General features: G+C 69.0%; 49 protein-coding genes (1 of these 49 running past the window's edge). 32 read left to right on the top strand and 17 right to left on the bottom strand.

Annotation, left to right across the window (positions count from 1 at the left end; translation table 11 throughout):
* Positions 1-637 precede the first annotated feature (637 nt).
* Together ACFU95_RS19020 and ACFU95_RS19025 are read left to right on the top strand one after the other, a co-directional pair.
* Complete coding sequence (locus ACFU95_RS19020; RefSeq protein ID WP_383828756.1) at positions 638-4099, top strand: trypsin-like peptidase domain-containing protein; 3462 nt, start codon at positions 638-640, stop codon at positions 4097-4099.
* A 133-nt stretch (positions 4100-4232) separates the two neighbouring features.
* Positions 4233-5183, top strand: coding sequence for a bifunctional riboflavin kinase/FAD synthetase (locus ACFU95_RS19025; RefSeq protein ID WP_383828652.1), 951 nt, complete (start codon positions 4233-4235; stop codon positions 5181-5183).
* Positions 5184-5267: 84 nt separating this feature from the next.
* Here the strand turns inward: ACFU95_RS19025 and ACFU95_RS19030 are convergent, their stop codons facing one another.
* The 3 genes from ACFU95_RS19030 to eccE form a co-directional block, all read right to left on the bottom strand.
* Positions 5268-8399, bottom strand: coding sequence for an SCO5717 family growth-regulating ATPase (locus tag ACFU95_RS19030; RefSeq protein WP_383828654.1), 3132 nt, complete (start codon positions 8397-8399; stop codon positions 5268-5270).
* A gap of 279 nt (positions 8400-8678) precedes the next feature.
* On the bottom strand, positions 8679-9521 hold the full coding sequence (locus tag ACFU95_RS19035; protein WP_383828656.1) for a hypothetical protein: 843 nt from the start codon (positions 9519-9521) through the stop codon (positions 8679-8681).
* Positions 9521-10849, bottom strand: coding sequence for a type VII secretion protein EccE (gene eccE, locus ACFU95_RS19040; RefSeq protein WP_383828658.1), 1329 nt, complete (start codon positions 10847-10849; stop codon positions 9521-9523). The genes ACFU95_RS19035 and eccE overlap by 1 nt, the downstream gene beginning before the upstream one ends.
* A 456-nt stretch (positions 10850-11305) precedes the next feature.
* Between eccE and eccB the strand changes: the two genes are divergently transcribed.
* The 14 genes from eccB (at position 11306) to ACFU95_RS19110 (ending at position 23821) form a co-directional block, all read left to right on the top strand.
* Positions 11306-12904, top strand: a complete 1599-nt coding sequence (gene eccB, locus ACFU95_RS19045; RefSeq protein WP_383828660.1) for a type VII secretion protein EccB — start codon at positions 11306-11308, stop codon at positions 12902-12904.
* A gap of 250 nt (positions 12905-13154) precedes the next feature.
* Positions 13155-13466 carry a WXG100 family type VII secretion target gene (locus ACFU95_RS19050; RefSeq protein ID WP_030053279.1) on the top strand — a complete coding sequence of 104 codons (312 nt, stop codon included), beginning with the start codon at positions 13155-13157 and terminating at the stop codon, positions 13464-13466.
* 122 nt (positions 13467-13588) lie between these two features.
* Positions 13589-13873: a WXG100 family type VII secretion target gene (locus ACFU95_RS19055; protein ID WP_383828662.1), complete on the top strand. Its 285-nt coding sequence runs from the start codon at positions 13589-13591 to the stop codon at positions 13871-13873.
* Between the two features lie 341 nt (positions 13874-14214).
* Positions 14215-15501, top strand: a complete 1287-nt coding sequence (gene mycP, locus ACFU95_RS19060) for a type VII secretion-associated serine protease mycosin (protein WP_383828758.1) — start codon at positions 14215-14217, stop codon at positions 15499-15501.
* A 55-nt stretch (positions 15502-15556) separates the two neighbouring features.
* Positions 15557-15907, top strand: a complete 351-nt coding sequence (locus ACFU95_RS19065; protein WP_383828664.1) for a hypothetical protein — start codon at positions 15557-15559, stop codon at positions 15905-15907.
* Positions 15908-15943: 36 nt separating this feature from the next.
* Positions 15944-17383, top strand: coding sequence for a hypothetical protein (locus ACFU95_RS19070; RefSeq protein ID WP_383828666.1), 1440 nt, complete (start codon positions 15944-15946; stop codon positions 17381-17383).
* 124 nt (positions 17384-17507) lie between these two features.
* Positions 17508-18815 (top strand): type VII secretion-associated serine protease mycosin, encoded by a 1308-nt coding sequence (gene mycP, locus ACFU95_RS19075; protein ID WP_383828668.1) that lies wholly within the window; start codon positions 17508-17510, stop codon positions 18813-18815.
* Between the two features lie 185 nt (positions 18816-19000).
* Entirely contained in the window at positions 19001-19327 is a 327-nt protein-coding gene (locus tag ACFU95_RS19080; protein ID WP_383828670.1) for a WXG100 family type VII secretion target, read from the top strand.
* 26 nt (positions 19328-19353) lie between these two features.
* On the top strand, positions 19354-20097 hold the full coding sequence (locus ACFU95_RS19085; RefSeq protein WP_383828672.1) for a hypothetical protein: 744 nt from the start codon (positions 19354-19356) through the stop codon (positions 20095-20097).
* A 46-nt stretch (positions 20098-20143) separates the two neighbouring features.
* Positions 20144-20563: a hypothetical protein gene (locus ACFU95_RS19090; RefSeq protein WP_383828674.1), complete on the top strand. Its 420-nt coding sequence runs from the start codon at positions 20144-20146 to the stop codon at positions 20561-20563.
* Positions 20564-20635: 72 nt separating this feature from the next.
* Positions 20636-20944, top strand: a complete 309-nt coding sequence (locus tag ACFU95_RS19095) for a hypothetical protein (RefSeq protein ID WP_383828676.1) — start codon at positions 20636-20638, stop codon at positions 20942-20944.
* A gap of 941 nt (positions 20945-21885) precedes the next feature.
* Positions 21886-22197, top strand: a complete 312-nt coding sequence (locus tag ACFU95_RS19100) for a WXG100 family type VII secretion target (RefSeq protein WP_383828678.1) — start codon at positions 21886-21888, stop codon at positions 22195-22197.
* Positions 22197-23165 carry a WXG100 family type VII secretion target gene (locus ACFU95_RS19105; RefSeq protein ID WP_383828680.1) on the top strand — a complete coding sequence of 323 codons (969 nt, stop codon included), beginning with the start codon at positions 22197-22199 and terminating at the stop codon, positions 23163-23165. Before ACFU95_RS19100 ends, ACFU95_RS19105 begins: the two co-directional genes overlap by 1 nt.
* Before the next feature lie 32 nt (positions 23166-23197).
* Positions 23198-23821 (top strand): hypothetical protein, encoded by a 624-nt coding sequence (locus ACFU95_RS19110; protein ID WP_383828682.1) that lies wholly within the window; start codon positions 23198-23200, stop codon positions 23819-23821.
* Positions 23822-24001: 180 nt separating this feature from the next.
* Here ACFU95_RS19110 and ACFU95_RS19115 read toward each other — a convergent pair whose 3' ends face one another.
* Positions 24002-24649, bottom strand: coding sequence for a TetR/AcrR family transcriptional regulator (locus ACFU95_RS19115; protein ID WP_383828684.1), 648 nt, complete (start codon positions 24647-24649; stop codon positions 24002-24004).
* Positions 24650-24926: 277 nt separating this feature from the next.
* Here ACFU95_RS19115 and ACFU95_RS19120 point away from each other — a divergent pair, with 277 nt between their 5' ends.
* From ACFU95_RS19120 to ACFU95_RS19130, 3 genes are all read left to right on the top strand, one after another.
* Positions 24927-26324, top strand: coding sequence for an MFS transporter (locus tag ACFU95_RS19120; RefSeq protein WP_383828686.1), 1398 nt, complete (start codon positions 24927-24929; stop codon positions 26322-26324).
* A complete protein-coding gene (locus ACFU95_RS19125; protein ID WP_383828688.1) occupies positions 26321-27544 on the top strand; it encodes an FAD-dependent monooxygenase in 1224 nt (407 codons plus the stop codon). Before ACFU95_RS19120 ends, ACFU95_RS19125 begins: the two co-directional genes overlap by 4 nt.
* A gap of 114 nt (positions 27545-27658) precedes the next feature.
* A complete protein-coding gene (locus tag ACFU95_RS19130) occupies positions 27659-28579 on the top strand; it encodes a S8 family serine peptidase (RefSeq protein WP_383828690.1) in 921 nt (306 codons plus the stop codon).
* 87 nt (positions 28580-28666) lie between these two features.
* On the opposite strand, the gene ACFU95_RS19135 is transcribed toward ACFU95_RS19130, so the two are convergent.
* Together ACFU95_RS19135 and ACFU95_RS19140 are read right to left on the bottom strand one after the other, a co-directional pair.
* On the bottom strand, positions 28667-29248 hold the full coding sequence (locus tag ACFU95_RS19135) for a hypothetical protein (RefSeq protein ID WP_383828692.1): 582 nt from the start codon (positions 29246-29248) through the stop codon (positions 28667-28669).
* Positions 29249-29278: 30 nt separating this feature from the next.
* On the bottom strand, positions 29279-29782 hold the full coding sequence (locus tag ACFU95_RS19140; RefSeq protein ID WP_383828694.1) for a hypothetical protein: 504 nt from the start codon (positions 29780-29782) through the stop codon (positions 29279-29281).
* A gap of 207 nt (positions 29783-29989) precedes the next feature.
* Here ACFU95_RS19140 and ACFU95_RS19145 point away from each other — a divergent pair, with 207 nt between their 5' ends.
* The 4 genes from ACFU95_RS19145 to ACFU95_RS19160 all read left to right on the top strand — a co-directional run bounded on the left by ACFU95_RS19145 (position 29990) and on the right by ACFU95_RS19160 (position 32450).
* Complete coding sequence (locus tag ACFU95_RS19145; protein WP_383828696.1) at positions 29990-30316, top strand: hypothetical protein; 327 nt, start codon at positions 29990-29992, stop codon at positions 30314-30316.
* 21 nt (positions 30317-30337) lie between these two features.
* Positions 30338-31471 carry a PE-PGRS family protein gene (locus tag ACFU95_RS19150; RefSeq protein WP_383828698.1) on the top strand — a complete coding sequence of 378 codons (1134 nt, stop codon included), beginning with the start codon at positions 30338-30340 and terminating at the stop codon, positions 31469-31471.
* 249 nt (positions 31472-31720) lie between these two features.
* A complete protein-coding gene (locus tag ACFU95_RS19155; protein ID WP_383828700.1) occupies positions 31721-32005 on the top strand; it encodes a hypothetical protein in 285 nt (94 codons plus the stop codon).
* Positions 32006-32057: 52 nt separating this feature from the next.
* Complete coding sequence (locus tag ACFU95_RS19160) at positions 32058-32450, top strand: hypothetical protein (protein ID WP_383828702.1); 393 nt, start codon at positions 32058-32060, stop codon at positions 32448-32450.
* A 93-nt stretch (positions 32451-32543) separates the two neighbouring features.
* Here the strand turns inward: ACFU95_RS19160 and ACFU95_RS19165 are convergent, their stop codons facing one another.
* Positions 32544-33065, bottom strand: coding sequence for a hypothetical protein (locus ACFU95_RS19165; protein ID WP_383828704.1), 522 nt, complete (start codon positions 33063-33065; stop codon positions 32544-32546).
* Between the two features lie 508 nt (positions 33066-33573).
* Between ACFU95_RS19165 and ACFU95_RS19170 the strand changes: the two genes are divergently transcribed.
* Positions 33574-34056, top strand: a complete 483-nt coding sequence (locus tag ACFU95_RS19170) for a hypothetical protein (protein ID WP_383828706.1) — start codon at positions 33574-33576, stop codon at positions 34054-34056.
* A gap of 171 nt (positions 34057-34227) precedes the next feature.
* Here ACFU95_RS19170 and ACFU95_RS19175 read toward each other — a convergent pair whose 3' ends face one another.
* A complete protein-coding gene (locus ACFU95_RS19175) occupies positions 34228-34809 on the bottom strand; it encodes a hypothetical protein (protein ID WP_383828708.1) in 582 nt (193 codons plus the stop codon).
* A gap of 108 nt (positions 34810-34917) precedes the next feature.
* On the opposite strand from ACFU95_RS19175, the gene ACFU95_RS19180 reads away from it, so the two are divergent.
* Complete coding sequence (locus ACFU95_RS19180) at positions 34918-35313, top strand: hypothetical protein (RefSeq protein ID WP_383828710.1); 396 nt, start codon at positions 34918-34920, stop codon at positions 35311-35313.
* A 198-nt stretch (positions 35314-35511) separates the two neighbouring features.
* Positions 35512-35940 carry a hypothetical protein gene (locus ACFU95_RS19185; RefSeq protein WP_383828712.1) on the top strand — a complete coding sequence of 143 codons (429 nt, stop codon included), beginning with the start codon at positions 35512-35514 and terminating at the stop codon, positions 35938-35940.
* An 8-nt stretch (positions 35941-35948) separates the two neighbouring features.
* On the opposite strand, the gene ACFU95_RS19190 is transcribed toward ACFU95_RS19185, so the two are convergent.
* The 8 genes from ACFU95_RS19190 to eccCa all read right to left on the bottom strand — a co-directional run bounded on the left by ACFU95_RS19190 (position 35949) and on the right by eccCa (position 49946).
* On the bottom strand, positions 35949-37448 hold the full coding sequence (locus tag ACFU95_RS19190) for an ATP-binding protein (RefSeq protein ID WP_383828714.1): 1500 nt from the start codon (positions 37446-37448) through the stop codon (positions 35949-35951).
* A 100-nt stretch (positions 37449-37548) separates the two neighbouring features.
* The gene (locus tag ACFU95_RS19195) at positions 37549-37854 is read right to left on the bottom strand and encodes a hypothetical protein (RefSeq protein ID WP_383828716.1); all 306 of its coding nucleotides are present in this window, start codon (positions 37852-37854) and stop codon (positions 37549-37551) included.
* 45 nt (positions 37855-37899) lie between these two features.
* Complete coding sequence (locus ACFU95_RS19200) at positions 37900-38109, bottom strand: hypothetical protein (RefSeq protein ID WP_383828718.1); 210 nt, start codon at positions 38107-38109, stop codon at positions 37900-37902.
* A gap of 39 nt (positions 38110-38148) precedes the next feature.
* Complete coding sequence (locus ACFU95_RS19205) at positions 38149-39000, bottom strand: immunity 49 family protein (RefSeq protein WP_383828720.1); 852 nt, start codon at positions 38998-39000, stop codon at positions 38149-38151.
* Positions 38981-44347, bottom strand: a complete 5367-nt coding sequence (locus ACFU95_RS19210; RefSeq protein WP_383828760.1) for a toxin glutamine deamidase domain-containing protein — start codon at positions 44345-44347, stop codon at positions 38981-38983. Before ACFU95_RS19210 ends, ACFU95_RS19205 begins: the two co-directional genes overlap by 20 nt.
* 707 nt (positions 44348-45054) lie before the next feature.
* Positions 45055-45381 (bottom strand): DUF397 domain-containing protein, encoded by a 327-nt coding sequence (locus tag ACFU95_RS19215; RefSeq protein ID WP_383828722.1) that lies wholly within the window; start codon positions 45379-45381, stop codon positions 45055-45057.
* Positions 45382-45465: 84 nt separating this feature from the next.
* Positions 45466-45852, bottom strand: a complete 387-nt coding sequence (locus tag ACFU95_RS19220; protein ID WP_383828724.1) for a hypothetical protein — start codon at positions 45850-45852, stop codon at positions 45466-45468.
* 152 nt (positions 45853-46004) lie between these two features.
* Positions 46005-49946 (bottom strand): type VII secretion protein EccCa, encoded by a 3942-nt coding sequence (eccCa, locus tag ACFU95_RS19225; RefSeq protein ID WP_383828726.1) that lies wholly within the window; start codon positions 49944-49946, stop codon positions 46005-46007.
* Positions 49947-50223: 277 nt separating this feature from the next.
* On the opposite strand from eccCa, the gene eccD reads away from it, so the two are divergent.
* From eccD to ACFU95_RS19255, 6 genes are all read left to right on the top strand, one after another.
* Positions 50224-51681 (top strand): type VII secretion integral membrane protein EccD, encoded by a 1458-nt coding sequence (eccD, locus tag ACFU95_RS19230; RefSeq protein WP_383828728.1) that lies wholly within the window; start codon positions 50224-50226, stop codon positions 51679-51681.
* 196 nt (positions 51682-51877) lie between these two features.
* On the top strand, positions 51878-52165 hold the full coding sequence (gene rpsO / locus ACFU95_RS19235; RefSeq protein ID WP_015657483.1) for a 30S ribosomal protein S15: 288 nt from the start codon (positions 51878-51880) through the stop codon (positions 52163-52165).
* A 332-nt stretch (positions 52166-52497) separates the two neighbouring features.
* Positions 52498-54726: a polyribonucleotide nucleotidyltransferase gene (locus ACFU95_RS19240; RefSeq protein WP_383828730.1), complete on the top strand. Its 2229-nt coding sequence runs from the start codon at positions 52498-52500 to the stop codon at positions 54724-54726.
* Positions 54723-56102: a M16 family metallopeptidase gene (locus ACFU95_RS19245; RefSeq protein ID WP_383828732.1), complete on the top strand. Its 1380-nt coding sequence runs from the start codon at positions 54723-54725 to the stop codon at positions 56100-56102. Before ACFU95_RS19240 ends, ACFU95_RS19245 begins: the two co-directional genes overlap by 4 nt.
* A gap of 28 nt (positions 56103-56130) precedes the next feature.
* Positions 56131-56883 carry a 4-hydroxy-tetrahydrodipicolinate reductase gene (gene dapB, locus ACFU95_RS19250; RefSeq protein WP_383828734.1) on the top strand — a complete coding sequence of 251 codons (753 nt, stop codon included), beginning with the start codon at positions 56131-56133 and terminating at the stop codon, positions 56881-56883.
* Positions 56884-56897: 14 nt separating this feature from the next.
* The gene (locus ACFU95_RS19255; protein WP_383828736.1) at positions 56898-57350 is read left to right on the top strand and encodes a hypothetical protein; all 453 of its coding nucleotides are present in this window, start codon (positions 56898-56900) and stop codon (positions 57348-57350) included.
* Between the two features lie 99 nt (positions 57351-57449).
* Here the strand turns inward: ACFU95_RS19255 and ACFU95_RS19260 are convergent, their stop codons facing one another.
* Positions 57450-57671, bottom strand: the end of a protein-coding gene (locus tag ACFU95_RS19260; protein ID WP_383828738.1) for a PH domain-containing protein. Its footprint extends 333 nt past the window's final position; the window shows 222 of its 555 coding nt (coding positions 334-555); the start codon falls outside the window, past its right edge — the gene reads right to left on this strand; the stop codon is at positions 57450-57452.

Raw genomic sequence — 57671 nt, forward strand, 5'->3', positions numbered from 1 at the left:
GGAGGGGGGAAAAGGGTTTGGGTGGTGTGGGGAGGAAAGAGGGGGGGGGGAGGGGGGGGGTGGTTTTGGATGTGGTTGGGGGGGGGGGGGGGGGAGGTGTTCTCCCCCCCCCCCCCCCACGGTCCCCCCTCGGTTCCCCCACCCCTAGGGTGTATCCAGTGACGCCCGCCTGTTCACCCGTCTGTGCAGGCGCTCGGAGTGAACCGAGGGAGCGGAAGGGGGCGCGTTCGCCGAGCGGTCTGTCCCGCTGATCACTTCGCGCCTACCGTCGAAAAAACAGGGCGCAGGCGTATGGGCGTGTGGACGCACGGCGGGAGGTTCGACGATGGCGGGACGGGGCCCGGGGGCGGGCGGCGACCGCCGGATGCCGTACGGGACGCGCGCGGCGGGAGATGCCTGGGGTACACGGGACACCGGGTGGGGTGTTCGGGACCTGGGGGACGCATCGGGCCCCTGGGCCGCCCCGGACTGCCCCGGCGGGACCGAGCGGGACGCGGGCACCCACGCGGGCGGGCAACGAGCCGGCGAACCTCGGCAGGGGAGTGCGCCCGCGGGGTCCGGGACCGCTTCCGAAGGCCGTGGTGGCGAACGCCCGGACGGCGACGGCCTGGGCGTCCGTGTCCGCGACGAGGCTCTGGTGCGCATCCACGACCCGGCAGGACGTCCCCGCGGCCTCGGCTTCATGGCCGACCACCGCGGCACGGTCATCACCAGCCATGAGGTCGTCGACGGGCTGCCCCGGCTGCTCCTGCGCGCCGTCGAGGGCGACCGCGGCTGTGAGGTCACCGCGACGGCGGTGACCCCGTTGCCCGAGCTGGACCTGGCGCTCGTACGGACCGAGGGACTGGGCGTGCAACCGTTGCCGGTGACCGTAAGGGACCGGGTCGAGACCGGTGCGTACGTCCGGATCGCCGCCGGTGGCTGGCGGGAGGCGCGGGTCCTGGGCGCGGTGTCCGCGACATACGCGGCGGCGGACCGCGTCCGCCTTCTCGACGGCGCCCTGGAGCTGGCGATCGGCACGGCCGGCCGGGACGCGCTGCGGCTGGGCGGCGGGGCGGCCGGAGGGCCCGTACTCGACGCCGGTACCGGCGCCGTGGTGGGCGTCCTCGGCACAGCCCTTCAGGACGGCCGGCGCGATGCCGTCTTCGCCGTCCCGCTGAGCCCACGACCCGACGGCCCGCTGGCCGCACTGCTCGCCGAGAACGCGGCGACGGTGCCGGCGTACGGCGCCGACCTCAACCCGGGGGGCGTACTGGAGCTGACGGCCACCTCGGTCGGGCAGGACGGTCCGCCCGGCGCGCCGACGAGCCGTCCGGGAGCGGCGGCTCCGGTCGAACGGGCCGCGACGGCACGGGAGTTCAGCGCCTTCACCGAGAGCCGGGCTCGCGTACTGGGCCTGGTCGGACGCCCCGGCAGCGGTCGTACGACGGAACTCGCGGCCCTCGCCGCCCGTCGGCACCGCGGCCCCGAAGCGGCTCCCACGCTGTGGCTGCGCGGTGCCGACCTGAAGGGCGACGACACCTCGGTCGCCGACGCGGCGCGCCGGGCGCTGGCCCGAGCGGCCCGCATCGTGGCGGCGTCGGCCTCCTGCGACCCCACCGCCCTGGGCGACACGACCCCGGAGCGCCTGGCCCATCTCTCCCGCGCCGCAGGCCGCCCCCTCCTGCTCCTCCTGGACGGCCCGGAGGAGATGCCCCCCGTCCTGGCCCACCGCCTCACGGAGTGGACCGAGGGCACGGAGGAGTGGCTGCGGGTGACGGGGGCGCGGCTGGTGGTGGCGTGCCGGGCGGAGTACTGGGAGGGGGCGGGCGCGGAGTTCCCGGAGGAACTGCTGTACGGCTCCGCCGACCCCGCGGTGCACGGGACGTCCCGGCCGCTTCCGGCCTGCGTACCGCTCGACGACCTCACCCCCGACGAGGCACGGCAGGCCCGCGCCCGTTACGGCATCCCGGAAGGCGTCCTCGCCGGTCCCGACGCCCGCCACCCCCTCACCCTCCGCCTCCTCTGCGACGTGCGCGGCGCCCTTCCCGACGCTCCGCCCGCCCCCGTCGACCGCGACGACGTCCTCTCCGCCCACCTCGACCTCATGTGCCTGCGCATCGCCGTCCGCCTCGCCGCCGAGAACGGCCTGCGCGGCACCGCCGTACGCCGCCTCGCCGCCAAGGTCTCCGGCCAGGTCCACGAGGCCGCCCGGCGCAGCCTCGGGCCGGGGCAGGGGGAGCTGGACCGGGCGTCGTTCGAGGCCGTGTTCCCCTGGGGCCAGGCGCCCGCGCGGCTCGGCGGCGGTACCGGCTGGGCCTCCGCCGTCCTCACCGAGGGTCTCCTCGTCCCCGCGGGCAACGGCTACCGCTTCGCCCACGAGGAACTCGCCGACTGGATCCAGGGCATGCACCTCGACCTGGACGAGGCCCTGCACGCCCTGGTCCACCGCCGGCGCACCGACCCCGACGCCGAGCACCCCCTCCCTGTACCGCGCCACCGCATCGGCCCGGTCGTCCAGGCGCTTCTGCTGCTTCCACGGCACCAGGGCGCAGGTCAACTCGCCCTGAAACTCGATGAGTTGACGAGGGCCTTGGGCGTCGACCGGTGCTCCTGGTGGGCCGCCCGGCTGCTCGCCGAGACACTGCTGCGGGTCCCCGACGCGACGCCGTATCTGGACGTCCTGCGCCGCCTCGCCGACCGGATCGTGGGTCTGCGGATCCACCGGAGTGCCGTAGCCCACGAGTTCGGCCCCGGCTTCTGGACCGCGCTGCCCCTCCCGGACGACGAGCGGCTCGACCTGCTCCGCCGCCTCGTCCTCATCGACGGCCCGCCGACCGACGCCACCGGCACGACCGACGCCACCGGCACCGAAGAGCCCCGGCACCCCGGGCACCCCGGCCACCCCGGGCACCCCCGATATCTGGACGCCGTCGCACGTTTCCTCGCCGCCGACCCCACCGCCGTGCAGCGCCACCTCACCCGTTGGTTCGACGACGACCGGCCGTTGCCCGCCACCCCGCACGCGACCGTCGCCCACGCGGCCCAGGCCCTGCTCCACACACACCGCCACCGCGCCCTCGACGACCTCACCGAGACGCTCGTCGACAGCGCGCACCGCAAAGCCGACGAACTCCTCGCCGTACTGGCCGAGGAGGAACCGTCCGCGATCTGCCGGGCCGTCGACCGCTGGGCGCACGACGAACGGCCCGGACGGCGTGTCGCGGCCGTGGCGTACGGGGTGCGCGCCGCGCCCCACGCGCGGACCGAGGCGGACCGCGAGCTGCTCCGCTATGCCGCCCTCGCCCTGCTCGCCCGCCCCGAGGACTGCTCGCTGCACGGCGGCGCGCTCGCCGTCCTCGTCCGGGACCCCCGCACGCGAACCTGCCATCTCCCGCAGGCACTGGCGCACTTCGTGGCCGCCGACCCCCAGTTCCCGCCCAGTGCCCTGGTCGTCGCTCTGGCCACTCACCCCGACCAGGTCCTCGAAGCGTTCCGGGCGCGCCTGAGCCGGCCGGACGCCGGAGAGGCGCTGCGTACCCTCGCCGACGTCACCACGCCCGGCCTCGCGCGCAAAGCCGCCGCCGTCGTACAGGACGCGGTGCGGTGGCGCCCCGACACCGCCGCGGAGGTGGCCGCGTACGTCGACCGGCGCCTCGACCAGGGCCCCGGCGCCCGAGCCGTCCTCTTCCCGCTGGTCACCGGCCTGCTGGACGGTGGCACGGAACAGCTGAGGGCCGCCCTCGCCGTCGTGCTCGCCACCGCGGGCACTCCCGGTTCCCGCGCCCTTCGCCATGAACTCCTGGACTTCCTCCTCGCCCACGAACACGCGCCCGCCGTCCTCGACGCCTTCCTGCGCGCCACCGTGCGACAAGGCGGCGACCGGCCGGACGACGGCCTGCGTGACCTCGTCCACCACACCGGTCTGCTGCTCGTCCGTACACCCGACGGGGCCGCCCGCTTCGACCGCGGTCTGGTCGACCTGGGCCGTCATGTCCCCGGCTTCGCCGCGCGGGTCGCGGGCTGGCTGACCGACACCCCGCAGGAGTGGACGGCGGTGGTGGGCCCGAGCACCCGCCGCATGATCGAGAACCTGTCCGGCGTCCGAGTCCCCGCCTGACCACCGCGTCGTACGTGCACCCGGTCACAGCACCCATGCCGATGCGGGCGGTGAGCGCCCGGCATGGCACCCTTAGACCTGCGTAAGAGCGTACGGGCAAAGACGGACACGGGTTCGACGAGGAGCGGTCACAGTGCAGCGCTGGCGTGGCTTGGAGGACATCCCCCAGGACTGGGGGCGCAGCGTCGTCACCATCGGTTCCTACGACGGGGTCCACCGCGGGCACCAGCTGATCATCCGGCATGCCGTGGACCGTGCCCGTGAGCTGGGCGTGCCCGCCGTCGTCGTCACCTTCGACCCGCACCCCAGCGAGGTCGTCCGCCCCGGCAGCCACCCGCCTCTGCTCGCCCCGCACCACCGCCGCGCGGACCTCATGGCCGAGCTGGGCGTGGACGCGGTGCTGATCCTCCCCTTCACGACCGAGTTCTCGAAGCTGTCGCCGGCCGAGTTCGTGGTCAAGGTCCTGGTCGACAAGCTGCACGCCAAGGCGGTCGTCGAAGGCCCGAACTTCCGCTTCGGCCACCGGGCCGCGGGGAACGTCGAGTTCCTCGCCGAGCAGGGCAAGACCTACGACTACGAGGTCGAGGTCGTCGACCTGTACGTCACCGGCGACGCCGGCGGCGGTGAGCCCTTCTCCTCCACCCTGACCCGGCGCCTGGTCGCCGAGGGCGACGTCGAGGGGGCCGGCGAGATCCTGGGCCGCCCGCACCGGGTGGAGGGCGTCGTCGTACGAGGGGCCCAGCGGGGGCGGGAGCTCGGGTTCCCGACCGCCAACGTCGAGACCCTGCCGCACACCGCGATCCCTGCCGACGGCGTCTACGCCGGCTGGCTGCACGCCCAGGGCGAGACGATGCCGGCCGCGATCTCCGTCGGCACCAACCCGCAGTTCGACGGCACGGAGCGCACCGTCGAGGCGTACGCGATCGACCGGGTGGGCCTGGACCTGTACGGCCTGCATGTCGCCGTCGACTTCCTCGCGTTCGTCCGCGGCCAGGCGAAGTTCGAGTCGCTGGACGCCCTGCTGGAGCAGATGGCCGCGGACGTGAAGCACTGCCGGGAGCTGATCGCGGCCACCGAGCGCTAGCCGGTCGCAGGCCGGTCATACGACGCCGAAGGGCGGCCGGTGCCTCAGAGGCACCGGCCGCCCTTCGTGGTTCTCACGCTCCCGCTACTGCTGCGTCCAGCCGGGCGGGACGGAACCCTGCTGAGGCGGCTGGCCCTGCTGCGGGTCCTGCGGCGGCGGTGCCTGCTGCTGCCAGCCCTGGCCCGGCGCGGGCTGCTGCGGGGCCTGCCCCCAGCCCTGGCCCGGCTGCGGGGCGCCGCCCGGCTGGGGGTAGGGCTGCTGGGGCTGCTGCTGGGCTGGGTAGCCCTGCTGCTCCGGATAGCCCTGCTGCGGCTGCTGGTACTGCATGTTCGGGTTGCCGAAGCCCTGCTGGGTGCGCGCGATGTCCTCGGCGATGACGGAGGCGAGGTCGAAGTAGGCCTCGCGGGTCTTGGGACGCATCATGTCGAGGTCCACCTCGGCGCCCGCCGCGAGGTGCTCGTCGAAGGGGATCACGACGACACCGCGGCAACGGGTCTCGAAGTGCGCGACGATGTCCTCCACCTTGATCATCTTGCCCGTCTCGCGGACCCCGGAGATCACGGTGATCGACCGCTGGACGAGGTCGGCGAAGCCGTTCGCCGACAGCCAGTCGAGGGTCGTGGAGGCGCTGCTCGCACCGTCCACCGAGGGGGTGGAGATGATGATCAGCTGGTGGGCGAGGTCCAGCACTCCGCGCATCGCGCTGTAGAGCAGACCGGTGCCCGAGTCCGTGAGGATGATCGGGTACTGCCTGCCGAGCACGTCGAGCGCGCTGCGGTAGTCCTCGTCGTTGAAGGTGGTCGAGACCGCCGGGTCCACGTCGTTGGCGATGATTTCGAGGCCCGAGGGCGCCTGCGAGGTGAAGCGGCGGATGTCCATGTAGCTGTTGAGCTGCGGAATCGCCTGCACCAGGTCGCGGATGGTGGCGCCCGTCTCACGCCGGACCCGTCGGCCGAGGGTTCCGGCGTCCGGGTTGGCGTCGATCGCCAGGATCTTGTCCTGGCGCTCGCTGGCGAGCGTGGCGCCGAGCGCCATCGTCGTCGTGGTCTTGCCGACGCCGCCCTTGAGGCTGATGACCGCGATCCGGTAGCAGGACATCACCGGCGTACGGATCAGATGCAGCTTCCGGTCCCGCTCCGCCGCCTCCTTCTTGGCGCCGAGCTTGAAGCGGGACGGGGCCTGGTTGTTCTTGCGGGCCTTGGGCTGGTTGCGCAACAGCCGGTCGGAGGACAGCTCCACGGCCGCGTTGTAGCCGAGCGGAGTGCCGGGCGCGGCCTGCTGCTGGGGAGCACCAGGTCCGGCCTGGGGGCCGGGCGGGGCGCTCCAGCCCTGGTTGCCCTGGCCCTGGTTGCCGTAGGCGGCGGGCGGGGCAGCGGGGTGCTGCGGCGGCGCCTGCTGCGGGGGCTGGGCCTGGGGCTGCTGCTGGGGCGCGGGCTGCTGGGGCGGCTGGGCCTGCTGCGGCTGGGGGTATCCGTAGCCGCCCTGCTGGGGCGGGTAGCCGTAGCCGGGCTGTGCGGGCTGCTGCGGCTGTTGGGGGTAGCCGTAGCCGTCGGCCTGGGGTTGCCCCGGCTGGGGCTGTCCGGGCTGAGGCTGAGCCTGCTGCGGGTGCGGCTGGGGCTGGGGCTGTCCCGGCTGGGGTGCCTGGTGCGGGTAGCCGTATCCGTCGGCCTGCGGCTGCGGCTGCGGTTGGGGCTGTCCGGGCTGGGGTGCCTGCTGCGGGTAGCCGTACCCGGCGGCCTGGGGCTGTGCGGCCTGCGGCGGTCCGGGCTGGTGCGCCTGCCGAGGGTCGGCGGGTACGGGCTGCCCGCCCTGCGCCGGATACCCGGGCTGCGGCTGGGCGGGACCGAACGAGCCCTGCGCCGGGGCCTGGGGGTAGCCGTAACCGGGGGCCTGACCGGCGGCTGCCGCCGCGGCCGCGGCCTGCGGGTCCGGGTAGCCGGCCTGCGGCGGCGCCCCCTGCGCGGGGTGTGCGGGCGCGAAGCCCTGGGGCAGCGGGGGCAGTCCCTGGCTGGGCTGCGGCGGCACGGGCGTCTGGCCGGTGGGCTGGGCCTGCGGCTGCTCCGGGGCCTGACCGGGCTGGGCCTGCGGCGGCACCGGGACCTGACCGGTCGACTGCGCGTGCGGCGGCTGTCCCTGAGCCATGGGCGGCTGGACGGGAGCGGGTGCCGGCGCGGACTGCGCGTCCGGCGCCGTCTCCGGCTCCACCTCCGCCGTCACGGGAGCGGCCGGAGGCTCGGGCTGGGCGGGAGAGTCCGCGTCGGCCGGGACCTGCGCCGACTCGTCGAGGTCGCCGTCGGAAACGGAGGCGGTGGCGTCGCCCGGCTCCGCCTCGTCGCTGTGCTCCTCCTCCGGCTCGACGTCCTCGTCGTCACCGCCGAACAGGCGCGCGGCCTCGGCGTCGGCGGCGGCGTGGTTGAACTCCGGCTCCGCCACCGGCTGTTCGGGCGCGGGCTGTTCGGGCGCGGGCGGCGCCGGGACGCCGGCCGCCGGGGTCGCGGTCGACGACGGGCCGGCCTGGGTGTCCGTCTCGGCCGGACGCAGCACGGGGAAGCCCGGAGCGCCGGCGGGCTGGGCGGGCGCGGGCTGTTGGGGTGCGGCGGGCGGCTGGGCTGCGGCGGGTGGCTGGGCAGGCGCGTGCTGTGGCGGTACGCCGAAGCCGCCGGAGGTGTCCTGGCCCTGCTGGGGGTAGCCGTACCCGCCCGACGTGTCCTGACCCTGCTGGGGGACGCCGAAGCCACCCGACGTGTCCTGACCCTGCTGGGGCGCGGCGGCGCCGGGCTGCTGGGGATAGCCGTACCCGCCGGCCGAGGGGGCGCCCGGCGCGGACTGCTGCTGCGGAAATCCGTAGCCACCCGTGGCGGGGCCCTGCTGGTTCGCGCTCGGCGTGCCCTGCGGGGGAGTGGCCTGCGAGGGCTGTGCCGGCTGCGCGGGTTGCTGGGGCGCGCCCTGGGGCGGCGGCTGTGCCGGGCCGGGGACGTACGGTCCCGGACCCTGTGGAGCGGCGCCGGGCGACCCGAGGGGCGCACCGGTCGGCGGAGGTGGCGAGGGACGGCCACCGTCCTGCTGTTCGCCGGACGGGGAACCACTTTGCGTACTTTGGGCGTACCAGGCGGGAGGTGTGTAGACGATTTCGAACTCGCCGGTGAGATCCACCTCGTGATCGTCCCCGTCCGAGGAAGGGCTCCCGCCGTTGTACTCGGACCGATCCCTGTTCACTGCTTGCCTCCTGGTCAGCCACTGCTGCTGAGCTGGTCGTCGTCGCGGCCGGGCGGACCGAGTGGCTAGTCCCACGCGACTGCGATCGTCACCGCACCACCAGAAGCCTAATCACTCGCATGGCGGGACGGAAAAGCCCCCATGGGCGCGGACGCTATAGCCCCGGGTACGTGGACGGAAGCGCCGCATGGGCGCGGACGGAAGGCCCGGTGGCCGAGGCGTCGTAACACCCCTTGGCCGAAGCCCAGTTCGCGCCCCGCTCCCGGAGACGACGACGTGTCAGTCCATACGGCGGGCTACGCCGAGCAGCCCCGTCTCCGCATCGGTGGGTTCGGTCATGACGAACTTCTGATGCTTGCGAGTGCACCACAGGGCGACGCCGTCGTGAAGGGTCGGCAGGTGCTGAAGTTGCTCCTCCGGGATACCCAGCGTGTCACGTACGGACTCGGTCTCGTACGGCGAGATGCGCTGAATCCCCACCAAATGGGCCTGAGACAGCCAGCGCGGCGCGTGCTCACTGACGAACGGCAGCACCGTCACCACGGCCTGCCACGGCACGGACGTCACGCGACCGCGCGGCGGGCGGATGCCGCAGTCCCGGATCAGCACGACCGGGCTCGACACGGAGGGCCCCTGCGCGGGCACCCGTCCCACGGGATAGACCGTCACGCACTGCTGGCCACCGCCGGCCGCCTGCGCCAACTGCTGCCACGCCTGCGGACGGCCGGTCTCGACGCCCACGCGCGCTCCCGTCGCGGCCGCCCGCAACGCCAGCACCTGGGCGAGCCACAGACCACCCACGAGGACTACGTCGAAAGCGGTCGGACGGGACAGACCGAGCACCGCCGGCTGCGATTCCGGGTCGGTGCCGATGAGGACGCCGTCGTCACCGATGGGCATGCTGATGGCCGCGAGTTCGTCGACGGTGACGACATGGCGGTTCCGGCGCGGCCCGCGCAGCCCGAAGCCCGGGCTGAAGATGCGTCGCCGCTGCTGCTGAGCGTCCGGCTGCCGGATGATCGGGATCATGCCGGTGTCGGTGGGGGAGGCCACGTGCGCCGGCGTACGCCCGGTGGCCCGGCCCTGCTGCCCAGGGGGCATGGTCGAGGCGGGGTGGGACATCAGTACGTACCTCCGAGCGGCAGAGTGGCGAGGGCTCCGGGCACCTGTTCCCGGTCGAGACGGACCAGGCCGACCTTCGCGGCACCGGCGGCCCGCTCCAACTCCCGTCCCACCTGGCCGAGTTCGCTGTCACCGCGGGCGGTGACGCGGACGTGCCCGGTGAGGGCGACGCCCCGGTTGCCGGCCTTGCTCAGGGTCATGCTGAACGTAGTGGCGAGCACGGGCAGCGAGGTGAGCCGCGTCACCAGCTCGGGCAGCGCCACACCGCCACTCCCCAACTGCGGCCAACGGGACACCCAGTACGTCGTGTGCCACCGGTCGTCGACCCGCCAGGTGCGGACCGCCTCGACCGTACGGCGCTGCGGCGTGCGGCCGTCCTGCGAGTGCTGCGCGTTGGCGCGCGGGTTCAGGCAGCTGGACGTGGCGAGCGCCTGCACCAGCTCGGTCTCGTCCAGGATGGTCGCCTTGAAGCCGGCTCCGGCCAGTCGGCTCGCCAGCTGGTCCGCCACCCGCAGCAGCGCGCGCTGCGCACCGGGAACGCCGTCCCCGCGGGCCTGCACCGCCTCCGGGCACAGCTCCGGGTCGAGCTTGAGAGCGACCCAGGTGAGACGGAGCGCGGGCGAACCGGCCTGCGCCTGAAGGGGGCCGTACGACCGCGCGGCCAGTGACTGCTGCGGCAGATGCGGCGCCGGCGCCGGCTGGGTGTGCTGCACGACCTGGACGGAGGCGAGACGGATCCCGTCGACCTCCAGGGCGTCCTGGATCAGCCGCAGCGGCAGCTGCCGGTCGGCGGCGCCGGGGCGCAACGGCTGGTCCCCGGGCTGCACGAACAGGACGGCGGTCAGGAAGGACCCGTCGCCGATCATGCCGATCGAGCGGTCGTCACGGGACACGAAGGAGTACGTCCGCAGCGCGGGGTCGCACTCCACGACCGGTGCCAGCATCGCGTCCGTGCCCGGCGGCACGGCCTGCTTGGCGTCGCGTCGGCGCTGCCTCAGCGCGCGCGACGTCTCGTACCACTCGGGCAGCGGCCGTCGGCCCCGGCGCAGGACCGCCAGGAGCAGGAGCAGCGCCGCCACGATGCCGGCCGGGACCAGCAGCCAGGACTGGTCGGCGGCCCAGGCGGCCAGCATGACCGCGGCCGCGAGCTCCACCAGGATGAGCTGTTGGAGCCGGACCGGGCCCAAACCGCCCGGGCGGGGCAGCGTGCGCGGCGACGCGGCGGCGCTCTGGGCGGCCGGAGCAGCCGACGTACGTCTGCCGCGGCTCGGACCACCCTGTTGCTGCTGTGCGCGGCGTCCGCGCCGAGTGCTCGTAGCGCTGGTCATCCCCCGGGACATCCCTTTCGCGAAGTAGTGGCCGTTGGCCGGGCGGGATCCTCTGTCCGATGTTCCGAGAGGTCCGCGATCCCGGCGACGGGCCAGGGGCACCGATGGCCCACAACATCCATGCGGGTGGCTCACGGTACCCGCTGCGGAACACCGGGCGACACAGGGGACACCCAAAACCCAGGTGGTCAGCCTGTCATGGACCGACCCCGCGTGGTGGAGCGCTGTGGTGAAGCTCTGTGAAGATGCGGGGGCGGCCGCACACCTGATGCCTCGGCGCCCGGCGGCGCAAGGCATAGTAGGGGCCTGCGCGACCGAAGTGGCCTGACGAGTCGGTCTTTCGAGCGCGATCGAGCGGTACGGACGACGCCCGTCGGTCCGAACTATGCCGAACAATGAGGTCGCGGTCGGACATCGCAACACGATCGAGCATGACAAACGGGAGACACGGGGACCATGGCAAAGCAGCGTCGGGATGAGCTCGCCGCCTACACGTTCGCTCGCAAGCGCACCGTCGCGGCGTTCCTGGCGCCTTCGCCGGGCGGCTCGGAAGAGGGCGCTCCGCGTCCCATTCGTACGGTGATGCCCAGCCTTGGCGTGGGCCTCGTGCTGGTCATCGGGTTCATCGCCTGGGGCGTGATCAAGCCCACGGCACCGAAGGGCTGGGACACGCCGGGCGAGTACATCATCGTCGACAGCGACTCCACGACGCGGTACGTGGTCCTCGACCCGGACCCGAAGGACGGCAAGGTGGAGAAGGTCCTCCACCCGGTCCTCAACTACGCCTCCGCGAAGCTGCTGCTCGACAAGGGCAAGGGCACGGTCCTGGAGGTCCCCGGCAAGGAGATCGACAAGAGCGGTATCCGGCACGGCGCGACGATCGGCATCCCGTACGCCCCCGACCGGCTGCCCGCCAAGGAGGACGCGCAGAAGGCGAAGACCTGGGCGGTGTGCGAGCGTCCGGTCGAGGGAGCGGCCCGCGCCATCGACCGGGCCGTCTTCGTCCTCAACGCTGACGACGCCAAGGCCCTCAACAACTCGGGGAAGGTGGACCCCAAGGAGGTCCTGTACGTCGTCGACAGCCAGACCGGGCGGGAATTCCTGGCTGACGGCCAGGGCAACCTGTTCCTGCTGGGCGACAAGGCGGGCCTCGACAAACCCACCATGGCGTTGCTGCGGGCCACGGTCGTCGGCCGGGATGCCAAGCCACAACCGGTGAGCCGTGAGTGGCTGCGCACGTTCAACGAGGGCGGGGTCATCGACTTCCCGAAGGTCCCGTCCGTCGGCGAGGCCACCTCGGTCCAGGGACTCCCCGAAGAGGCGAGCACGGTAGGCCGGGTGCTCAAGGCGCCGGACGCGCAGGGCGAGCAGTACTACGTCGTCCTCAAGGACCAGGTCGCCGCCATCACCCCCTTCGTCGCCGCTCTGCTCAAGGCATCGCCGTCCGCTCAGACGGCGTACGGGACGGACCCGATCGAGGACATCAAGGTCGACACCCAGACCATCACCACAGCCAACAGCGGCGAGGCGAACCGCTTCTACGCCGCCCAGGGCTGGCCCCAGACCGTTCCGCAGCAGGCCAACCCCGCGGCCACGGCGGGCAGCGAGGCCCGTACCACCTCGTGCAGCGTCTACAACGGCACCATCGGCCAGGGCAACAAGCCGCAGCTCGCCGCCTGGGCCGGGACGGCGTACCCGAAGCGGATCGTCGCCGACTCGCTGAGCGCCTACGTCTCGTCCGGCTCGGGCCTCCTCTTCACGGAGGTCACCGGTGCGACGGCGGGCGGCGGTGCGCAGTACCTGCTGACCGACACGGGCCTGCGGTACGCGCTGCCGAGCAACAACGACAGCGCGGCGCAGGGAAGCGGCAGCGACTCGTCCGCGGGCGCTGCGGACTCCACGAGCGGTGACGCGAGCGAGACGGACAAGGCGCGTACGCGGCTCGGGTACGAGGACGTGTCCAAGCCCGCGATCGTGCCGCAGACATGGGCGGCGTTCATCCCGAAGGGCCCCACTCTGGACACCGGAAGCGCTGCGCAGGAACAGAGTCAGTGACCCGCCTGTCACCGGCCGGTCACTGGCCGGTGGCCGGCCAACAGGCCCGCGTACGAACGCACTTGACAGTAAGACGGCGTGAGAGTCACAGGATGATCGCTCAAGTGTGTGAGCCGTGTAACTGATTGGTCTTGTCTGTGGTTGAGTGACAGGCTGACGATAGAGTGTTTGCAGCGCTCAAGCGTGCGAAGTTCCTCCGGGCACCTGCACAGGTTTCCCGGATCAACGACAACATGGGGGAAGGTTCATCATGGCCGGCCAGTTCCGGGTAACAGAGGACGAACTCACCAAGCTCTCCGGTGACATCAACACCGCGAACGGTCAGCTGCAGGGCGAGATCCGCCGTCTCAACGGAGTGATCGACCAGATCGCCGGCGGCTGGAAGGGCCAGGCGGCCCAGTCGTACCGCCAGCTGCAGGATCGTTGGAACCAGGATGCGAAGAGGATGAGCGACATCCTCAACGACATCAAGGAAGCCGTGGACTCCACGCGGAGCAACTACTCCGCGTCGGAAGAGCAGCAGAACAGCGAGATCAGCAAGATCATGTCGGACTTCGGCTGATCGAGCCGTACCGGCCCGGAGAACTCCGGGAGAGCTTCAGACCTTGCTGAATGCTCCTGAGTCCTTCGGATCGCCCTGATCCCCACAGACTTCCTTCGATTTCATCCTGAAAGGGAACGACGATGTCGATCCTCGTCAATTACGCAACGATCACCAACGCGTCCACGGACGTGAAGTCCACCGCCGGCCGCATCAAGCAGCAGCTCGACGACCTCGAGGCCGCGGTCAAGCGTGTCGCCAGCACCTGGGAGGGTGAGGCGCAGGAGGGTTACCAGCGCAAGCAGCGCGAGTGGGACAAGACCGCCGCTGACCTGCACGCCACCCTGCTGAAGATCTCGACGGCGCTCCAGAGCGCGGCCGAGAACTACCAGGCCACGGAGAAGAGCAACGCCGGTACCTGGAGCTGAGCCCGTCGGCGGCCCAAGGGGCATGAGGTGAAGAGAATCGGCCCAGCCGACGCCACGGCGTCTGCTGGGCCGTCCTCTGCTTCAGGGTCGCACACAGCTTCTGCGGAACCGCGGGAACGCACTGCGGAAATGCACACAGCAAATTCCGCAAACATTCACACACGTCGCAATACCCGTGACACACACATGACCCAGCTTCGAAGGAAGCAAGGAAGCCCTGGGGGCCTGAAGAGATGAGGGGCCGGAACGTGGTGGGCCTGAACGTGGTGGGCAGGAAGGCCCGCTCGCGTAGCCGCGCCGGACGCAACGGTGGAACTCGCGCACTGCAGCGGGCCTTTGGCGTGCTCGCGGTGACGGGGATCTGCCTGGCGTCGGCGCCACCCGCAGCGCTGGCGGCGCCGGTCGCCTCCGGTGACTCCGACAGCGCCCGCTTCGGCCTGGCTGACAGCTCGGAATGCGTTTTCGGCGGCGATGTCATCAAGTCCACGCCCTGGTCCCTGCAGCGGATCCTCCTGAACCAGCTGTGGGAACAGGCGACAGGCAAGGACATCAAGGTCGCGGTGATCGACACGGGCGTCGACAAGTCCAACAAGCAGCTGACCGGCGCGGTGTCAGGCGGAAGGTCCTACGTCCCGGGGGGCTCCGGCACCCAGGACATCGAGGGGCACGGCACCCGGGTGGCGGGCATCATCGCCGCCCGCCCGCTCAAGGGCACGGGCTTCGTCGGCATCGCCAGGGAAGCGGACATCCTGTCCTACCGCTACACGGGTGGGGAGGGGGAGAAGGGCCAGGGCAACGCGGGGACCATGGCCGACGCGATCGGGGATGCGGTCGCCGACGGCGCGAAGATCATCAACATTTCGTCGGACACCCAGAACAAGCAGGACGACGCCACGCTGCGGGCTGCCGTGCAGAGCGCCGTGAGCAAGGGCGCCCTCATCATCGCCGCCGCGGGCAACGACGGAGCCGACAACAAGTTCGCGAAGACGTATCCCGCCGCCTACGACGGCGTCCTGGCGGTGGCGGCCTCCGACCGCAACGACGAACGCGCCCCCTTCTCACAGTCGGGCGACTTCGTGGACGTCGCGGCACCGGGCGTCAGCATGGTCTCCACGGTCCCGGGCGGCGGCCAGTGCACCGCCGACGGCACGAGCTTCGCGGCGCCGTACGTCGCGGGCGTCGCGGCTCTGCTGAAGCAGAAGTACCCGGAGTGGAACGCCGCCCAGATCGCCACCCGCATCGAGGAAACCGCTCAGCGCCCGGGACGCGAGGCCAACTTCTTCATCGGCTGGGGCGTCGTCGACCCGGTCGCCGCGTTGTCGGAGGAGTCGACACCGGGCGAGTCCCCGAAGCCGGATCCGCTGGTCGCCGCCGGCGGGGAAAGCAGCGTCATCCCGATGGCTGTGACCATGGGGGAGAGCGAGGCGGAGCGGGAACGCCGGGTGGCCATCTATGTGTTGGGCACGGGGCTGGTTCTTGCGCTTGTGGTTGCGGGGAGTGGGGTTGCTGTGCGGGACTGGCGTAGTCGGCGGGGTGGATCGACGGGGCAGGCTGGTCGGTCCGGGCAGTCCGGTCAGTTCGGCCGGTCCGGTCGATCCGGGCGGTCCGTCGGTGGGCTTGGGCGATGATTGGGCACCGAGTGGGTGCTGACAACTTGAGGAACAGGGGAGAGGACAACGGGGTATGAGTAACGGGATGCGGGTTGATCTGAGCGCGCTGGACGAGGTGATCCGGAAGCTCTGGACTCTGCTGGACGATATGGATAAGGCGGGGCAGACGTCGCGGTACAACACCGAGATCACCATGGCTGCCTTTGGGAACAACTGCATGTTCCTAGAGGCGGGTTCGCTCTTCAGTGCCCACAAAGACGCGAAGAATGATCTTGAGGGCGCGATCAAGGGGCTGCACGACCTGATCGACAAATTCGGCAAGAGCACCTCCAAGGTGAAAGACAAGTACACCGAGCAGGAGTACGCGAACAAGAACCAAATGGGTGGTAACGGGGGAAGCTCGAACGGCGCGTTCGCAAAGTAGTCCGATCGAGAATCACCTACTAAGGGAGGAGTTCAAGTGGCCGGTGACAAGGACCTGCCTAAGCCCGAGATCGTGAATGACGTCTGCGTTGCGGACCCGGGGCGGCCGCAGACCCAGACCCAATTCATCAACTACTCGCTCAAGCAGCTCAAGGAGATGCTTGACGGAACCAATCCGGGCCTGATTGAGGAGACGGGCCGCAACTGGGGAAAGGTCGATGAAATTCTTTCCGGTGGAGAAGGAGGGGGCATTGCCGGCTTGCTCGACAAGTCGGTCGACAATGTCCTCGAGCACTGGGAAGGCGAGGCGGCCCAAGCCTTCGAGAGGGAGGCGCGTAAGATCGCGCAGAGTATCCGGAATGCTGCTTGGCATGCGGATCTCAACAAGTCTCAGATGGCCGACGCCGGCTCGCAGCTGCGCAGGTTCAAGGCGCAGCTGGACGAAATCAAAGAACCCAGTGGCTGGGCCAAGGTCGGTGACGCTCTCAGCGACTGGAAGTGGGACAACGGCGAGGCTGTAGCCAGCGATCTTCAGGATCGTAAGCTGACCGCTAAGGAAGTAGCAGAAATCAACGAGGGCAAGATCGGCGCCAGCCGAGAAGCCCAACTCAACGGTGTTGCCGTCATGGAGAACCTGGGTGCGCAGTACATGCGCATCACGGGGAATCTGCAGAGGAATCGGGTAAAGGACAACGGAGACGGGCACGTCGGGGAGCCAAGCCGCGACGTGGAATACCCGCCGCCGGTCGTTCCCCCCGGCGGTGGTGCCTCTCGACCTGGTGGCTCGACATCGGCTAATAAGCCGTGGAGCGCCGGGCCGACCACGAGCGTCAAGCCGGCCCCGAACGTGCCCCGCGACCAAGGCATCACGGGAGGCACGCAACTTCCGAGTGCCAAGACGAAGGTGGACAGCCTCTCTCCCGGGCTGACTGGCCCTGGGCCCAGCACCAGCGGCCCGAGCGGCGTTGGGGGCGGTGTCGGGACCGGCGGTGGTCAAGGATCGGGCACTATGGTTCCCGGCGGTGGTGTCGGCTTGGGCGGCGGCGCGGCCGGACGCGGTGGTGCCGGCATCGCAGGCGGTCGTGGCGGTATGGCTGGCGCCGGAGCGGGTCGCGGTGCCGGAGGCCGAGCCGGTATGGGCGGTATGGGCGGCGGGGGAGCCGGTGGAGCCGGCCGAGGCGGTGCCGGCGCCGGCGGACGTGGTGCCCTCGCGCGGTCCCGAGGTGGTGTTGTTGGCGCGGCCAAGGGAATCTCCGGCAAGGGCGCCGGTGGCGGTGCGGGCCTGCACGGTAGCCGGGGTGGAACCCAGCGCGGCGGCATGGCAGGTGGAATGGCTGGCGGTGCGGGTGGTCGCAACGGTCGACGGCCCAACGACGAGAACAGCCAGGGGGACCGCCCCGACTACCTGGTCGAGGACGAAGAGACCTGGATCTCGGAAGAGGACCGCAAGCGAAACGTACCGCGGACCATCGAGTAGGCACACGAGCGAGCCGCACGAAGGAAACGTGCGGCTCGCTCGCATGAAGACTGGCGGAACCAGTCGCAGTTGAGTGAGGAGCAAGTAAGTGGGTTTCAAGCGAGTCTGGTCTACGGCGGGAGTCGTGACACTGACAGGAGCTTTGCTCCTCACCACAGCCCCAACCGCATCGGCGGACTACGTCAGAGATCAGCAGTGGGCCCTGAACGCATTCGCTGCAAAAGATGTCTGGGCTGAATCTCAAGGGCAGGGTGTTACTGTCGCGGTTGTCGACTCTGGTGTCGATGCCAGCCATCCTGATTTGAGCGGCCAGGTCCTTAAGGGCAAAGATTTCACTGGTGGCGGCGACGCACAAGAGGATGTCATCGGTCACGGAACAAAGATGGCGAGCATCATTGCCGGCCACGGGCATGGCACGGGGAATGATGATGGTGTGATTGGTCTCGCACCCAAGGCGAAAATCTTGCCCCTGCGCACTCTCCAGACGCGAGAAGATAGGAATCTGGACGAGACTTGGGGAGCTGCAGTTCGATATGCAGTAGACCAAGGCGCGAAGGTCGTTAATCTCTCTTTCGGTAACGATGGCGGTGGTAAGACTCTAAGTGCCGGTCGTGATGCCATCGCGTATGCACAAGAACACGACGTTGTAGTTGTTGCAGCCTCAGGTAATGAAGCATCTGTTGCTGTGAGTGAACCAGCGGCACTGCCCGGGGTTGTATCTGTGGGTGCTGTGGATCAAGATGCCAACCTCTGGACGGATTCGAATACTGGAAAGGGCCTGACGCTGACCGCGCCAGGTGTGAAAATCGTCGGCGCAAACAAGACCATGTCCAATGGGTATGGCGAGTCCAGCGGAACTTCGGAGGCCACAGCCTACGTATCCGCCGCCGTCGCCCTCGTCCGCTCCAAGTACCCCGACCTCTCCGCAGGCCAGGTCATCAACCGCCTGATCAAGACGGCCACCTTCGCGCACCACAAGGGACTGAAGGCACCCGACGAGGAGTACGGCTACGGGATCGTCCGGCCTTACTCGGCGCTGACGATGGACATCCCGGCCGGCCCCAAGAAGAACCCCCTCGGCCAGCTCTCGTCCAGTTCGACTTCCAGCCAGTCAGCGAAGGGGACGGACTCTTCGACCCAGGCCAAGAAGAAGAAGTCCTCCTCAAGTAACACCCTCATCCTCGTTGGCGGTATCGCAGCCGTCGTCGTAATCGGCGCGATCGCTTTCGTAGTGCTCCGCAGCCGCCGCAACGGCGGTAATGGCGGCCCCGGCGCCGGAGGCGGCGGTGGAGGTTCCCAGTACCCGGGGTACCCGTCCGCCCAGCAGCCCTATCCCGGTTCCGGTCCCAACCAGGGCTACCCCGCTTCTCCGGGACAGGCCCCGCAGCACCCCAACCCCTATTCTCAGCAGCCCCCGCAGCAAGGGCAGTAGGAGGCGCTCTGCTCTTCCCCGTCTGTGGCAGCTCAAGGCGCATCTGACTCGCATCAGCGGATGCGCCTGCCTCAGAGTCCGGCGACAGCGAGCTCTAACGAGAGCCTTGTCACGTTCCCAAGTGAGCGGGGCGGGGCGAACCCCGAAGAACCCTAAGGTGCAGCCGAAGACTTGGCGGAGGTGGCATGACATTCGAGGTCGATCCGAACGACCTGGCTTCGTTCTCCAGGCAAGTGGGCCGAGCTACCAATGACGTGACTGCAGCAAAAGAGTACTTCGAGCAGGAATGCTCTATCGGAACTTTCAGTACGGGTCCGATTTCTGCGATGGCCAGCATGTTCGGCGGCGGTCATGATGGTGTTATGGAAAACGTTCGCTCCGCTTTGGAGCAGATGCACCGCATCTTGGACTCGTCGAAGAATGAAATGTCGCGAAGTGCCGACTTCTACAGGCAGACAGACGCTGGCGAAGCCTCCAAGCTGGATTCTCAGTATCCAGAATCGAAGCGCTGAGCACACTGGCTCGTCAAGGAGTTGAAGTGGGGTTTCAAGACGTAGCGGATCCGGCGGAGCGGCTGAAGGCGCCTGAAGTGGACGCCGACAAGGACGAACCTGGCACGCTTTACCGGGATCTCACTTCATACGGCGATGTATTCAGCCCGTCGGCACTGGCCAGCTGGGTGTTCGAAAAGTTCCTCGGGGTTAACCCGGTGGACGAAGCGAAGAATGCGCTCGGCGGAAACTGGGAGGAGTACGCCCAGTGTGCCAAGGCTTGGAATGCGCTGGGTTTGTTCTGCGATGACCTTGCAAAGAACCTTGAATCGGGCAACAGTTCCTTGGACGTTACGTGGTCGGGGAACGCTGCGGATGCTGCGTACGTCTACATGGATACGCTCGCAAAGGAAATCGCAGCCATGAAGGGTTCCTTCGAGCAACTCAAAGAGCAGTACGAGATCGTAACTGACGGTGTATGGAATGCTGCCGAAGCGAGCGGCGATCTGCTCAGTGGAATGCTCGACCTTGCCATTGTCATTGGCATCACTATGGCCGCAGGTGCGAGTACAAGTTGGACGGTCTTTGGCCCTGTCATCGCAGCCGGTGCCGTCGCAGGTGAGATCGTGGCGATGATTAACCTTTGGACCAGGCTGACCACAGTGATTATGGAAGTTGGAACGATCGTTAGTGGCGCAACCGCTGCGGTCGAGCAGATTGGGCACTTGCACCAGGCCAACGTGATCAAGTTTCCCCTTCCTGGAAAGGGATACGACCACCCTGGCGCATGAGTCGGCCCATGGACCGACACAACTGCTGAAACAGTGAAGGTAGAAGATGGCTGAACGCGACAGCACCCACGGTGACCAGCCTCGCGTAGACGATGAGGAGTTCGTCAGCATCGCGCGCGATCCCGCCTTGGCTCGACTGCTCCGTAAGCAGTTGGAGTCCCTCGCCGACGGGAGAGCGGGTGCTGTCCTGGCCGAAATGGCCAAAGAAGTTCTTTCCGGTCGGATTGGTCTCCGGGAAGCTGTACAGGTTGGTTCCTATGAACAGGAACTACTCGCCACAGCTGAGAATTTCGAACGCAAGTGGGACGAGATGTCGGAGCTGGAGAAGTCACAAGCAGAAGCAGAAGGCGTGAAGCTGTTGCGACAACAGCAGGAGGAGATCGACCAGGAGCTTCGGGATCGCCAGGATGAAGCATCGGGGCCTAAGCGGGCCGGACACAGTGCGAATGGTTGGAGCGCGTACTGACTGCGGGGAAGTCATCACGACTCTGTAGTTGTCTGCGGAACTCCGAAACGAGACTAGTAGATCGGAGAGAGTGTGAACTCGGAGCTTCCGGATCTGAATTCCCGATCCGCTGCTGATGAGATGGCTTCGCATACTGCGAACTACTTCAACACCATCTTGCTTGGGATTGCAGTTGTCGCCCCATGGCTGCTCTTCGTTCTCTCGATCATGTCTGGCAGATTCCTGTGGCTCACGGTGCTGGATCTCATCGGCACGCACGTGGGCCTGTTGGTCATGCTGCTCGGGTACCGTGACGACAACCGCGCCTTGAAAAGGTGGGGTGCAGGGACTCATGCGGTGACCCTTTTGCTCTGCCTCGTCGCACTCGCGACTCTGCAGTGACCTAGATGCCAAGAACGAGAAGGGATCCTCCTCAATGGGCCTCGTTGTCCTAGTGGTTGGCGTGGTCGGCCTCGGAGCAGTAATTGCCGCTGTCGTCGTCTTCGCTGTACTGCGCGGCCGCCGCAGCTCTGGCACCAGCCAGGTCGGCCCTGGCGCCGGTACGTACCCTCAGTACATTGCTCAGCCGCCCCAGCAGCCGTACCCGCCGACTCCCCAACAGGGGTACCACGCTCCCCCGACGCAGTTGCCGCAGCCCCCATACCCGAATGCCCAACAGCCTCCGTGCCAAGGTCAGTAGGGGACACGTTCCCACCCGGCTGCTGGACTGGTCCCGCTCTGTGGCCGTCTCCTGCCACGCGGGGTCGACTCCGAGCATCATTTGATCAGTGACGGGCACGGGGCCTGTTGGCTCTCGCTGACCGACGGGAATCGCAAGCAGGTCACATAGGGGTGTTCCTCGAACTCGCCTGTCGGCGCGTTCACGCATTTTGCCGTGGTTCGGAGTATGGGCAGTACCTCCGGTGACCGCTCACGCGGATGTGTTGCTGTTGCGGTTGAACCACCTCGACCCGTTTCCGCACTTGAGATGAGCAGCCGGTTGCGCAGAGCGACAAACTCCGCTCGACCGGCACAGCCGAGTCTTCATGACGCCCTAACGGGAGAGCACTGGCAGGGTCCGGTGCTTTCGCAGTGCGCTCCGCACGGGCCAGTGAGGAAAGTCCGCTTGCCTGTGCGCCCAGGTGTGACAGAACCGCCGCAGTGCGGGCCGCGGCCGTCGAGGTGGTTGTGCTCGGGAAACGGGCTTCGCAACAGTCTTGTCCGAACGTTGCCGGAGGCACGGTTGCCCACTCCTTCGTGGGCAGCGCACATGATGGAATGGATCTCGTCGTGGCCGGCGTAACGGCCGCATTCATCCAAATACCGTACTGATGAGGGGAACTATGAGCGGGGGATTCGATGTCGAGGGCGACGCCTTGCGTAAGTACGCCAGGGCTGTGGAAGCCGCAGCCGGCCGGATCGACAGCATCCGGAGTCGTACCCAGCAACTGGAGCTCACCCAGGAGACATTCGGAAGGCTGCCGCAGTCGGACGATCTGAAGGCCGACTACGACACTCAGCACAAGGAGTCCGGCAACGACCTCACCGACGCCGTCGAGACGCTCCACTCCATAGCCGACGCGCTCAAGGATTCTGCCGCTGCCTACGACGGCACCGAGATGGACAACAGCGGCATGATGGGCGGCGGCAACTGATGGGCGCGGGACAGGCGGCGGGCGATGCCCTGAGCCGGATCAACTTCGTCCTGGACTGGAGCAACCCGCTCGCCGGAGTTCTCGACGAGATCATCCGGGGCATCATGAAGCAGTTCAACCTGGATGAACTGCTCGAGCAGGTCAGTGGCGACAACGAACTCCTCACCGAGACCGCGATTCAGTGGCGCAAGGGTGCCAATGACGTACGCGGAGTGATCGAGGACCTGGTCGCCGAGCGACGTACGCTCTCCACCCAGTGGCAGGGCGAGGCGTTCACCAATTTCGACAAGATGATGGCCGAGTTCGAGGAAGCCCTCAGGGGCGAGGCCACGGACATGGACACCATGGCCGAACTCCTCGAAATGGCGGCTCAGGAGTGCGCGGCCGCCGAGCAGTTGATGCTCGACCTCATCGTCGAGATCGTGGAGACCGCGCTCGCGGCCGCCGCGACCACCGCGATCCTCTCGCTTCTGACGGCGGGCGCCGCGGCGGCCATCGGTCCGCTCATCGCGGCCGCGGGCATCGCCCACAAGGCGGCGAAGGCCGTGAAGATCACGGCGAAACTGGCGGACGCTCTGTCCGACCTCGCCAAGCGCATGCAGCTGCTCCGCAAGATGATGAAGCTTCGGAACGCGCTGCGTAAGGGGCCCAAGCATTTCAAGGGCGGCCTCATGCGCTACATAAAGAAGGTGGATGAGCGCGGCAATCCCATCCCTGAGCGCAATATCAACGACTTGGCCATGTACGCGGGTTACAGGGTCGTCAAGAAGGGCGTGAAGGGCGTCGTCAAGGACGTCATCGGCGCGGACCCGGCCGGGACGGTACAGGAGGCTCTGCTGGAGGACGGGCCGGGGGTGGCGGAGGCGCGTTACGAGTACAACCAGCGTCCCGACCCGCAGAGTTTCGACGAACGTACGGATGTGACTCCTTCGAGTGCGGCAAGGACAGTGAGGGACGATTTCGGGTGAGCAGGACGAGTAGGGCGGACTTCGTCCGTGAGATGGTCGAGCGGGCGAGGCCGTTGGTACCGGCCGGTGAGGTGCTGCGTGCCGAGCACGGGGTCAATCTGGCCGAACGGGCTCCGTCGCCCGGCTATTTTCGCCGCCCGCGTGTTCTGCGATCCGAGCGCCGTGCGCTCGGCGGCTGGTTGCTGCTGCCGGTGACCGGGGTCCTGAGAGTCGTTACGGCTACCTTGAGCCCGGTCGAAAGGCTGGTCGAAGCGTTCACGGAGCGCGAGAGGAGGAAGCCGGGCAAGCCGTTTCGCGGAGGCTGGAACAGCATGGCCGGCCATCTGGCACGCGGCCTGGTGCCCCGGACGAAGAACCCGGCGAACCCTGCGTCCGCGGTGATGCAGGTGACCGACCACCGTCTGCAAGTCGTGTACGTGTCCCGCGTGCGTTCTCTCACCGGCGAACCCGGTCCGGTCGAAGCGGGGTGGGCCACGGACATTCGTAACGTGGCCTGGATCCGGGATCGCAGCGATGTGATGGGCGGCGACCACGAGATCGGGTTTATCGATGGTTCGTGGTGCACGGTCAGGTTCTGGGGTGACGGGTGGAGCCGTATGTCGGATGCGTTTCCGCTTCGGCTGAGCCACCTCGACCCGGTTCCGAACCTGAGGTGACCGGCCAGTTGTGAGCTGGCCATATTGAACCAGCCCGGGAAGCCCGGGACCGGCTTGCCGGTCCCGGGCTTCGCTGTCGCAGAAGAAGTGTCGTGAACTCCGCGAAACCTTGACTGATGGCGCGCCCCGTCCCTTCGTGCTGCCCCTACCTCCAGCCTTCAGCTCTCAGCCCACAAACCCCTACACGCTCCGGTACGCCCGGAGAAAGGTCCGCACTCCCTCGACGACGAGTGGCCGTACGCGGATGTCCTCCGCGGCGTTCGCCGAACCGAGTCTGTCCAGCGCGACGCCGAAGGTCAGCGCGATGAACTGGTCGGCCGCGAGCCGGGGGTCGGGGACGTCGAGCAGCCCGGCCGCTGCGAAGGCGGCGAACCGCTCGGCGAGTGCCTCGTCGGGGGTGTCGGCCATGGAGTTGTAGCCCCGGTGCGGCAGGTTGCCGGATTCCGTACGGACCAGCCGTTGCAGCGTTGCGTACTCCGCCGAGCCGAGCATGTCGGTCGCGATGCGCATCGAGAACGTGATCAGGGCGTCCTCCAGGCCGGCGCCCTCGGTGCGGTCGGTGAGGGTGTCGTCGAGGGTGCGCCGGATCGTGATGATCAGTGACTCGCCGACGGCGTCGACGACTGCTCGCAGCAGTGTCTGCTTGTCCCCGAAGTAGTCGTAGACCGTCCGCTTGGACACCTCGGCCCGGGCGGCGACCGCGTCGACGCTGGTCCGGTCGAAGCCGTCGGCGAGGAACAGTTCCCGGGCCGCCGAGAGGATGGCGGCCCGCTTCGGCGTGGACCCCTCGCGCAGTGTCTTCGTCGTAGGCGTCTTCGTGGTCGGCATGGGCACATCTTAACCGTCCTACACTGCACGGTGTAGTGTAATAGTGCGTCGAGTGCCCGCCGCGCACCGCCGGGCGGCCTCGGTCGGACCTGTCCACGCAGCGCCACGCATCACGGACACCGCATCACGCACACCGCACCACGCACACCCGCACCACGGACACCGCACACCACGCCCCGCGTGAACGGCCGCTGTGCCCGCGCCGGGCCCGGCACGGCGGCAGCGCCACTTGCACGGCCGACCTCTTCCTTGCCCGGCAATGACGGAAAGGACGTCCATGACCGCAACTCTGTCTTCCCCGGTCCGTATCGGGAGGGCCGCTGTCGGGGCCCTCGGCATGCTGGCAGTCGCCACCGGTGCCCTGGAGTCGGTGGTGACGCCGACGCTCCCGCTCCTGCAACGCGAGCTGGACATGAGTCCCGCCGAGGGGGCGTTACTCAGCATCATGCTGCTCGTCACCGGTGCGCTCGTCACACCGGTCGCGGGCAAGTTCGGCGACCGCTACGGCGGGAAACGGGTCCTGATCCGGCTGATGGCGGTCGTCTCGGCCGGAGGTCTGGTGTCCGCCCTGGCGCCGAACCTGCCTGTGCTGTTGCTCGGTCAGGTGCTGCAAGGAGCGATGGTGGGCGCGCTGCCCCTGTCGTTCATCCTGGTCCGCGACCACCTCCCCGCGGGAGAGTCGAAGGTGGCCATCGGAGTGGTCAGCGGGTTGTTCGTGGGCGGCGGGATGGCGGGAACGCTGTCGGCCGGGCCCGTGGCGGAAGGGCTGTCCCGGCACTGGATGTTCGCGCTGCCGACGATCGCGGTCATCGCGGCCACGATGCTGGTGAACAGGCTGATGCCGCATGATCCGCCGCGCCGGTCGGACGACGCCGGGATCGACTGGCCCGGCCTGGTACTCCTCAGCGGGACGCTGGTCACGCTCATGCTCGTGCTCGCGCTGGCACCCGACCTCGGCTCGCAGCCCCTCGTGCTCGGCGCCCTCATCGTGATTCTGGCCGCCTTCGCGGCCGGATGGACGGCCGTTGAGCGCCGTGCGGCCTCACCGATGGTCGATCTGCGCATGCTGGCCCGGCCCGCGGTGTGGAAGTCGTGTGTGCTGACGTTCGTGATCTGCGTCGGTACCTCGGTGGCGGTCTATCTCGTCCCGCAGCTGTTCGCGGTGTCCGCCGACGCGTACGGATTCGGGGCCGGCGCCACCGAGATCGGCTTCTTCCTGCTGCCGGGCGCCGTCGCCGCGTCGCTGGCCGGGCCGATCAGCGGGATCGGGGCGCGACGTTTCGGCTCGCGTGCCGTGGTCACCGCCGGGATCCTCATCATGGCCGTCGCCCTCACCGGCCTGGCAGCCGTGCACACCGAGATCTGGCATCTCGTCATCGGCAAGGTGATGATCTCGCTCGCCAACGGCCTGTGCGTCACGGCGATGGTGACCAGTACCGCCACTTCCGTCGATCAAGGTGACACCGGCATCGCCACCAGCCTGGTCCTGGTGACTCGTGTGCTCGGCTACGCCGTGGGTGTGCAGCTCGGTGGTGCGCTCCTCACCGCCGGGACCCCCTCCGGGTCGGATGTCCCGGCCGAATCGGCTTTCGTCACCGGCTTCGTCATAGCCGGCGCCGTCACGGCGCTGTCCCTGCTCGTCGCCCGCACCATGAGCAAAGGAGTCAAGGAATGACCGGCACCGGCCTGTTGAGGGGTATCAGGACCACGCCGCGGCGCAAGGTCCTGATATCCGGGGCCAGCATCGCGGGGCCCGCCCTCGCCTTCTGGCTGAACCGCTACGGCTTCGCGGTCACCGTGGTCGAGAAGGCGGCCGCACTGCGCGGTGGCGGCTACCCCGTCGACGTACGCGGCACCGCGCTGGAGGTCGTCCGGAGGATGGGAATCCTGCCGCGACTGCGGGACGCGCACATCGACCTGCGTCGGCTGATCTTCCTCGACGGGGACGGCAGCGAGGTGGCCTCGGTCAGCCCGCACACCGTCACCGGCGGTGTCGCGGGACGGGACCTGGAGGTGCGGCGCGGAGACCTCGCCGACGCTCTCCACGCGGCGGTCCGTGACGACGTGGAGTTCTTGTTCAACGACTCCGTCGACACCCTCGACCAGTCGTCGGGCCACGGGGTCGACGTCACCTTCCGCGGGGGCGGCAGGCGTACGTTCGACATGGTGGTCGGCGCGGACGGACTGCACTCACGTACGCGTGAGTTGCTGTTCGGCCCCGAAGAGCGGTTCCACCGGTACCTCGGCTACTGCTTCGCCGGATTCACCATGCCCAATACCTTCGGACTCTCCCACGAACTCACGATGTGGAACGTCCCGGGCCTGGCCGCGGCACTCTATGCCGTGGGAGACGGCGACGACGTGCACGCCTTCCTCAACTTCGCCCATCCGGAACCGCCGTACGACGCGTTCCGGAACCCGGAAGCCCAACGGGACCTGGTCGCCGCGGTCTTCGCCGACGCGGGGTGGGAGGTCCCGGGCATGCTGGCCGCCCTGCGTGACGCGGATGACCTGTTCTTCGACGGGGTCAGCCAGATCCGTATGCCCCGCTGGTCCAGCGGCAGGGTGGCGCTGGTGGGCGACGCCGCGTACGCACCCTCGTTCCTCACCGGGCAGGGCTCCAGCCTCGCGCTCGTCGGCGCGTACATGCTCGCCGGTTCTCTGGCCGACCGGGACCACGCCGCGGGCTTCGCTGCCTACGAGCACAGCACCCGTGACTTCGTGACGATGAACCAGGATCAGGTCCGCGAGGGCGATGCCGCGCTCTTTCCGACCACCGCTCGGGCCCTGGAGCAGCGTAACCACATGCTGCGCGGTCTCAGCGCCATGCCCTCCACGGAGGGCCGACCGGCCCATTCGGCCCTCACCCTGCCCGAGTTCATGCCAGTGACGTGACCGTTGGCTGCTGCAACAAGATACGCAGCAGGCGATCGTCGCGCCGGTCGGGGCAACTTGCGTACGCAGAACCTTCACCGGACTCCGCGAGAAGGTCCGGCGCTCAAGGGCAGGGTGGCCAAGGTCGGCCCCGACTTCTACGACTCGGACGGTCTCCAGCCCGGCGACGACGGCTACGGCGTACACGGCACGGCCATGGTCTCGGACGTCCTCAAGGTCGCGCCCAGGGCGGAGATCATCAGCGTCCGGGTGATCGACGACAGCCACGAGTACAAGTTCGAGCGGGGCCTCAGCCCGGTCGGGGACGGCATCGACTACGCGGTGGCGCATGGAGTCGGCGTGATCTCGATGTCCCTCGGCGGAGACGTGGTGAACCGGATGCAGGGCGAGGACCTGGCCGCCGCGGCCCGTGCCGTGCACAAGGGCGTCACGCTGCTGGCCGCCGCGGGGAACTCCGGTGACGAGGGCAACGAGGGCAACTTCCCTGCCGGGTACGCGAACGTCATCTCCGTCGCCGCGACCCAGCGGGGAGGACAGCGCGCCGACTTCTCCACGGTGCGTACCCACAACACCATCGCCGCCCCGGGTGTCGGCATCGTCAGTGCCGACAAGGACGGCGGCTACAGCCCCATCAACGGCACCTCCCCTGCCACGGCGCCCGCCTCCGGTGTCACCGCGCTGATACTCGCCGCGAACCCGGACCTGACCCCGGCCCAGACCCGCGCGATCCTGATGCGCACGGCCGACCATCCGGCAGGGGGGCACAACGCCCTCGTCGGCGCCGGTCAGATCAACGCCGCGGCCGCGGTGCGCGCGGCGGCCGACCCGCCGAAGATCGACACCGCGCCGAAGCCGGACAAGGGAGATGTCGAGCACTTCGCGTCGCCGACGGGCGCCGACAAGGGCTCCCATCCGGCCATGGAGACAGGGGTACTCGCCACGGGTCTCGGCGCTGCCGGTAGTGGCCTGCTCCTGGTGGTCTGCGGCGGCCTGCTGCTGTTCCGGAGGAGCAGGCGGCAACGACTCGCAGTCTGAGGCGGCTTCCTGGCATGCCCTGAGGGAAGAGCCGACGAGCGGCCGAGCCCCGGCGCCCCCTGTTTCCTGAGGGCGCCGGGGCTTTCGTCACACGAAGAACGCCACCAGCAGGCTGACGACGAGCCCGACCACACCCACCCCGACCAGTACCAGGCAAGTGCGGAACAGCCCCTGCCCGGTCGACCGCCCGGAGACGAAGCCCGTGACGGCGCCGAAGGTGCCGATGGCGAGAGAGATCAACGCCCCGAAGAACCACGCACAGCCCACCGCGATGGCGCCGACCCAGCCATGGTCCAGCTGGTAGGAGGTGTCGCCGGTCTTGATCGCCTCGATGACGTAGCCGCGTTGGTGCAGGGCGTCGCTCTTGAGTTCGGCGTTGAGGTCCTTGGCGGAGCCGTCGTCGGCCGTGAAGGTGCCGTAGCACCACCGGGTCTTCGTCTTCTTCCGTGAGCTGCTCGACGTGCTCGAACGGTACTTGTAGTCGACGGTGCAGGTCTCGACGGTGAGCTTGCCCGGGGTGGACGTGGCGTAGGTGTAGGGGCCGAGGTAGGCGCCGAGAGCCAGGAGGACGAGGCCTACGAGGAGCAGGCCAGCGCCGATGAGGCGACCGAGGCCCGTCTTGTCGCCGGGGGCGGCGTTCGGGGCGGCGTTCCCTTGTACTTGGGTCATTGAGGGTTCCTCAGAACGGGGAAGTGGCTGTCACAGGACGAGGGCGCAGACGAGCGCTGCCAGGGCACCCAGGGCGAAGAGGCCGCCCAGGACGGGGCCGGTGACCGTCCGGGCCGGCAGGCGCTGCCAGGAGGCGGTGAGGCCGGGGCCGTTGCGGCCGCCGAAGCCGGTCAGGAGGCAGTAGATGCCGATGACCAGTATGGAGAGGCAGAACGCGAGAATCGCGGCGTCGTCGCCGGGGTCCCGGTCCTGTGGCTGCTCGAAGGTGTCATCCACCTGAATCACGGGGATTTTCGCGCCGCTTTCGAATCGTGATGACGTTTCCACCACCACGTCTTGATAGGTGGCCGCACCCTCCTGCGCGCTCCAGTTTCCGGTGCAGCTGAACTTGAGTTCCGTAGAACGCCTGTGCGTGCCGTAGTGGGTCTTCGTGTGTGTCTCACATGAAGAAACCGTGAGGGTTCCTTCGGTGCCGTCACCGGCGAGTTCGCTGCGCAGTTCCGGAATGGTCACCGCGGCGACGACCGCGGCCACGAGGAGCAGTCCCAATCCGAGGAGTCGGCCCATCCACAGACTCCCCGTGCTGCTGTAACGCGGCTGTGTTGTCACCACTTTTGGTGTCCCCTTGAATAACTTGACGATCTCTTGACTGGTGGGTTTGGCAGGGCTGTGCGCGAGGAGTCTAAGGTATCGGTCTGTCGTCCAATATGAACTACGGCAAGGGGAGTTCGGGGGAGCGCCATGGAGTTCGACACCTTTAACGTGGACACCGATGTACTGCGCAGGCAGGGAGGGAAGTTCACCGATCTCGGGGGTGATTTCTCGACCGCTTCCAAGCAGCTCAAGGATGCCCTCGAAGGGCTTGGAGAGCCCTGGGCGGAGGCCGACTTCGGGGAAATCTTCGGTCAGGTCTACACGCCGATTCGCGACGGAATCCTCACATCGATGGACAGCCTTGCGGAACGGCTCCAGAAGATCGGCGACAACCTCCAGGACATGGCGCGTAACTACGACGCGTCAGATACGTCGAACAATGGCCTGATGAACGGCATCTCCGGCCAACTCTAATTGAATTCGGGGGCTATTGGCATGTCGCTCACACTGCCCGGTGAGCTTGTCTGGGTGCTTGACCTTCTCGGTTACACCTGGCCGGAGGTCGACGAGGAAGCACTGCACAAGGTCGCCGAGACCTGGCGGGCTTTCGGCGAGGAACTCGAAGAGATCCAGATACAGGGCGAGGGCCTCGCCCGCACCGTTGTCTCCCACAACTTCGGGACGGCTGTCGACGGATTCAGCAAGGACTGGGGTGCCTACACCGGCGCGAACGGCGAGGATCGCTACCTGCCGGATGCGAAGACCGCGTGTGAAGTGATCGCCTTCGCCTTCGACGCGGCCGCGGTGGCGGTACTCACGGCGAAACTGGCCGTGATCGCCCAACTCGTCGCCCTGGCCATCGAGATCATCGCGGCGCAGGCGGCGGCACCCTTCACCTTCGGACTCTCCGAGGTCGGTGCGCTGGGCGCGACACAGGTCACGCGGCTGATCGTCCGCGAGCTGCTGGACCGGCTCAAGAGGGAGGTCATGGAGGCGGTCACCAAGGCCATGGAGCACGCCACCATGGACGCCGTCAAGAAGATCGCCAAGGAGCAGCTCGAAAAGATCACCAAGGAGAAGGTCAAGCAGTTCGCCAAGGACCAACTCAAGGAGCAGGGCAAGCAGTTCGTCCAGGAGAAGGTGGTCGACGCCGCGAAGGAGAAGGCCACCGAAGCCGCCGTCGGAATGGCGCAGAACATCGGCCAGCAGAGCATCGAGACCTACTTCGACGCGCGGTCCGGTGTCGACCTCGGCGAGACGGCGGACGTGGCCAAGCAGGCGGCCGGTGACTACGTGGACGGCCTCAGGAACGAGGTCACCGGCGGCGAGGGATCGACGTTCGCCGACTACGTGGACCCGACCACGCACGTGAACAACGCCATGGACGCCGCGACGGAACGGGTCACCGGGGCGGCCGGCGACCGCGTACAGCACGGTGTCGACGCGATCACCGGACGGGGCACCGACGCGACGCAGGCGGCCGACGGCCCTGCCGCCACGACGGGCACCGGCTCCTCGGGTACCACGCAGACGTCGACCAGGCCGACGGCCACCGCCTCCGCGGCGGCATCCGCGGGCTCCGGGACCTCGGGGGCCGCCGACGACTGGGCCCGGAACGAGTTCGGCTGACGCCACGCCGGCGCCCGCCGCCGCTCCGGCTGCGCCGCCCCCTGCGCACCGTCACCGACGCGACAGGACAGCTCCGGGCGGCGAGGGAGGGCGGCTCGGCGCTGAGGCGCCACGCCGCTTCGGGCTCAGGACGGCACAGCCACACGGCCAACGTGAACCCCGTTGGTGGACAGGGCCGCCGCGGCGGGTATGTTCGCGTCGGCCACGGGCGGCCACGGGGCCGAGCGGCGGACGAAGAGGTGAGGATCGATGGGTTTCCTTGGCGGGGTCGACGACCTGGAGCGCTTCCTCACCCGTTCCTGCCACTTGAGCATCGCGTCCGTGCCGGCCTGCTGGGGCCTCATGATCTTCCTCATCGGGGATGGCGGCTGGCGGTTCGGCTTCCTGCTGAGCGCCGTGGTCCCGCTGGTCGCCGCCTACCTGGGGATCCGTGCCAAGCGAGAAATCCGTACGGGGATGTCGGCCACGGCGTTCGGACTCGCCCTCGCCTCGGTGCCGTTGATGCTCGCGCTGGCGCATTTCGAGGGCTCGTGACGCGATCGGCTCGCTGCCAACGGGTGGTCGTCGACCGATAGGGTCGACTGCCATGACAACGCATGGCGGTAACGCGGCGAACAGGTCGGACGGATCGGGCGGGCGGCCCCTGTCCGCCGGGGCGAGCGCGGACGAGCTGCGGGCGGAGTTCCAGGCTCAGGGGCGCACCGGGCTCACGGAGGAGCGGCGGCGCGTCGCGCGGCAGGCCCGAGGGCTGTACACGGCGTTCGCCGGGTTGGTCGCCGTCGTCTGCCTGGCCCTGATCGGCGTACGCCTTGTTCAGGGCGATGCGCTGGGCGTCTGGGTCGCCACGTACGCCATGGGTGGGGCCCTCGGCGGTTGGGCTTTCGTGCTCGCTCGGATCGGTCACACGCGCTGGGCGATGATGGTCACCTGTATCGCGGCGGCGCTCGCCGGTATCGGCGACAGCCCCGCTTTCCGCTGAGGCGGGACGGTCGGCCGATCGAGGGCCGGGGTTCGGCTCAGCTACCGACCGGTGACCAGGCCGTGGCCGCCCGGACCGGCACCTGAAGGGACGTCACGGCTGGCGGCGCCGGTTGCCGATGAGATGGGCGAGGCCCCAGGCGGCGGCTGCGGCGAGCACGAGGCCGAGGGGGGAGAACCAGTCGATCTCGTCCGTGGTTCCGACGGTCCACCAGAGTTTGGCCGGCCAGAAGGGCTCGTACCTCATCAGGTCCCAGACGGCACCCGTTCCCTCGCTGTCGGCGAAGACGAGCACGATGGAGTTGGTGTAGCCGAAGAACGTGCCGAGCGCGGCAATCACGGCCCCCCAGACGTGGGCGCCGGTGTGCCGGTGTCCCACCGCGCCGATCAGCCAGCCGACAATCGCTCCGTTGAGCAGCGCGTGGCCCAGGTAGAGGGAGTTGCCCATGGCGACCGACTGGTCCTTGTACGTGACCAGGTTGAGACCGCTGTAGAGCAGCGAGACGATGACCGAGGCGAACAACCCGAGGAACACCGCGCCGACCGGATGACCGCTCGCGTTCGGCCGCTGCCCGTAGGGCGCCTGGAACGGCGGTGCGGCGTGCATCGGATGCATGGGCTGCATCGGCGGCTGCCCCGGAAACTGCGGAGCCCCGTAGTGCATCGGGGGTTGACCGGGAGCCTGCATCGGCGGCTGCCCCGGAGCCGGCGGAGGGCCGAACCCCTGTGGCGGGGCGGGCTGGCTGTACGGGGTGTTGGGTGCCTGCGGCGGCTGTGAAGGCTGCGGCGGCGGTTGGAACGGCGGCTGACTCATTGAATTCCCACGGAGTGAACTGACTGGACCAGCAAGCTATCAGTGAGATCAGGAGGGGTCCGTCGGAGCCGGAGCGGGCTGCGTGAAGGGTGCCGGCTCCCAGCGGTTCGACCTTGACCTCGACGAACCGACCTCGCAAAGATCTCCGGAGCCGGGATCGGCGCACGAGCACCACAGAGGAACGGGGCAGCAGTTGAAGACGGACGCGAGCGGCGGTCAGAGCGTACGGAAGCCGGGAACGGGAGGGCCCCGCCCCACCGGCTTCGCTGCTGCGAGGCAACGGGGCGCCGGCAGCCGAACAGGGTCCGGCGTGCTGGGCGTTCTCGCCCTCCTGTTCGGCCTCGTTCTCGTCGGGGTGGGCTACGCGGAAGGTCCCGAGAAGGCGTCCGGCGGCACGCAGGGGACGATCACCGTCGAGCGGTGCGGCAGGGACATCATCGGGGACGACGTGGAGTGCTCGGGCTCCTTCCGCTCCGACGACGGCAGGATCCGCTCCGACGTCGAGCGCTTCGAGCCCGGTGAGGACGCCGACAAGGGCGAGAAGTTCCAGGCGGTGGAAGACGACACGGGGTATTTCAGGCTCGGCACCATCACCTCGTTCTACGTCGAGGCCGTCAAGGTCTGGTTCGTCGCCGCCACCATGTTCGGCGTGGCGCTCTTCCCGCTGAGCGCCGCTTTCCGCCGCGTGGGCCGCCCGATGCGGCGCGGGACGTTCATCGCCGGCCTCAGCCTGCTGTTCGGCGGGTTGCTGGGGTGTGGCGTCTGTGCGCTGGTGAATGCCGTGCTCATTTAGTGGGCCGGTACGGCACCAGGTCGAAAGGCCGAGGGCGATGAGTCCGTCGGAGATCCGCCCTCCGGGTCTCGGACCGATTGCGGACTGACCTGCCGATGACTTCATGAAGTCGCTGTCACAAGTCCGTTGTAGGCCGCCCCGGTTGTCCGAAGCCCCGCGACACGGGGCTGTTCACGGTGTACGGCCCCGAGTGCGCTCCCGGTGTCCCTTCACGTCGGGTCGCCCGACGTGGCCCTCGGCGCGCTCGGACTCACCGAGCCAGAGGTGCGGGACGTGCCGCTGGACCGCCGAGACCAGCTCCTGTCGGCAGGGGGCGGGGAAGGGGAGGCGGTGGCGCAGGCGAGGCAGGTCGGGGTGCAGAGGCTCCTCGTCGCGGACGAGGGTCCACAGGACGGGGTCGTCCCGGTCGATGGGCCCGGTGGGGAACAGTTCCAGGGAGTAGACGGTCTGGCGGCCGAACTTGCTCCGGTACAGGCCGACTCCAGCGAGGCCCTGCCAGGGGATGACGTTCCTACGGTTTCCGTTCTCGATCCACAACCCGGTGGCGTCGACGAGAACCCGGGCGCGGCGGTTCGCCCAGTTGGCGATGAAGAGGAACACGCCGAGCGCACCGAGCAGCAACATGAAGACGAGGCCCGCGTACCCTGCCGGGTTCGACTCCCCCTTCTGGTTCCCGGTAGCAACCACGACCGCACCGAAGGCGCCGACCGCGCCCAGCGCGATGAGCAGGACGGAGCAGGGGAGCCCGGTCATGGCACCGCGGCGACCGGTCCGTATGCCCGTGGCGTCGGGTGCGGGGGAGGGCGTGTGCGAAGGCAACATGGTGCGTGAGCCTAGCGAATTGACCTACGCTCCCTCCTCATGACGACGCACGGCCGGGAACGCGGCGGGGAACAGGTACAGACGCAGGTGCCGGCCGGTGAGGCTGATCCGATCTCGCCCGACGTGGAGGCATCGAGGGCGAGTATCCCGAGGCAGTCGGATCCGGGCTTCGCGGGACAGCGGTCGCAGCAGGCGCGGAGCGCACGCGGTGGGCTCATGGCCGCCGGGGCCTTGGTGGGGCTGGTCTGTCTCTTCGTGATCGTGGGACGTCTCGGCAGCGGTGCGCAGGCAGGCGTGGGGACCGTGGTGTACGGCCTGTGCCTCGCCTCCGCCGGTCTCAGCGTGGAGTTGGCACGTCGCGGCCGCACCCGCCTGGCCATGATGGCGATCATTCTGGCGGCGGCCGGTGCGTCGCTGGCGGACGCGCTGCCCTGACTTCCCGCTTCCCGGGTTCTCGCGTCCTCGGGCGAGCCACAGTCGACGTACCGCCGGCAGCGGCTCGCCCTGGGGGTCCGCGACCTTGACGCGGCACCCGAAGGTCCCTCCGCCCTCCCCACTTCAACCATCGGGGCCCCGCAGCGCACCCACAGGTGACGCGAGATACTTCAGGTGTCCAGAGTCGAGGAGAAGCGAATGACCAGGAATCCCGAGAACTCACCCAACCCGCAGGGCTCTCCGCAGGAACGCGGTGTGATCGACGAGGCACTCGAACCGGACCAGATCCGTTCCCTGAACTCCGCCCTGCGCCAGCTGTCCCAAACCGAAGGCGCCGGCAAGGAGATGCAGGAGGCGGCCAAGAAGCTGCTCTCCGGCCGCCTCGCTCTGCGCGACGCGCTGGACGACCCCGCGGTGTCCCGTGCCCTGGGCGGAGGCTTGGCGTCCCTGCGCGGCCAGTGGGAGTCGCTGTCGGAGGAGCAACGCGATCAGGTCAGGCACGGTGAGCCGCTGGACGGCGACGGCCCCTCCTCCGGACCGTCCGAGCCGAGGCGGTCGGAGGGCGAGAACCCGCAGTCCGGGAAGAGGAACCAGGGGCGGCACAGCGGCGGGTTCTCGCTGTACTGATCATGTGCTCACACGGTCTGCCGGGGCAGGTCGAGGCCGAGCCGGTGCCGGATGGCCTCGGCGTACTCGGGCAGGCCGTCCTCGACGAACGCGGCCTCCAGAAGAGCGGCGCGCCGGACGACGGGTGCCTGGGTGCGGGTCAACAGGGGGGCCGTACGAAGGTACGTACGAGCCGGCGCGCCGAGTTCTTCGATGGGTACGGCCTCCACGGCGGCACGCAGAGGAACCGGATCGGCGTGGACGAACAACCCGGGATCCGTGAGGAGTTGGGGCAGGAGACCCGCCTCCAGAGTGTGGCCCGCGATGTAGTCGCGGACGTAAGGGTCGGCCTTGCTCCAGTCCTGCTCCGGGACGGCCTCCAGGAGCGCCATCGCGATCTGGGTCTGGGCCGCGCGGACGCTGGGAAGGCCCGCGCGGACCTCCTCGCCGATGGCCGGATGGAGCAGCCGGACCACGACGCGCCCGCCGCCCGCCGCGTCCCTGTCCGGGTGAAGCGACTCGACGAACGGCTCCACCAACGCACCGCTGCTCTCGGTCACCTCGCTCATGTCCCTGCCCGCAAGAGCGCTGACGAGCCGTGCCCACACGCCGACAGGCAGACCGTCACCTTCCGCCAAGGCCAAGGGCGCCAGTAGGAGACGCAGGGTCTGCGGGTCCGCTCCGAGGCGGCGGGCGTGCAGGTCGACTGCCTGGCCGACGGACGAGGGGAGGTAGGCCTCATCGTGCGGGGCGACGACGCCCCGGCCCGTCAGGATGCCGCGCACGGCGAGTTCCGCGGTCAACGGACTGGTCCCGGCGCGGCGCCCGATCGCCTCGGCCAAGGTCCGCCGCGCTGCCGCGTCGATGGTGAACGGCAGCTCCCGGGCGCCGAGTCTCGGATTGAGCAGCGCTTCGGCCTGACGCACCAGGCCCTCAGGATCCGCCCACTGCGGTGCGTCGAGATCGATGACCTGGACAGTGCCGGCAGGGAGAGCGGCGGCGAACTCGTCCGCGAGCCGACGAGGCAGTTCAGTGAGCAGACGGATGGTCTCGACGGCGGCGAGCGGCTTGAGCACCTCACGCAGGAGCCGGTCCGGTTCACCCGCCGCGCGCACCGGTCCCGCCCGATCGACGTCCGGAACGACCACGGTCACGGGGCCCGCGAGGCCGGCCAGCTCGGTGAACACGTCCCACACCTCGTCGGCCACCAGGCCGAAGTGATCGGCGAGAAGCCAGACGACCTGGGCCGCGCTCAACCCGGCCGCTCCTGGTACGGCGGGCGCGGGCGAGTCGGGCGGCACGGTCGACGGGTCCAGGTCGGCCAACGGAAGCCGCTTGCGGTACTCCGGGTCGCAGAGCATCAGGAACCCGGTGATCAGATGCGAGCGACCGCTGCCCGGCGCTCCCGTCAGGACCAGCACGCGCGGGGTGCCGGGCCACTCCATCCGCCAGGCGGCGAGGGCACGCAGCACTGCTGTGCGGCCGCCGATGTAGGGATGCGGTGCGTAGCCATCAATGAGGCCGGCCATGGGTATCAGTCCTGGTTGGGGTGGTGGGGCGAGCTTGGGGTGGTGGGGTGAGCAGGGAAGAGCGGTGTCGCGGGGCGGCCCGGCTGGGCGTGCCCGGCCCTCAGGTGTTCCGCGTGAGGTTCTTCCGGTACAGGGCGATCGCCTGCTCGGTCGGGTAGTTGGGGACGGTGACGGTCTCGCCGGTCTCCTTCGACACCACGATCTTGGCTCCGCCGGGAGGGGCGGGCTGCGGTCGGCCGGAGGCGTCCACGCTGGGCGGGAACACCGCGTAGACCAGGTAGCCGATGTCGAACTCGTGGACGTTGAGCTCGGCCGGGGTACCGTCGGGGAGTTTCGGCTGGGCGTAACGCGCGCGGACGATCTGGACTGCTTCGTCCGGGGTGGTGGGCGGCGTTTCGGGAGGCATGGGTCTCCTGTTCGCTGTGCGGGTTGTGGCCGGCCGACGCGTTGGCTAGGTGGGGAACTCGCCGTACCAGCTGCGGTCGAGGTGGCATTTCGGCAGGTGGTCCTGGTCGAGGGCGGTGGTCGCCGAAGTCAGGGCCATTCCGAACCACTCGGGGTTCTCCTTGAGGTCCTCGAGTTCACCGTCCAGCCTTCGCGCGAGCACCTTCAGCACCTGAGGCAAGGCTCCCGTCGGGAATTCCTGGCGTGGAATCGGCATAGCCCTCCTCACTGCTTTCGGGGGTGCGGCTGGGTGGGGTTATGTGGGGAATTCGTTGATCCAGGCGCCTTCGAGGAGGTGCTTGGGGAGGTATTCGGATTCGACGGTAATGGTGAAGCCGGCCTGAACGGCGAGGCAGGACACAGCCAGTGGGCCCAGGGCCACGAGACCTTCGGCGTCCAGGGCGCGGTCCTCGTCGCGGGTCCAGTAGTCCTTGTGCCATTCCAGGGCTTTGGCCAGTTCGGTGTTGAACTTGTCCTGGTCGCCGCGTGCGAGCTGAGTGAGGAGGTTCATCGGGGGATACATGATCTGCAGGACGCCGTCGCGCGGGGCGTGCCGCAGGGCGGCGGGGTCGGTTCCCTCTACCGCGGCCACGAGCTTGTCGCCGAATTCGGGGCGTTTGAGCCAGTAGGCCTGGAGTGCTTCGACCCAGTTGTAGATGTATTCGTCGAGGACTCCGTCGGCTTGCCGGAGTTTCGTGGTGGGGAACTGGCAGAGTTCGGTCATGCGCTTTTTCTCGCGGCAGATGCAGGCGAGCCAGAAGGCGTTGAGCCAGTTGCCGGCGTGGGCGCGGGGCAGGGCGCCGGCACGGACGGAGTGCATCTTGTGGCCGATACGGCACTCGATGCTGTCGGTCGTGGCCTGCGCTGATGCGAAGAGGGCGGAGCCGACCTGCATGGCGGTGACGCAGGCTTCCCACGTCTCCAGCTTGTCGGCCTCCGGATCCACGAGACAGTGCGTAGCGAGGAGCTCGATGGCGTCGGCCAGAACGTTCGAGAACCACGACGGTTGGTCCCGCAGGCCTTCAACATCGTCCCAGAAGTCCTTGGTGTGAGTCTCAAGGATCCTCAGGGTGTTTCGCGTCGGGAACTCATGTCGCGGAATCTGCATCGCGTTCCTTCTCTTTTTCCGTTCTGATGTCGAACTCATACATCTCGTAGCCCTGGTGCTCGCCGTTTTTGTCGGAGTTTCCCTTGACGAGTATGTACTGGACCCGCGACGGGTCCGCCTCCAGAGCCCTCTTGAGATCGCGTGCCAGTTTGCGCTCTGCCTGGGCTGCCTCCAGTTCGGCGTCGGTCGTGGCACTGCGCTCATTCTTTCGCGCGCGCTTCTCCATCTCATGCAGGATCGTCTCAAAGTACGGGCGCGTACCCTGCCGGACCTTCGGCACGCCCGGGCTCGGCTTGTCCTGGCCCGCCTCATCCTCGTTCTGAGCGTCGTCGCCCTGTGCCTGGCTCGGATCGCCCGATGGTACGGCCTGGTCCGATCCTTGCTCCGGGCCGATACCCCGTCGTTGACCCAGCTCGGCATTGGTGGAGCCCTTGGCCTCCACCACGACGAACTCGGGTGGGGTCTTGCTCGGATCCATCCAGATCTGGTCGAACCGGTTGTTGCCCATGGCTCGATCGTCGACGCGGTTGTAGTCCTCGAAGTGCTGGGGCATCACGTGAAACTCGGCGACGGCCTCGCCGTAGTCCTCGCTTGCCCGCGTCATCTTGCCGTGGAGGGGGCTGTGTTTCGCGTCGGCTTCCTGGAACCTCTTCAGGTTTTCGGGAGTCTTGTTCTTCTCGTAGGCTTCCTTGGCCGCTTGCCGGTCCACGTGAGGCTGTCGGTCCGCGTTGATGGCGTCCTGGCGGGCCTTCGCGTACTTGTCGAGTTCCTCCAGGTTCTTCTTGGAGATCTCCTCTTCGCGCTCACCCTTGTGCTCGCTCGCGTCGATGTACGACTCCGGATCGGCGTCCGGTGCGTCGTTGGCCAGCATCCACGGAGTGTTGGGATCGCCGGTGGGATGCAACTGGGGGACCGGACGTCCGTCCTCGGCAGGGGATGTCACGCTCCGGCGATAGCCGCTCTTCGGGTAGTAGTACTTCTCGAACCAGGCCTTGTCCTTCGGATCCTTTGAATTGGCGCGCGCGAGCATGTCCAGATCGCGCTGCCGACGGTTCGCCACGTCGTCGTTCGAGGTACTGCCTGCCGGATCCGACGGGCCGGAGGGCCGCTCGGGATGCGTCGACTGAGGCGTCTGCTGCGGATTCTCGGCCGCGATGTCGCCGTACAGCGGCTTCTTCCCGTTGACCGAGTCCTTGACGTAGCCGGCCGCGTCGGCGTTCTTGCCGTCCGGCAGGCTCTCGCGTCCGGGGACTGCGGAGTCCTCGTTCATGTCGCTCGGGCGGTCGCTGTGGTCGTCCCTCGGCGACTGGTCCGAGTTTTCAGGACGAGCTTGGTCCGAGGTCTGGGACGGCTCCTTGTGCGGGGTCTCCGACCGCGGATCGTCGGCATGATCGGAGCGCGTGGGGGTGTCCCGACGCGGGTCCGACGTGCGTGGGTCCGACGTGCGTGGGTCCGAAGCGCGAGGATCGGACGTGCGCGGGTCCGTGGTGCGTGGGTCCGAAGCGCGAGGATCTGACGTACGCGGGTCCGTGGTGCGCGGGTCCGCTGTGCGTGGGTCGGCGGTCCGGGGGTCCGCGTTCTGCTGATGCGGGATGGATGTACGCGGGTCCGTGGGCGTGGTGTTCTGCTGAGGCGTGCCCCGGTCGGTCGTGGGGTCGTTCGGGTTGTCGGTCTCAGTCCGGGGAAGAGGCGTGCCCTTGTCCGGTGCGCCGTTGTCGGATGCCGTGTCCGTGGGCGACTGCCGGTGTTCCGAGGCCGAGTCGGGGCTTGTCGCCTCGTCCGGGCGTGACTGCTGCTCCGGGGTAGCCGATGTCTCCGGGGACCGCTCCCGCCCATCGGGCGCGCCCTCCGGCTTGGACGTGCTCGGGTCGGCTGTCGACGGCTGCGTGGGGTCCGCGTCGTTCGATGGATCCGGGGGTGGCGGGGTTGCCGACTTGGCGGGGTCCGTTGCCGTGTCGGTGTGGTCGCCCTGAGCCGGGGTGTTGTCCGATACGTCGCTCTGCGCGTTCGGGTTGTCCTCCGACTGCCCGTCGTGCTCGGAGTTCTCCGGCTGCGAGGTGTCGTCGTTCTGGCTGTCGGAGTCCTTGGTGTCCTTGGTGTCCTTGGAGTCGTCGGAGTCCTCGTCGTCGGACTTGCTGGTGTCGATGGGATTCCGGTCGGCGTCCAGCGGGATGTGCCAGACATGCTTGGCCTGGTCGATGTGGAGGGGCTTGTCGCTGACCTCTCCGCTCTGGGTGTCGATCCAGACGATCTTGCCGTTGTGGTTGACGACGTTGAAGGCATGGCCGCCTCCGCCGGGCCAGTCGACCTGGACGATGGCCGCTGAGCCGGGTCCGGCCTGCTGGAGGGTGGAGGCGATGTTGTTGGCGGTGTTGGGGTCACCACCGGGCCCGGCGTAGGTGTGGGCGGCGCCCGTCCAGCGGATCTGGTTGGCGTTCGCGTTGTTCTCGGGGGTGAACGGGTTGTGCTTGCCGTTCTCGTCCAGGTCGACGGTTCGCGGGGCTGAGACCTGGGGGTTCCCGTACCAGGTCTCCAGGAACGAGCGGGAACAGTCGGCGCAGTTGTTGCTGCGTCCCGGGACCGTGTTGCCGCCGTCGTTCTGGAGCTGCGCCCAGGGGCCGAAGGGGTCGGGGAAGCGTTCCGGGGTGCCGTCCTCGTTGTGCGGGACGGCGTCGGCCAGTGCCTGCTGGTCGGCCGGGTCGGGCTGGGACAGGCCTCCCGGGGCGTGGTCCAGATCGGAGCGGATGTCATCCAGGCTGTCCTGCTGCGGCGACTTGTTGTTGGAGTCGCCGGGGTTGGTCTGGGGCGAGCCCGGGGACTGCGGTGTGGCGGGATCCGCGTGCGACGGTGTGGAACCCGGGGTTGTGACGACCGTGTGGATCGGGACTGCCGTCACCTGCTGCTGGTGCTGCCGATCCCGGTCGTCCCGGCCGTCCCGGTCGGGTGGCGTTTGCTGTGCCTGGTGGGGTTGCGAGGCCGGCTGCTGCGGGGTGTTCGGCTTCGGGTTCGGCGGAGTGTTGGGCGGGTTGCCCGCGGGCTGGTGAGGCCGGGAAGGTGCGGAGCCGGTGTCGGCGCCCGGCTGGTTCGCAGTGCTGGGTGGCGGCGACGTGCCGGGCGTTTGGGTGCGGCCGGGCTGTGTCGAGGGACTCTGGGTGTTGTTGCTCGGCGGTGTCGAGGCTCGGTCAGCACCGGTGTTGGGGGAGTTGGCGGGTGCCGTCGTCGGGGTGCTGGCGGACGGGGACGACGTCCTGGAGGGTGACGACTGGGCCGGGTTCTGGCTCGCGGGCGAGTGCGTGCCCGGGCTCGGATTCTGGCCCGGCGTACGGGTGCTGGTCGAGTCCGGGTTGTTACGCGGCGACGTCCGGTCCCCCGGCGTGGTGCCCGGGTTGTCCCGGGACGGAGTCCGGTCGCCAGGTGTGGTGCCAGGGGTATTCCGAGGCGGCGTGCGGTCCCCTGGCGTCGTGCCAGGACTGTTCTGGCCCGGGTTGCTCTGGCTCGGATTGCTCTGGTTCGGCACGCGACTGTCCGCCGTACCGGGAGTCCGGCTGTCGGAGCCGGACGTTCGTGGGTCCTGCGTCGGCGACGGCGTCGCCCGTGGCGTCGTCGAGGGCGTGGTGGAACTCGGCGTGGAGACAGGCCCGGATCCCGAGGCGGACGCGGTGGTGCCCGGCGTCGAAGCGGGCGTGCTCCGGGGCGTCGTAGGAGAGGTGGGGCTCGGCGTGGAGGCAGGCCCGGTCCCCGTGGCGGAGGGGGTGCCAGGTGTACTGGCGGAAGGATTCCGCGCCGGACCGGAGTGGGGATTCGGGCTCGTCGCGGACGGGGTGCTACCGCCGCCGGAGGCACCCGGGCTGTGCTGCCCACCACCCGGCACGGCACCCCCGGCCGAAGGCGCCGTAGGCGAAGTCGGCATGCCCGAGCCACCGCCGTCCGTACGGCCGCCGGAACCGGAGGGAGACGAGTCGGCCGTCGGCGTCGGTGCCGCGTTGGACTGCGTGGGCGCGCTGGCGGCCAGCCCGTCGATCTGGGTGCCGATCGAACCGCCCCCCGGCGAGGACGACGTACCGCTGGACGACGGAGCCCCGGACGTGGGCGCGGAATGCGAGCTCGGGGATGACAGGCCGGACACGGCGGAGCCGCCGCCGGAGTGCGAGGGGCCGGACGTGCTCGGAGTGCTGGACGAGCCGTTGGAGTCGGAGCCGTTGGACGAGGGCCCGCTGGGCGAGGGGTCGTCGAAGTCCGACAGGGACGACCCTGGAGATTGGGTCGGCCGTGAGTACGGGGAGTCCGAGGAGGACGGATTCCCGGAGTCGGACCCAGGCCCGGAGCCGGAGTCGGGGCCCGCGCCGATGTTGGGTGCCGGGATGTCGTTGCCGCCTGTGTCGGCGGAGATGCCGCTGCCGATGTTCGCGCCGGGGATGTTGCCGTTGCTCGAACGCGTCGAGGTGCTGGAGTCCGAGTCCGACGAACGTGAATCGGAGGACGAGGAGGAGTCGGACGAAGACGAGTCGGACGAGGAGGAGTTGGAACTCTCCGACCCGCTGCTGGAGTCGCTACCGGTGTCACCCCCCGGAAAGTCCGATCCCGACGGCCCGTCGTACCCGTCGATCCGGCTGTCGACCGCGTGCCGGGCCCGGCTGCCCGCCTTCTGGCCCAGGCTGTCGCGCACGCCTTCGGCGAAGGTCTGCGGGCTCTGCCGGAGGGCGTCCAGGCCTGCCTCGCCGCCGGCCTTGAGGGTGGCGCCGACGTCGTAGCCCTCCTGGGCGCCGAAGCCGACGTTGACGGTCTGGCGGATGAGGTCGGTGATGATCGCCTCGATCGCCGAGATCGCGGGCTCCTTCATCGTCTCGATGACCGCCTCGATCATGGCTTGTTTGAGCTCGTCGAGGAGGCGCCGGACGATGAGGCGGGCGGCCTGGGTGGCGCCCATTCCCGCTACTGAGGACAGGCCGAAGGTGAAGGGCGCGGCGGCAGCGGCGGCTGCGATCTGGATGGCCAGGGCGATGAGCTGGGCGATGACCGCCCATTTGGCGAACTCGACGAGGTAGGCGCAGGCCTCCAGCACGTTCGCGATGAGGAAGGCGGCCTCGGCGGCATTGCGGAGGTAGCCGTCGTTGCCGCCACCACCGTCGAACTTCTCGTACGTCTTGGTGAACTTGTCGATCGATTCACCGGCGTTGTGCGCGGTGACCTGCCGCGCGGCGCCGTTCGCCGTGGTGTGGAGCTCGTTGACCTTCTCGCCGAACTCCCGCCACACGGTGGCACAGTCTCTGAGCTTGTCCTCGTTCGCCGTGGGCCACTTGTAGCCCAGCATCTCGAGGACCCACTCGAGCTCGTCCGGCAACATCATCGCCACAGCAGAAAGCACCCCCGTCGGACAGCACGGCCGTACACATCCCTCACCAGCCAAGGGAAACCACACAGGAGTACAGCCGTCCGCAGAGTTTACGGACTCACGTGCCGGTAACTTCAGGGGTTTGCTGTCACAAGTCGGCTGCAGGCCGCCGCGGTTGTCCGGAGGGGCACGGTACCGGGCCCGGCCGTTCACCGCGCACGGCCCTGGGTGCGCTGTCGGGGGTCCCCTGACACCGGGTCGGCCGACATAACCCTCGCGCGCTCACACTTTGCTCACTAGCTGGTCAGGGCGTGTATCCCGCGCACTACGCTGCCTCGACATCACGACGTACGAGGAGGAACGGGCGCGGATGCAGGGCCAGATGCGGGGGCAAATGTCGATGCCTGCACGGGGCAGCGACGGCGATCCGTCCGGCCTGGCATGGACGAGCTCAGGCAGCGTTTCCAGGGGCAACCAACCCGGGATTCGCGAGGGCTCGTTCACGGGAGGCGCAGCTGGTCTGCCTCTTCGTGACGGTGCAACGCCTCACCAGCGCCTCCCGGACGGTGGCCTTGAGCCGGGGGTTGCCTGCCGGGTCCTGGGCGAAGAGGGCCGCTGACCCGGCTCCATCAGCTCGACCAACCGGCACGAGGACGGCCGCCGCCCGCTGACATGGACGGCGGCCGTACAACCCATCTATGCGGAATCCAGGCGGAGTCGCCCTACTCCGCGACCACCCCACCATTGTGCGGAGCCGGCTCCAGATCGAACTCCCCGTCCCGCGCCCCGAGGACGAAAGCCCGCCACTCCGCCTCGGTGTAGCGCAGCACGGTGCCGGGATCCAGGGACGACCGCATGGCCACGGCCCCCTCCGGCAGGTACGCGATCTCGACGCGCTCCTCGTGCTCCTCGGTACCGGGCGCGCAGTGCCACTCGACCCCCGAGATGTCGAGGGCGTACAGCTCGTCCCGCTCCCGCTCCTTGCGCGCCTTGGTGTCCTCGGCCTGAGTCCCGACCTCGTTGTTCTGTGGCTCGGTAGCCTCGGTCATGCTGCTGGGCCTCTTCCTGACGTGCGAACGAAGTGTGCGTCTCACCCTACTGGCGTGGGTGGGCCGCCACACGGGCGTCGCGGATCAGGTGGTAGACCGGGTGTGAATCTCGCCCCGCGCGACCCCGGGCGGAACCTCCACCTGACCGTCGTACTCGGCCATCGTCTTCTTCCAGATGTCGTTCTGCGCGGCCTCGTTCTGCTCGTGCGCCACGCCCATCTTGGCCAGGGCGGTTCCCATCCCGGCGATCCGCTCCGCCAGGCTGCCCATCGAGTCGTACATGCCGTCGCGCAGACCCTCGTAGACGACGCCGAACTTCTCGCCGATGTCGTCGTCACCCCACGGCGGGGTGTCACCCTTCTCGAGGGCGGTCAGCCCGTTCGTCAGCTTGGTCACGGCCTTGGAGAACTCCACACCGGCGTTGAACATGTGGAAGCCCTCGGTCTTCAGTACCTCAGGATCGGAATCCATGTAGTCCGACGGCACAACTGCCCCCCGTGGCTCGCCTTTTCTGTCGCGACTCCACCTTAACGGCGGAGGCCGGACCAGACCCAGCCCTCACGGGCGACGAAGAGGGGCGGCACCCACGCGGGTACCGCCCCTGTGCTCCGACCGGCCGATCCTCAGAACCGGTTCGGCAGCCAGCCCGTCTGGATCAGCTGCCCACCGCGGCGGCGCGTGTGGAAGTACCCACGGCCGGGCGGCAGTTGCGTCGCGGTGATGTTGCCGAGCAGCGCGCCCTCACCGCGGTCGCCGGAGAGCACGAGGCCCTGGGCGCCGAGCTCACGCATGCGCTGCATCACCGGCTCGTACAGCGACCGGCTCGCACCGCCCGAGGACCGCGCGATGATGATGCGCAGGCCGACGTCACGGGCGAACGGCAGGTACTCCAGGAGCGGGGCCAGCGGGTTCACGCCGGTCGCCACCAGGTCGTAGTCGTCGACGATGACGAACGCGTCCGGGCTGTTGTACCAGCTGCGGTTGCGCAGCTGCTCGGGCGTGACGTCCGGTCCCGGCATACGCCGGTGCATCGAACCGGCCAGGCCCTCCAGCGTCTCCGCCAGGGCGGGCGCCGACGCGCAGTACCGCGACAGGTGCGAGTCGGGCACCCCCTCCAGGTGGGCACGCCGGTAGTCACCCATGACGATCTTCGCCTGGTCCGGCGTGTAGCGCTCGGTGATCTGCTTGACGAGCATCCGCAGCAGCGCGGACTTACCGGACTCGCTCTCACCGAACACGATGAAGAGCGGGTCGGTCTCGAAGTCGACGAAGACCGGCGAGAGCGACGACTCGTCGATACCGATGGCCACACCGCGGTCCGGGTGCTCGAAGCCCTTGGGCAGCCGGTCCGCCGGCATCATGGTGGGCAGCAGTCGTACGGCCGGAGCGTGCTGGCCCTGCCAGTTCTCGTTGATGCCGCCGATGAGGATCGACGTCGCCTCGGACAGGTCGTCGGTCTCCGAGGAGCCGTCGACGCGCGGCAGCGCCGTCATGAAGTGCAGCTTGTCCTGCGTCAGACCACGGCCCGGCACGGTGGCGGGGACGTTCTGCGCGACCTTGCGGTCGACCTCCGACTCCGTCGGGTCACCGAGCCGCAGCTCGATGCGGTTCTGCAGCATGTCCTTGAGCGCGGGCCGCACTTCGGTGTAGCGGCTCGCCGTCAGGATCACGTGCACACCGAAGCCGAGGCCACGCGTGGCGATCTCGGTGACGGTGGCCTCGAGCATCTCGTAGTCCGTCTTGAATGTGGCCCAGCCGTCGACGACGAGGAAGACGTCGCCCCAGGGCTGGTCCGGCAGCTGGCCCGCGTTCCGGCGCTGACGGTAGGTCTGGACCGAGTCGACGTTGTTCGCGCGGAAGTACTCCTCGCGCGCGTTCAGGATCCCCTCGACCTCGCTGACCGTACGACGCACCTTCTCGGCGTCGAGACGGTTGGCGACGCCGCCGACGTGCGCGAGCTCCTCCATCGAGATCAGACCGCCACCACCGAAGTCCAGGCAGTAGAACTGCACTTCGGACGGCGTGTGGGTGAGGGCGAACGACGAGATGAGCGTGCGCAGCAGGGTCGACTTGCCGGACTGCGGACCACCCACGAAAAGACCGTGACCGGCACCGCCCGCGAAGTCCCGGTACAGCACGTCGCGCCGCTGCTCGAACGGCTTGTCCACCAGACCGACCGGGACGTTGAGCCGGCCGAGCGCCGTGTAGTCGGGCGCGGTGAGGCCGCGCTCCGGGGAGACGGCGAGCTGCGGGAGCGTCTGCTCCAGCGAGGGCGCCTCCTCCAGCGGGGGCAGCCACACCTGGTGGGCGGGCGGACCCTGGTTGATCATCCGGCCGACGAGCACGTCCAGAACGGTGTCGGCGAGCGCGTCGTCCACCCGGTTGTCGGGCTCCGGTTCCTCGATCACGGGCTGCGGGGGCAGCGCCACGTGCTCCGCCGAGAACAGCGCGGGCCGCAGCTGCGTCGAGCGGTGCACCCGGGACGGGCCCTCACCGTGGTACGCCCCCGACACGTACGCCGCCTTGAAGCGGACCATGGTGTCGGTGTCGTACCGCAGATACCCGGAGCCGGGGATCGACGGCAGGTGGTAGGCGTCCGGGACACCGATCGCCGTACGGGACTCGGCGGCGGAGAAGGTCCGCAGACCGATCCGGTACGACAGATACGTGTCCAGGCCGCGCAGCTTGCCCTCTTCGAGGCGCTGCGACGCCAGCAGGAGATGGACACCCAGCGAACGGCCGATACGGCCGATCTGGATGAACATGTCGATGAAGTCCGGCTTGGCCGTGAGGAGCTCGGAGAACTCGTCGAGCACGATCACCAGCGAGGCCATCGGCTCCAGCGCGGCACCCGCCGCCCGGGCCTTCTCGTAGTCGTGCAGGTTGGCGTAGTTGCCGGCCGAGCGCAGCAGCTCCTGACGGCGCTGCGTCTCACCCATGATCGAGTCACGCATACGGTCGACGAGGGTGAGGTCGTCGGCGAGGTTGGTGATCACGGCCGCGGTGTGCGGCATGTCCGCCATGCCGGCGAAGGTCGCGCCGCCCTTGAAGTCCGCGAGGATGAAGTTCAGCGTCTCCGAGGAGTGCGTCACCGCGAGACCGAGCACCAGCGTACGCAGCACCTCGGACTTACCGGAACCGGTGGCGCCGACGCACAGGCCGTGCGGGCCCATGCCCTCCTGCGAGGCCTCCTTGAGGTCCAGCATGACCGGCTCGCCGTTCTCGCCGACACCGATCGGCACGCGCAGCCGCTCGTGCAGCGTACGCGGCCGCCAGGTGCGGGAGACGTCGACGGTGCCCGCGTCGCCGATGCCCATGAGGTCCGTGAAGTCCAGGTTGGACAGGAGGGGTTCGCCCTCCTCCGCGGAGCCGACCCGGAAGGGGGCGAGCTGCCGCGCCAGGGACTCGGCCTGCGCCGGGTTCAGCACGTCGGGCCTGCCGGTGTACGCGGACTCGTGGCCGACGAACAGCCGCATCCGGTCCGGCTTCACATAGGCCGTCAGACCGGCCCGCAGCTCCTCCTCCAGTTCGCCGGGAGCGATCTCCAGGAAGGTGACGCCCTGGAGGCCCTCGCTGCCCGCGAGTTCGGAGTCCGGCGGCACGGTGCCGCCGTCGAGGACCACGATCAGGTGCGGCTGGTCGTAGACGGGGGTCGCCTCACGGTTCCAGCGGGGCCTGTCGCCCAGCTGGTCCGCGAGCGCCTCCTCCAGCTCGCCGAGGTCGTCGAACAGGAGGCGCGTCGAACCCGCCCCGTCCTTGGCCTTCGGGTGCTGGCTGTGCGGCAGCCACTTGATCCAGTCCCAGTCCCCCGCGGCGGAGGGATGCGCCACCACGGCGATCATCAGGTCCTCGGGCGAGTGCAGCGTCGCCAGCTGGGACAGGGTCGCGCGGGCGTTGGCGTAGACCGTGTCGGTCTCCCCGCAGATCGTCACGTGGTAGAAGGCACGCAGCGAGATGGAGACGGGCAGGTCGTGCAGACTGCCGTGCGCGTCCAGGAAGGCCTTCATGGCCGCCGCGGTCAGCGGTTCGAGCTCGTCCTTGGGAGCCGTCTCCGGGGCGACGAGCGGAGTGTTCAGCTGCTGGGTGCCGCGGCCGATGCGCACGGACGCGAAGTCCGCGTCGTTCGGGCGCCGCTCCCACAGCCGCTTGCCGTCCGCCGCCACCGCCCACAACTGCTCCGGGTCGGGGTGCTGGAACAGCTGGCTGCGCCGCTGGAGCTCCGCGGTCTTGTGCACGTCCTTGCGGACCTGCTCCAGATAGCGGAAGTAGTCCCGCCGGTCCTGGGCCATTCCCGCCCCGGGGCCCTGCCGGGCCTTGGCGAGCTGGGCGACCATCATGGCCACCGTCGAGGCCAGCATGAGGCCGCCGACGACCTTCATGTAGGACTGGCCGGCTGTGAAGAAGAAGGCGACAGAACCCAGCATGCCCATCATGGGCAGCATGTTCATCAGCATGCTGTCGTCGCCCTCGCGCGGAATCTCGGGCGGCGTCTCGAGTTTGACCTCGCCGTCCGGGACGGCCGGTGGCACTGTCCGCGGTGGTCGTTTGATGATGACGACGCTCACCGATGCACTCATCCTTCGCGATTGATACGTGATACGTCCTGGCACCGACGCCCCCGTTGTACCGCGACGTGTTCTCGTTCGCGTAGGCGTCGTTCGCGTAGGCGTCGATCCTACTGATGCGTCGAGTGCGCGAGCGAGGCAGGAGGATGGAGATGCGGAGCAGGTCCTGAGAGGAATGGGGGAGGGAGGTCCTGCACCCCGTACCGCAACGGATATGGTGGCGCTCCGCGTCGTACGAGCGGCGCGAGGAAGCCTTGTCTAGCAGGGGGAACACCAGGTGAGCACGGGGACTTCGACAGGTTTCTGCCGAATCACCATCGCAGCGCCGGACAGCCGAGTCGACGTGGCGCTGCCCGAGGACCTGCCGATCCAGGACCTCTTTCCTGAGATCATCAGGCTCTCGGGCCTGGTCCAGTCGGATACCAGTCCATCCGGTTACCACCTCGTGACCCGCGAGGGCCAAGTGCTCGACGCGAGCCGCTCGTTGCTCGAGCACCGGGTCAGGGACGGCGAGGTGCTGCTGCTGCGGACCTTCTCCGACTCGCTGCCGCCGGCCGTGCACGACGACGTCGTCGACGCGATCGCCGCCGCGGTCAAGCAGGACACCCGCAGCTGGAACGACAGCCTGATGCGGGTGGCCGGTCTCGTCGCCGGGTCGCTGCTGCTGGTCATGCTCGGCTTCGTCTTCTGGTTCGCGGACCCGGTCCGGCACGACATGCACGGCCTCCAGGGCATCCTGGCCGGCGTCACCGCACTCGCGCTGACGGCCCTCGCGGGCGTACGGGCCCGGGTGTACGACGACCGGGGATCCGCCGTCGCACTCGGCATCTCGGCGCTCCCGCACGCGCTCATCGCGGGCTCCGGCGCCCTGCCCCAGGACGCGGGCGAGGGCCCCGGAAGGATCCAGTTCCTCGTCGGCTGCGTCGCCGTGCTGCTGTGCTCCGTCGTGCTGATCATGCTGCTGCCGCAGGGCGACGCCCCGTTCGTGGCCGCCGCCCTGGCCTCCGCGATCGGCACGCTCGCCGTGTTCTGCGGTGTCCTCACCGAGGCCGCGCCGCGGGAGATCGCCGCCGGCACCTCGGTCGTCGCCCTGGCGGTGGTCGGCTTCCTGCCCGGCTGGTCGTCCCGCTTCGCCAAGCTGCCGATCGGCTTCCGCAACCCCGAGGACCTGGCCCGCGCCCGTCGTGAAGGCCACGAGGGCGACCTCGAGGCCGTCGACGTCCAGCGCATCGTCGCCCAGACCAGCCGTGGCCACGAACTGCTGCTCGGCCTGGTCGGCGGTTGCGCCGCCGTGATCATCGGCGCGGGCGGCGCGGTGCTCGGCTTCAGCGACAACGGCTGGGCCCAGCTGCTGGCCCTGTGCACCGGCCTCGCCGCGATGCTGCGGGCCCGCCTGTTCCGCTACACCGCGCAGGTCACCTGCCTGTTCGTGGCCGGTGTCGTCACGCTCGCCCTGCTGGTCCTCGGCCTCGCGATCTCGCCGCCGGCCGACATCATCATGGAACTGCTCCAGAACAACTCCGGCCCGGTCAACGTACGGACCCTGTGGCTCGGCGCCTCGGTCGGGGTCGGCGTGCTGCTGCTCATCGCGATCGCCCTGATCGTGCCGCAGAAGGGCCTCTCGCCCTTCTGGGGCCGGATGCTGGACCTCGCCGACTCGCTGGTCCTGCTCTCCCTGGTCCCGATCTGCCTGGCCGTCCTCGACGTCTACGCCAAGGTCCGCGGCGGTCTCTGACCGGCGCGCCGCCGGGGGCCGCCTGTCAAGGGCGCGCCTCTGAGCTGGTACGCTGTGTGACGGCCGTTTGTGTACGCGCCCCCGGGTCCGCCTGGGGGATGCGCCCAGCGGATCCCCGCCTCCCGAGTAACGGAAGCTCCCCCGAGACACAGACCGGGGGCACTCGGTGGCCCATCGAAGACTACGAGGAGTACGCGTGCCGCTCGACGCCGCTACGAAGAAGCAGATCATCAGCGAGTTCGGCCAGAAGGAGGGCGACACCGGCTCCCCCGAGGTCCAGGTCGCCATGCTCTCGCGCCGGATCTCGGACCTGACCGAGCACCTCAAGACGCACAAGCACGACCACCACTCCCGCCGTGGTCTGCTGATCCTCGTCGGTCAGCGTCGCCGCCTTCTCCAGTACCTGGCGAAGAAGGACATCCAGCGCTTCCGTGCGCTGGTCGACCGCCTCGGCATCCGCCGTGGTGCGGCGGGCGCCAAGTAGGACGCCGTGAGGGGAGCGGTTCCCGGAGAGATCGGGAGCCGCTCCCTTTGCTGTACGTACGGAACGTCAACCGTGCGTGCGGAAACATGCGGAGTGTCACACACGCTTTGTAGTGTGGTAGCACAACGCAATACGGACGACACAGCACGACAAGAAGAGGAGAAGCGCGCCTCGCCGCCGCCGGTCCTCGGTAGTGGCCCCCGGGGAGCAGCGAACCCCGGGTGCTTCGATCGAAGACCGGCCCGCACCGCACGGAGCGCTTCTCCGCCACCGTCCCCCTGCCACACGGGCAGCGACGGGACAAAAGACGACAAGTAACGGAGAAAACGCTAGTGGAGAACGAGACCCACTACGCCGAGGCCGTCATCGACAACGGCTCCTTCGGCACCCGCACCATCCGCTTCGAGACGGGCCGCCTGGCCAAGCAGGCCGCCGGCTCCGCCGTGGCGTACCTGGACGACGACACCATGGTGCTGTCGGCCACCACCGCCTCCAAGAACCCCAAGGACCAGCTCGACTTCTTCCCCCTCACGGTGGACGTCGAGGAGCGGATGTACGCCGCCGGCAAGATCCCCGGCAGCTTCTTCCGCCGTGAGGGCCGGCCGTCCGAGGACGCCATCCTCACCTGCCGCCTCATCGACCGCCCGCTGCGCCCGTCCTTCAAGAAGGGCCTGCGCAACGAGATCCAGGTCGTCGCCACGATCATGGCGCTCAACCCCGACCACCTGTACGACGTCGTGGCGATCAACGCCGCGTCCGCGTCCACGCAGCTGGCCGGCCTGCCCTTCTCCGGCCCGATCGGCGGCGTCCGCGTCGCGCTGATCAACGGCCAGTGGGTGGCCTTCCCGACGCACTCCGAGCTGGAGGACGCCGCCTTCGACATGGTCGTCGCCGGCCGTGTCCTGGAGGACGGCGACGTCGCGATCATGATGGTCGAGGCCGAGGCCACCGAGAAGACCATCAAGCTGGTCGAGGGCGGCGCCGAGGCGCCGACCGAGGAGGTCGTCGCCTCCGGTCTGGAAGCCGCGAAGCCCTTCATCAAGGTGCTCTGCAAGGCCCAGTCGGACCTCGCCGCCAAGGCCGCCAAGCCGACCGGCGAGTTCCCGATCTTCCTGGACTACCAGGACGACGTCCTGGAGGCGCTCACCGCCGCCGTCAAGCCGGAGCTCGCCTCCGCGCTGACCATCGCCGGCAAGCAGGAGCGCGAGTCCGAGCTGGACCGCGTCAAGGCGCTCGCCGCCGAGAAGCTCCTGCCGGAGTTCGAGGGCCGCGAGAAGGAGATCTCCGCCGCGTACCGCTCGCTGACCAAGACCCTGGTCCGTGAGCGCGTCATCAAGGAGAAGAAGCGCATCGACGGCCGCGGTGTCACCGACATCCGCACCCTGGCCGCCGAGGTCGAGGCCATCCCGCGCGTGCACGGCTCCGCGGTGTTCGAGCGTGGCGAGACCCAGATCCTGGGCGTCACCACCCTCAACATGCTCCGCATGGAGCAGCAGCTGGACACCCTCTCCCCGGTGACCCGCAAGCGCTACATGCACAACTACAACTTCCCGCCGTACTCCACCGGCGAGACCGGCCGCGTCGGCTCCCCGAAGCGCCGCGAGATCGGCCACGGCGCCCTCGCCGAGCGCGCCCTGGTCCCGGTCCTGCCGACGCGCGAGGAGTTCCCCTACGCGATCCGCCAGGTCTCCGAGGCGCTGAGCTCCAACGGCTCGACCTCCATGGGCTCGGTCTGCGCCTCCACCATGTCGCTGCTGAACGCCGGTGTGCCGCTGAAGGCCCCCGTCGCCGGTATCGCCATGGGCCTGATCTCCCAGGAGATCGAGGGCGAGACGCACTACGTCACCCTCACCGACATCCTCGGTGCGGAGGACGCCTTCGGCGACATGGACTTCAAGGTCGCCGGCACCAAGGAGTTCGTGACCGCCCTCCAGCTCGACACCAAGCTGGACGGCATCCCGGCCTCCGTCCTGGCCGCCGCTCTGAAGCAGGCCCGTGACGCCCGCCTCCACATCCTCGACGTGATGATGGAAGCGATCGACACGCCGGACGAGATGTCCCCGAACGCCCCGCGGATCATCACCGTCAAGATCCCGGTGGACAAGATCGGTGAGGTCATCGGCCCCAAGGGCAAGATGATCAACCAGATCCAGGAGGACACCGGCGCCGACATCACGATCGAGGACGACGGCACGATCTACATCGGCGCGGTCGACGGACCGTCCGCCGAGGCCGCCCGCACCACGATCAACGGCATCGCCAACCCGACCATGCCGGAGGTCGGCGAGCGCTACCTGGGTACGGTCGTGAAGACGACCACCTTCGGCGCGTTCGTCTCGCTCCTCCCCGGCAAGGACGGTCTGCTGCACATCTCGCAGATCCGCAAGCTCGCCGGCGGCAAGCGCGTGGAGAACGTCGAGGACGTGCTCGGCGTGGGCGCCAAGGTCCAGGTCGAGATCGCCGAGATCGACTCCCGCGGCAAGCTCGCCCTCGTCCCCGTGATCGAGGGCGAGGAAGGGGCCGAGGGCTCCGAAGACAAGAAGGACGACTCCGACAAGTGACGTCGAGTAGCTCCACGACGACGGCCCGCACCTCCTCGGAGGCGCGGGCCGTCGCCCGTACCCAAACCCTGGTCAAGGGCAGCAACGGCATCGGCACGGTCCGCAAGACCACCCTCCCGGGGGGCCTGCGCATCGTCACCGAGACCCTGCCCTCGGTCCGTTCCGCCACCTTCGGCATCTGGGCGCACGTGGGCTCCCGCGACGAGACGCCGGCCCTGAACGGCGCCACGCACTACCTGGAGCACCTGCTCTTCAAGGGCACCACCCGCAGGTCGGCCCTGGACATCTCCGCCGCCATCGACGCCGTCGGCGGCGAGATGAACGCGTTCACGGCGAAGGAGTACACGTGCTACTACGCGCGCGTGCTCGACGCCGACCTGCCGCTCGCCATAGACGTGGTCTGCGACATGCTGACGGGCTCCCTCATCCTCGAAGAGGACGTCAACATCGAGCGGGGCGCGATCCTCGAAGAGATCGCCATGACCGAGGACGACCCGGGCGACTGCGTGCACGACCTGTTCGCGCACACGATGTTCGGCGACAATCCCCTCGGCCGCCCGGTCCTCGGCACGGTCGACACGGTCAACGCCCTCACCGCCGACCGCATCCGCCGCTTCTACAAGAAGCACTACGACCCGACCCACCTCGTGGTCGCGGCGGCCGGCAACATCGACCACAACAAGGTCGTACGACAGGTCCGCGCCGCCTTCGAGAAGGCCGGAGCCCTCAAGAACCTCGCCGCCACTCCCATCGCCCCCCGCGACGGACGGCGCACCGTCCGCGCCGCGGGCCGTGTCGAGCTGATCGGCCGCAAGACCGAGCAGGCCCATGTCGTCCTCGGCATGCCCGGCCTGTCCCGCACGGACGACCGCCGCTGGGCGCTCGGGGTCCTCAACACCGCGCTGGGCGGCGGCATGTCGTCCCGCCTCTTCCAGGAGGTCCGCGAGAAGCGCGGCCTGGCCTACAGCGTGTACTCGTACACCTCGGGCTTCGCCGACTGCGGCCTGTTCGGCGTGTACGCGGGCTGCCGGCCGTCGCAGGTCCACGACGTGCTGAAGATCTGCCGCGACGAACTGGACCACGTCGCCGAGCACGGCCTGTCCGACGACGAGATCGGCCGCGCCATCGGCCAGCTCCGCGGCTCCACGGTCCTCGGCCTGGAGGACACCGGCGCCCTGATGAACCGCATCGGCAAGAGCGAGCTGTGCTGGGGCGAGCAGATGTCCGTCGACGACATGCTGGCCCGGATCGCCGAGGTGACGCCGGACGACGTCCGCTCGGTCGCCCGCGAGGTCCTGGGACAGCGTCCCTCGCTGTCGGTCATCGGCCCGCTGAAGGACAAACAGGCGTCCCGGCTGAACGCCGCGGTCGCCTGACAATCCCCTGGTGAAGGAAGCACAAGAGATGAGCAAGCTGCGCGTGGCGGTCCTCGGTGCCAAGGGCCGGATCGGCTCCGAGGCGGTACGGGCCGTCGAGGCCGCCGAGGACATGGAGCTGGTCGCCGCCCTGAGCCGGGGCGACAAGCTGGAGACCCTGGCGGAGACCGGCGCCCAGGTGGCCGTCGAACTGACCACGCCGGACTCGGTGATGGCCAACCTCGACTACTGCGTCAACCACGGCATCCACGCGGTCGTCGGCACGACCGGCTGGACCGACGAGCGCCTCGCGCAGCTGAAGGGCTGGCTGTCCGCCTCCCCGCGGACGGGCGTGCTCATCGCCCCGAACTTCTCCATCGGCGCCGTCCTGACGATGAAGTTCGCGCAGATCGCGGCACCGTACTTCGAGTCGGTCGAGGTCGTCGAACTGCACCACCCGAAGAAGGTCGACGCCCCGAGCGGTACGGCGACCCGCACGGCCCAGCTCATCGCCGAGGCCCGCGCCAAGGCCGGCTCGGCCCCCGCGCCGGACGCCACGGAGACCGGCCTCGACGGTGCGCGGGGCGCGAACGTCGACGGCATCCCGGTCCACGCGGTCCGCCTGCGCGGGCTGCTGGCCCACCAGGAGGTCCTGCTGGGCGGCGAGGGCGAGACCCTGACCGTCCGCCACGACTCCCTCCACCACAGCAGCTTCATGCCGGGCATCCTGCTCGGCGCCCGCCGCGTGGTGACCACTCCGGGCCTGACCTTCGGCCTGGAACACTTCCTGGACCTGGGCTGACACGGGGCTCGTTGATGCGCGCGAAGATCTCCTACGCCATAACGGCCGCCGTCCTGGTCGTCTACTTCGTCCTGGTCGGCAGCCGTGGCGTGATGCTCATCCAGTCCGGCACGGTCATCACCGTCACCTTCGGCGTGGCGGTGCTGATCCTGCCGGTGATCGGCGTGTGGTTCCTGTGGAAGAACACCCAGTTCGTCCGCAGGGCCAACGCTCTCGCCGCCGAGCTCGACGCCGAGGGAGGCCTGCCCGTCGACGAGCTGAAGCGCACCCCCGGCGGCCGCATCGACCGTGACTCGGCCGACGAGGTCTTCGCCCGGCGCAAGGCCGAGACGGAGGCGTCGCCCGACGACTGGCGCAGCTGGTTCCGCCTCGCCGTCGCCTACCACGACGCCCGCGACACCCCGCGCGCCCGCAAGGCCATGCAGCGGGCCATCGCCTTGCACGACGGCCGGACGGTCGAGGCCTGAGCTCTGGGCCGACGCGTCGGCGTCACGTTGTCGACTCGGCCGTATGCCGAAGGGGCCGGCCCGCAGCAGCGGACCGGCCCCTTCGCTTGTCCGGCGCACTCAGTCGTGCGTGTTCTCCGAGGCCCACGCCTCGACCGCGTCGGCGGCCCGGTCGAACGCCGCGACCCGGGCCAGGAAGTCGGTGTTGTGCGTGGTCATCAGCGTAGGCATGGCATCCGCCGCGCGACCCCTCTCCACGAGCATCAGCGCCTGCCCCTGCACCGTGCGCGGCAACCCCAGCCAGCGCACCGGCTGCTGCACCGTCCGTACGGCGACGACCTG

Source organism: Streptomyces sp. NPDC057623, assembly GCF_042800355.1.
Taxonomy (GTDB): domain Bacteria; phylum Actinomycetota; class Actinomycetes; order Streptomycetales; family Streptomycetaceae; genus Streptomyces.

Bases quoted from the DNA above. Each gene is read 5' to 3' on its own strand.
- ACFU95_RS19035 (WP_383828656.1), bottom strand. From the start codon at position 9,521: ATGTCCCACCCCGCCTCGACCATGCCCCCTGGGCAGCAGGGCCGGGCC.
- eccE (WP_383828658.1), bottom strand. From the start codon at position 10,849: ATGACCAGCGCTACGAGCACTCGGCGCGGACGCCGCGCACAGCAGCAA.
- eccB (WP_383828660.1), top strand. From the start codon at position 11,306: ATGGCAAAGCAGCGTCGGGATGAGCTCGCCGCCTACACGTTCGCTCGC.
- ACFU95_RS19050 (WP_030053279.1), top strand. From the start codon at position 13,155: ATGGCCGGCCAGTTCCGGGTAACAGAGGACGAACTCACCAAGCTCTCC.
- ACFU95_RS19055 (WP_383828662.1), top strand. From the start codon at position 13,589: ATGTCGATCCTCGTCAATTACGCAACGATCACCAACGCGTCCACGGAC.
- ACFU95_RS19065 (WP_383828664.1), top strand. From the start codon at position 15,557: ATGAGTAACGGGATGCGGGTTGATCTGAGCGCGCTGGACGAGGTGATC.
- ACFU95_RS19080 (WP_383828670.1), top strand. From the start codon at position 19,001: ATGACATTCGAGGTCGATCCGAACGACCTGGCTTCGTTCTCCAGGCAA.
- ACFU95_RS19090 (WP_383828674.1), top strand. From the start codon at position 20,144: ATGGCTGAACGCGACAGCACCCACGGTGACCAGCCTCGCGTAGACGAT.
- ACFU95_RS19100 (WP_383828678.1), top strand. From the start codon at position 21,886: ATGAGCGGGGGATTCGATGTCGAGGGCGACGCCTTGCGTAAGTACGCC.
- ACFU95_RS19105 (WP_383828680.1), top strand. From the start codon at position 22,197: ATGGGCGCGGGACAGGCGGCGGGCGATGCCCTGAGCCGGATCAACTTC.
- ACFU95_RS19110 (WP_383828682.1), top strand. From the start codon at position 23,198: ATGGTCGAGCGGGCGAGGCCGTTGGTACCGGCCGGTGAGGTGCTGCGT.
- ACFU95_RS19115 (WP_383828684.1), bottom strand. From the start codon at position 24,649: ATGCCGACCACGAAGACGCCTACGACGAAGACACTGCGCGAGGGGTCC.
- ACFU95_RS19120 (WP_383828686.1), top strand. From the start codon at position 24,927: ATGACCGCAACTCTGTCTTCCCCGGTCCGTATCGGGAGGGCCGCTGTC.
- ACFU95_RS19125 (WP_383828688.1), top strand. From the start codon at position 26,321: ATGACCGGCACCGGCCTGTTGAGGGGTATCAGGACCACGCCGCGGCGC.
- ACFU95_RS19135 (WP_383828692.1), bottom strand. From the start codon at position 29,248: ATGACCCAAGTACAAGGGAACGCCGCCCCGAACGCCGCCCCCGGCGAC.
- ACFU95_RS19145 (WP_383828696.1), top strand. From the start codon at position 29,990: ATGGAGTTCGACACCTTTAACGTGGACACCGATGTACTGCGCAGGCAG.
- ACFU95_RS19150 (WP_383828698.1), top strand. From the start codon at position 30,338: ATGTCGCTCACACTGCCCGGTGAGCTTGTCTGGGTGCTTGACCTTCTC.
- ACFU95_RS19155 (WP_383828700.1), top strand. From the start codon at position 31,721: ATGGGTTTCCTTGGCGGGGTCGACGACCTGGAGCGCTTCCTCACCCGT.
- ACFU95_RS19160 (WP_383828702.1), top strand. From the start codon at position 32,058: ATGACAACGCATGGCGGTAACGCGGCGAACAGGTCGGACGGATCGGGC.
- ACFU95_RS19165 (WP_383828704.1), bottom strand. From the start codon at position 33,065: ATGCATCCGATGCACGCCGCACCGCCGTTCCAGGCGCCCTACGGGCAG.
- ACFU95_RS19175 (WP_383828708.1), bottom strand. From the start codon at position 34,809: ATGACCGGGCTCCCCTGCTCCGTCCTGCTCATCGCGCTGGGCGCGGTC.
- ACFU95_RS19180 (WP_383828710.1), top strand. From the start codon at position 34,918: ATGACGACGCACGGCCGGGAACGCGGCGGGGAACAGGTACAGACGCAG.
- ACFU95_RS19185 (WP_383828712.1), top strand. From the start codon at position 35,512: ATGACCAGGAATCCCGAGAACTCACCCAACCCGCAGGGCTCTCCGCAG.
- ACFU95_RS19190 (WP_383828714.1), bottom strand. From the start codon at position 37,448: ATGGCCGGCCTCATTGATGGCTACGCACCGCATCCCTACATCGGCGGC.
- ACFU95_RS19195 (WP_383828716.1), bottom strand. From the start codon at position 37,854: ATGCCTCCCGAAACGCCGCCCACCACCCCGGACGAAGCAGTCCAGATC.
- ACFU95_RS19200 (WP_383828718.1), bottom strand. From the start codon at position 38,109: ATGCCGATTCCACGCCAGGAATTCCCGACGGGAGCCTTGCCTCAGGTG.
- ACFU95_RS19205 (WP_383828720.1), bottom strand. From the start codon at position 39,000: ATGCAGATTCCGCGACATGAGTTCCCGACGCGAAACACCCTGAGGATC.
- ACFU95_RS19210 (WP_383828760.1), bottom strand. From the start codon at position 44,347: ATGATGTTGCCGGACGAGCTCGAGTGGGTCCTCGAGATGCTGGGCTAC.
- ACFU95_RS19215 (WP_383828722.1), bottom strand. From the start codon at position 45,381: ATGACCGAGGCTACCGAGCCACAGAACAACGAGGTCGGGACTCAGGCC.
- ACFU95_RS19220 (WP_383828724.1), bottom strand. From the start codon at position 45,852: ATGGATTCCGATCCTGAGGTACTGAAGACCGAGGGCTTCCACATGTTC.
- dapB (WP_383828734.1), top strand. From the start codon at position 56,131: ATGAGCAAGCTGCGCGTGGCGGTCCTCGGTGCCAAGGGCCGGATCGGC.
- ACFU95_RS19255 (WP_383828736.1), top strand. From the start codon at position 56,898: ATGCGCGCGAAGATCTCCTACGCCATAACGGCCGCCGTCCTGGTCGTC.